The organism is Neorhizobium sp. SOG26 (assembly GCF_003491345.1).
Lineage (GTDB): Bacteria > Pseudomonadota > Alphaproteobacteria > Rhizobiales > Rhizobiaceae > Neorhizobium > Neorhizobium turbinariae.
Window position 1 is genome coordinate 1 of the sequence record NZ_CP025512.1, and the last position, 55,845, is coordinate 55,845.

The following is a 55,845-nucleotide window of genomic DNA, read 5'->3' on the forward strand; positions in this document are numbered from 1 at the left end:
ATGCAAATGACTACCGTACCGGCCCGTGCAGGTAATGGGGACCACGCGCGGCAGGCATTCGATTCAGTGTGCTCCGAAGCGGCAGGGGAAACATCCGAAATGAAGCATGATGCGCTTTTTGAGCGGTTCAGTGCACGTCTGAAGGCTCAAGTTGGTCAGGACGTTTATGCAAGCTGGTTTGGACGTCTCAAGCTTCATTCGGTTTCGAAGAGTGTCGTTCGCCTGACGGTTCCGACGACGTTCTTGAAGTCCTGGATCAACAACCGCTATCTCGAGCTCATCACCACCATTCTCCAGGCGGAAGACCCTGAGATCCTGAAAGTCGAGATCCTGGTGCGTAGCGCAAGCCGTGGGCCCCGTGCCTCGGCCGCGACCGAAGAGCGCGCCGCCGGATCCGAGTCCACCAGCACGCCGACGGCAAGCCGCACGCCGAACGCGCCGCGCGAAATCGGCAAGATCGCCGTATTCCCGACCGCCGCATCCACGCCCGTTCGCTCGCAACAGGCGCCGAGCCCGCTGTTCGGCTCGCCGCTCGACACCCGCTTCACCTTCGACACCTTTATTGAAGGTTCGTCCAACCGCGTGGCACTCGCCGCCGCCAAGACCATCGCGGAAGCCGGTGCAGGCGCCGTGCGCTTCAACCCGCTCTTCATCCATTCGGGTGTCGGCCTTGGCAAGACGCACTTGCTGCAGGCGATCGCCAACGCGGCGGTTGCCAGCGACCGCATGCCGCGCGTCGTCTACCTGACGGCCGAATATTTCATGTGGCGGTTTGCGACCGCCATCCGCGACAACGATGCCCTGACCCTGAAGGACTCGCTGCGCAACATCGACCTGCTGATCATCGACGACATGCAGTTCCTGCAGGGCAAGATGATCCAGAACGAGTTCTGTCACCTGCTCAACATGCTGCTCGACAGCGCCAAGCAGGTCGTGGTTGCTGCCGACCGCGCGCCGTGGGAGCTGGAATCGCTTGATCCGCGTGTTCGCTCGCGCCTCCAGGGCGGTGTCGCCATCGAGGTGGAAGCGCCCGATTACGAAATGCGCCTCGAGATGCTGAAAGGCCGTCTGGAAGCCGCACGCCAGGAAGATCCGTCGCTCGACATTCCGGCGGAAATCCTCAACCACGTGGCCCGTAGCGTAACGGCAAGCGGGCGCGAGCTTGAAGGCGCGTTCAACCAGCTCCTGTTCCGCCGCTCGTTTGAACCGAACCTTACGATCGAACGCGTCGACGAGCTTCTGGCGCACCTCGTGGGTGCCGGTGAAGCCCGGCGGGTGCGCATCGAAGACATCCAGCGCATTGTTGCCCGCCACTACAATGTGTCGCGCCAGGAACTGGTGTCGAACCGTCGCACCCGCGTCATCGTCAAGCCGCGCCAGGTGGCGATGTATCTGTCGAAGACCATGACGCCGCGCTCCTTCCCGGAGATCGGCCGTCGCTTCGGTGGCCGCGATCACACCACGGTCCTGCATGCGGTGCGCAAGATCGAAGAACTCATCTCGGGCGACAACAAGCTCAGCCACGAGATCGAGCTGCTGAAGCGGCTCATCAACGAAAACAACGCCTGATATCACTTGTGCCGCCCTTCGAGGCGGCACAATGCTTTTTGGACAGTGGTGGCAGCACTAGCGTCACCGGCCGCCGCAATGGAATTTCCTTGACCGGCGACTGGCGCGGCCTCATGAACGCGATGGACACGTTCGGGGCCACACCATGTTTCTTCTGTCAGTCGCAATGATCTGGGCGGTGGCCTGCGTCACGCCGGGGCCGAATACGCTGCTCATCATGCGGTATGCGCTGACGGCGCCGCGCCAGGTCGCCATTCTCGGCGCCTGCGGCACCATTACCGGCACGCTCTGCTGGGGCCTTGCCGGCTGGCTCGGCATCAACGCCCTTTTCCAGGCTGCACCCTTTGCCTATCTCGCGCTGAAGATCGTTGGCGGCGCCTACCTCGTCTGGCTCGGCGTCAAGATATTCATGGATGTGCGCAAGGCGCGCCAGAGGGCCGAGCTTGATGCGGTGAGGCCGGACATCTCGCTGAAGACAGCCTACCGCATGGGGCTTGCCACCAATCTCGCAAATCCAAAAACGGCGCTGTTTGTCGCCTCGCTGTTTGCCGCCACCATGCCGGCCGGCACGCCGTTCCTGTACGGGCTGGCGGCAATCGCCGTGATGATCACCGTCTCGACCATCTATTACACGGTGCTGATAGGGCTCATCACCCACCGCAGGGTCGCTGCTGCCTATCTCAAGGCGAAGAAGAAGATCGACCTTGGTGTCGGAATGGTGTTTGTCGGTTTCGGCACCAGACTGCTTCTGTCGCACCGGTGAGGCGCGAAAGCGTCAGCAGGCGAGATCTGCGACAACCGCGTCCAGGATCAGCATGCCGGACGGTGTGCATCGAAGACGGGAATTGCCAAGCCGCTCGATAAAACCGTGCTCGAGCAGGCGTTCCTCTCGCACCGGGTCCGGATCGCGACCGGAAAGCTGCTGCCAGCGCGCCAGATCGACGCCTTCGCGCAGGCGAAGGCCCATCAGTAGCAGTTCATCGGCCTGCTCCTCGTCATCGAGGATCTCCTGCTCCAGCATGCCGTGGCCGATACTCTCCACCTGTTCAAGCCAGGTTTCCGGGCGGCGCTCCGTGGCGGTGGCAATCTTGTTGCGACCGCGCGTCAGGCGGCCATGCGCGCCGGGGCCTATCCCGGCATAATCGCCATAACGCCAGTAGGTGAGGTTGTGGCGGCTTTCAGCACCTGGTTTTGCATGGTTGGAGACCTCGTAGGCCGGCATGCCATGCGCTTCGGTGATTTCCTGCGTTGCCTCATAAAGCAATGCGGATTGATCCCCGTCGGGAACGATCAGCTTGCCCGCCTTGTGCAGGCCGAAGAAGGGCGTGCCTTCCTCGATCGTCAGCTGGTAGAGCGAAAGGTGGTCGACGGCGAAGGAAATCGCCTGCTTCAACTCGGCTTCCCATGCCTCCACCGTCTGGCCGGGGCGCGCATAGATGAGGTCGAAGCTCATGCGCGGAAAGATCTCGCGTGCCAACCCGATCGCCTTCACGGCGTCGGCCACGTCGTGCAGACGCCCGAGGAACCGCAGGTCGGTGTCATTGAGCGCCTGGACGCCGAGCGACACACGATTGACGCCGGCTGAGCGGTAGCCGCGAAAGCGGGTTGCCTCGACGCTGGACGGGTTGGCCTCCATGGTAATCTCGATGCCATCCGGCACGTGCCAATAGCTGGAGATGCCGTCGAGGATCGCGGCCACCGTGGCAGGATCCATCAGCGAGGGCGTTCCGCCGCCAAGGAAGATGCTGGTCACGGTCTTTGGCCCGCTCAACTGCCGCATCACCTCCATTTCCCTCAGGAATGCGGCGGTAAAGCGCGGCTGGTCGACCGGTTGATGTCGGACGTGGCTGTTGAAGTCACAATACGGGCATTTGGCCGCACAAAAGGGCCAATGCACGTAAACCCCGAAGCCGGGTTCACCGGTATCGGGCAGGAGAGGGGCAGCAGGGTTCAAGTTGGGCTCACGTTTCCAGGCAGGTCTCGACGAAGCGCTTGAAGGCGCGTGCCCGGTGCGACAGGGCCTGGGCATCGCCCGGCTTCCAGCCGTGCTTCTGATCGCTGCTCATTTCCCCGAATGTAGTATCGAAGCCCTGTGGCTGAAAGATGGGGTCGTAGCCAAAACCATCGGTGCCGCGCGGCGGCCAGACGACCGTGCCTTCGACTTCGCCGCGGAAAAGCTCTGTGTGTCCATCTGGCCAGGCGAGGCAGAGCACGCTGACGAAACGGCAGCTGCGCTGCTCCGGCGTCGTCGCGCCTTTGTCCTGCAGCGCCTTTTCCACCTTTTCCATCGCCATGGCAAAGTCACGGCTGCCGTCTTCACGTTCGGCCCAGTTGGCCGTATAGACGCCTGGAGCGCCATCTAACGCGTCAATGACGATGCCGCTGTCATCGGACAGCGCCGGCAGGCCGGATGCCTTGGCAGAGGCGAGTGCCTTGATCGCGGCATTCTCCTCGAATGTCGTGCCCGTCTCATCGGGCTCCTCGAACTTCAGGTCGGCGGCAGATTTCGCCGAGAAGCCGAAAGGCGCGATAAGTTCGGCAATCTCGCGGATCTTGCCGGCATTGTGGCTGGCAACGACAATGGTTTTCGTGTCGAGCTTTCGCATGACGGTCCTATTCGAGATTCCAGAGTTTGGGCTCAGCGCATTCCAGGCTGTTGCCGGCCGGATCGCGGAAATAGATCGAGTGCGCGCCGTTCGACCAGCGGAAGTCGCTTTCGATCGCGATGCCCGCCTTGTTCAGCTTTTCGACCATCCTGTCAATTGCCTCGCCGCTCATCCGGAAGCAGGCGTGGCCGGGGCCGGTGGCGCCATGCGCTGGAACCGGCAGGCCATCGACTGGAGAAGGCTTGATCGTCTCCGCCGGATTGAAGATCAGCAGGATGCTGTTGCCGCAGCGGAAGAAGACATGTCGTTCTCCCGCCCGCAGCACTTTTTCAAGCCCGAGGATGCCGCCGTAGAAGGCTTCGGCGGCATCAAGGTCAGCCGCATAAAGCGCAGTTTCAAGAATGCCGTCGATCAAGGGCCCCTCCGTCGTCTCAGGCGATGGCCTGCTTCTGCAGCGCCACCAGTTCCTGGGTTCCGTCCTGGGCGAGCGCCAGGAGCTTCAGGAATTCTTCCTGGGTGAAGGGTGCACCTTCGGCGGTTCCCTGGATTTCAACGATGCCGCCGGAGCCGGTCATGACAAAGTTCGCATCGGTTTCAGCTGCCGAGTCTTCCAGGTAATCAAGGTCGATCACCGGCTGGTTGGCGAAGATACCGCAGGAAATCGCTGCAACATGGTCCTTCAGCACCTTCTCCACCTTGATCATCGAGCGGGCTTCCATCCACTTCAGGCAATCGTAGAGGGCAATCCAGCCGCCGGTGATGGAGGCGGTACGGGTGCCGCCATCAGCCTGGATGACGTCACAGTCCACGGTGATCTGCTTTTCGCCAAGCGCCTCCAGATCCACCACTGCACGAAGCGAGCGGCCGATCAGGCGCTGGATTTCCTGGGTACGTCCGCCCTGCTTGCCGGCAGCCGCTTCCCGCTTCATCCGGTCGCCGGTGGCGCGCGGCAGCATGCCGTATTCGGCCGTTACCCAACCCTTGCCGGAATTGCGCAGCCACGGCGGCGTCTTTTCTTCAAGGCTTGCGGTGCACAGCACGTGCGTGTCGCCGAACTTGACGAGGCAGGAGCCTTCCGCATGCTTGGAGAAATTGCGCTCGAACGAAACCTTGCGCATCTGGTTCAACTGTCTGCCTGAAGGCCGCATGCCCTACTCCTATCGCTTTTGCAGCCTTCTAAGGCGCTGGCGGGCCATTTGCAAAGGGAAAGCCTTCGGATGAGGGCGAGGAAGCGTCGTTTCCCCTTTTGCTGGACGATTGGAATGATTATATTTTCACCCACGCATGATTGGTAGGTGAAGGAAGTAAATGGCGTTTTCGGCACCGACGGGCAGGGACACCGGCTCTGTACTAGACGATCGTTCGCGGGAAATTTTCCGACGCATTGTGGAAAGCTATCTGGAAACGGGAGAGCCGCTGGGTTCCCGCAACCTGTCGCGCCTCCTGCCGATGTCGCTTTCTCCGGCCTCTGTTCGCAATGTCATGAGCGACCTGGAAGAGCTTGGGCTTATCTATTCGCCGCATATCAGCGCCGGCCGCCTGCCCACCCAGACAGGGCTGCGTTTTTTCGTTGATGCCTTCATGCAGGTCGGCAGCCTTTCGGAAGACGACCGCGCCAGCATCGACCGGCAGATACGGCCAGCCAACCGCGACCAACCGCTCGAAAGCCTGATGGCTGAAGCGAGCCTGATGTTGTCGGGCGTGTCGCGCGGGGCCGGCATCGTCATCACCACCAAGAGCGATCCGGTGCTGAAGCATGTGGAGTTCATCCGGCTCGAGCCCACCAAGGCGCTTGCGGTGCTAGTCGGCGACCATAACCAGGTCGAAAACCGTATTATCGAGCTGCCGGCGGGCGTGACTTCGTCGCAGCTGACGGAAGCAGCCAATTTCCTCAATGCGCATCTTGCCGGCCAGACGCTGGTGGAACTGCGCAGCGAACTGGCGCAGCTCAAGGACAAGGTGCAGGGCGAGCTTTATGCGCTCTCCCAGGATCTTGTAGAACGAGGCTTGGCAGTCTGGTCAGGGGACGCTGAGGATGGCAAGCCGAGCCAGCTCATCGTGCGCGGCCGCGCCAATCTCCTGCAGGGCTTGGAGGACACGGCCGATCTCGATCGTCTGCGCCTGCTGTTCGACGACCTCGAAAAGAAAGACAGCCTGATCGAAATCCTGGATCTCGCTGAAAAGGGACCGGGCGTGCGGATCTTCATTGGCTCGGAGAACAAACTCTTCTCCTTGTCCGGCTCGTCGCTGATTGTTGCGCCTTATCGCGATGGCGAGGAGCGTATTGTGGGTGCCGTTGGTGTTATCGGCCCGACACGGCTTAATTATTCGCGGATCGTGCCGATGGTGGACTATACCGCCCAGCTCCTGGCCCGGTTGTCGCGCTAGGCGCGCAGCCGCAACACTCTTCCAACTTTTTCCAGAGCCTTGATTTTTTCGACCTAAACCTCGATATCGGGCACAAATCCAGCGGCAGGCCGCACGGCCCCCTGATACACCCCAAGCAATAACCGGAGACCGTCATGACCGACGAAACCAAGAAGAACGGACCTGACGCAACTGCCGCCGAAAATACGGCGGAAGCCGTGGCGTCTGCTCTTGAGGAAGCGGCTGAGCGCCATGCCGCCGAGGCGGCCGCCGCCGCGCAGGCTGCACCGAACGAGCCCGATCCGATTGAAGTGCTGAAGAACGAAAACGACGAGCTGCGTGACCGCTTCCTGCGGCTGGCCGCTGAGATGGACAACCTGCGTCGCCGCACCGAACGCGACGTGAAGGATGCCAAGTCCTATGCGATTGCCGGTTTCGCCCGCGACATGCTCGCCGTTTCCGACAACCTTCGTCGCGCGATTGATGCTGTTCCGGCCGAAAACCGCGAAGGCGCCGATGCAACGCTTCAGGCGCTGCTTGAGGGCGTGGAGATGACCGAGCGCTCCATGCTCTCGGCGCTCGAGCGTCACGGCGTGAAGAAGATCGAGGCTGAAAACCAGAAGTTCGACCCGAACTTCCACCAGGCCATGTTCGAGATCCCGAACCCGAACGTGCCGAACAACACGGTTGTCCAGGTCGTGCAGGCAGGCTTCACCATTGGCGAGCGTGTGCTGCGTCCTGCCATGGTCGGCGTTGCCAAGGGCGGCCCGAAGGCCGATGCGGCGCCTGCCCAGGAAGCTGCCGGCGAACAGCAGAACTGATCATGCATGGACAGCGGCGGCCTCTGAGACTAGGGGCTGCCAAAGGAAATACAAAACCGCCCGGCGCTTTTCCAGCTGCAGGGCGGTTCCGTTTCGTCCCCACGAAAACTTAGAGGCGGCTTCTAAGCCGCGTGGTTTGCCTGTTCCTCGTTGAGGAAGGCATAGATGGCCGAGGCGGAGTCGGTCTTGCGCAGCTTGGCAACCAGTTCCTGGTCGCGCAGCACGCGGGCAATGCGCGACAGGGCCTTCAGGTGGTCGGCACCAGCACCCTCCGGTGCCAGCAGCAGGAATACGAGGTCGACGGGTTCGTCGTCCAGCGCTTCAAAATCAACCGGCGCCTCGAGGCGCGCAAAGATCCCCTTGATGGACGTGATGCTGCTCAGCTTTCCATGCGGAATGGCAATGCCATGGCCGACGCCAGTCGAGCCGAGCCGTTCCCGCTGCAGGATCACGTCAAAGATTTCCCGTTCGGCAACGCCTGTCAGCTTGGAGGCCTTGGCCGCCAATTCCTGCAGGAGTTGCTTTTTGGAATTCACTTTAAGGGCAGGAATAATTGCATCTTGCTGCAGCAAATCTGCCAAAGCCATTTCTCATCATCCTTCGTGCCGCAAGGGCTTGCGCCTCAGGCGAATAGAAAGCGCCGTTGCCGACGCTTTCCGGTAGATCTCTCAGTTCTTGATATTGGCGGAGTCGATCCAGCCAATATTGCCGTCAGGGCGGCGGTAAACGATGTTCAGCTGTTCCTTGCCGGGGCTGCGGAAAAGCAGAACAGGTTCATCGGTCATATCAAGCGCCATCACGGCACTTGCCACCGACATGGTCTTCAGCGGCCTGGAGCTTTCGGCCACGATCGTCGGCGCGAAATCCTCTGGCACTTCGTCTGCTTCATCCGGTACGCCGTCCATAACCGTATAGGCCACTTCGGCCGAGCCATTTGCTTGCGTGTTACCGGCGTGATGGTCCTTCAGGCGGCGCTTGTAGCGGCGAAGCCGCTTTTCGATCCGCTCAGCTGCGGCATCAAAGCTGCCCTGGGGGTCGTTTGCCTCTCCTGCAGCGTGCAAAACGATCCCAGTATCGAGATGTACTTTGCAGTCGGCAGAAAATCGTGATCCCGATTTGACCACGACGACTTGGCTAGAATACCCCCCGTCGAAGTATTTTGTTACCGCTTCTCCGATGTGGTCCTCGATCTTTTGACGGAACGAGTCACCAATTTCCATATGTTTACCGGATACACGCACACTCATGGAGTTCTTCCTTCTTGTCGTGACTTGCGTGTTCCAGTCTACGCCAAGCCGCCGCCTCATCCAAGCTCTTCGCTCGCCACAAGGTGAAATAGCTGCGTTCGTTCCTGCTGGGATGGGAGGATTGCTGTGTCCGGTACCCGTGCTGTTGCGGCGGGCTTCTAATGCCGCCTTCACGAAATGTCAACAACTGCAAGGAAGCGGAAAATTAACGAACGCTAAACCACGTTGGACGATGGCGTTACTTCAGAAGGCCGCCACCTTTGCCAGCGCCCGCTTTTCACGACGTCGCTGGACGGAGGAGGGGATGTTCATCGCCTCCCGGTATTTGGCAACGGTGCGGCGGGCGAGATCGACGCCGCCCTTCTTGAGGCTGATGACGATGTCGTCGTCGGAAAGCACTGCATCGGGCGTTTCCTGGGCAATCAGCTGCCGGATCCGGTGGCGAACGGCCTCGGCGGAATGGTTGTCGCCGCCTTCCTCCGCCGAGCCGATTGACACCGTGAAGAAGTACTTGAGCTCGAACAGCCCGCGCGGCGTCAGCATGTACTTGTTTGAGGTGACGCGGCTCACGGTCGATTCATGCATCTTGATGGCTTCCGCCACCGTCTTCAGGTTCAGCGGCCGCAGATGGTCAACGCCATGCACAAGGAAAGCGTCCTGCTGGCGGACGATCTCGGTCGCCACCTTCATGATGGTCTTTGCGCGCTGGTCGAGGCTGCGGGTGAGCCAACTGGCGTTCTGCATGCACTCCGACAGGAAGGTGTGGTCTTCACTGTTCTTGCGGCAGGTCCTTGAGACTGTCTGGTAATAGCTCTGGTTGACCAGGACTCGCGGCAGTGTGTCGGGGTTGAGGTCGACGATCCAGCTCCCATCGGCCGCCGGGCGGACCACGATATCGGGTGCAATGGTTTCGGAAACGCCGCTTTCAAAGCCGGCACCCGGCTTCGGGTTCAGCTTGCGGATCTCCGACAGCATGTCGAGAAGGTCTTCGTCATCGACGCCGCAGATTTTTCTGAGCGAGGCAAAGTCGCGTTTGGCGAGCAGTTCGAGGTTGCGGACGAGCGCATCCATGGCCGGATCGAGCCGGTCGCGCTGCCGAAGCTGGATGGCAAGGCATTCGCTTAAAGTCCGGGCGAAGACGCCGGGTGGGTCAAGCGTTTGCAAGGAGGCAAGAATGGCTTCCACCTCGGCCATGCTCTTGCCAAGACGGCTGGCGACCTCATCGAGGTCTCCCTGCAGGTAACCAGCTTCATCCAACTGATCGACCAGCACCTGGGCGACCAGCCGGTCGGCGGCTTGTGTCAGCAGGAATGGCACCTGCTGGTTCAGGTGATCGCGCAGTGTCGTCTGGCCTGCCACGAAGTCTTCAAGATCGTAATCGTCGCCCGCTTCGCCGCCGCCTGGCATGGACTTCCACTGCCCGAGCAGTTCCGGTGCATCCGCGCGTGGTGCCGGTCCGTCATCCGGAAAGACGTTCTCGTATCCGGTATCCAGGCCTTCGCCGAGCCGTTCGGCCGTGGCGGAGCTGCCGTTCCAGTCATCGCGGGATGTTTCGGGAGTATCGGCCGCGTCAGCGCTATGCACGCCGGCGTAGTCGGCCTCTCTCTCGGCGCCTGTTTCCGCGCCGCCATCGGCCTCGCCTGATGCCAATTCGAGCAGCGGGTTCTTTTCGACTTCCTGCGCGATGAACTGGTTGAGTTCGAGATGGGTCATCTGCAGAAGCTGGATCGACTGCATCAGCTGGGGCGTCATCACCAGCGACTGCGTCTGCTTCAGGAAAAGACTGGCGGATAAAGCCATATCGAACGCGAAACCTTCAAAACCCCCGTCATCTCAAAGCGAGATGATCCCGACGTCAGGACCAGCCCCTGAGGCCCCAACTCCACTTGGCACGAGAATTGCCTTTTTGAAGGATTTGGTCAAGCGCAACGCGGGCAAAAGCTAAACTTCTTGCGCCCTCGTCAGAGGCTGAATTTGTCGCCCAGGTAGAGCCGGCGCACGTCCGGATTGTTGACGATATCGTTCGCCCGGCCATGGGTGAGCACTTCGCCCGCATGGATAATGTAGGCCCGGTCGATGAGGCCAAGGGTTTCACGCACGTTGTGGTCGGTGATCAGCACACCGATGCCGCGCGCCGTCAGGTGACGGACGAGGTTCTGAATGTCGGAAACCGAGATCGGGTCGACGCCGGCAAAGGGCTCGTCGAGCAGCATGAAGGCGGGATCGGTCGCCAAGGCGCGGGCGATTTCGAGGCGGCGTCTTTCCCCGCCGGAGAGGGCAACGGCCGCCGACTTGCGCAGCTGGCTGATGTGGAACTCTTCCAGCAGTTCATCCAGCTTGCGCTCGCGCTTGTCCTTGTCCGGCTCGTGCACTTCAAGGACCGCGCGAATATTGTCTTCGACTGTCAGGCCGCGAAAGATCGAGGCTTCCTGGGGCAGGTAACCCACGCCAAGGCGGGCGCGCCGATACATCGGCATCCGCGTCACTTCGTTGCCGTTGATCGCAATCATGCCTTCGTCAACCGGAACAAGCCCGGTGATCATGTAGAAACAGGTGGTCTTGCCCGCACCGTTCGGTCCCAGAAGGCCGACAGCCTCGCCGCGACGCACGACGAGCGACACGCCGTTGACGACGCGCCGTGTGTCGTAGGTCTTGGAAAGCCCGTGCGCCACGAGCGTCCCTTCGTAGCGCGCTTTGTCGCGTGCCACGAAAGGCTCGGGAGCGGCCGGCTTCCTGGCCGACAGACTGGTAAGGAACGGTATTTTCACGTTGCTGGTCTGTTACTGCTTCGGGCGCGACTTCGGGTCGAGCATGATCTCGACGCGCCCGCCACCGCATGGATCGAGCTTTGCCTGGCCGGTCGCCATCTGCACCGTCAGCTTGCAGCCCTTGAAGACATTCGGCCCTTCCGACAGCACGACCTGCTTGCCGGACAGGATGAAGGTCTGCGAGGCCATGTCGAACTCGCCCTTGTCCGCGGTTGCCTGCTGCGTGCCCGACGTCAGGAAGACGGTGTCGTCGAGGAAGATCTTGTCAATATTGGCATTGCCGGAGGTCACCGAGCCGCCACCTTCGCCGGTATAGAGCACGGTCATCTTGCCGGCCTTCATCGTGGTGCTGCCCTGCACCACCTGGACGTTGCCGGTGAAGAAGGCCTTCTTCTCCTGCTCGCGGATTTCCAACTGGTCGCTGCCGATCTGGATCGGCTGGTCGCCGGAAAGCTTCAGGCCTTCCATCTGCGTGGTCGACTGGGCGTGAGCCATCGAGGGGGCGGTCACAATGCCAAGGCAGGAAACCATGCCTGCCGCGATCAGAACTGCTGTATTCCGGGAAAGAAAGCGGCGATGGGTCATGGGCCGGGCTCTAGTTGCCTTGGTTGCGAATGGTGGCAGGGTCGAGATGAAGGCGAACCTGTCCTTTGAATGTGATGATGCGCCCCTTATCCGTTATCTTTAAGGAGTCTGCAACAATGGAACCTTCCTTCATCGATATATCGACGTGGTCCGGGGTTTCCATGACGCCGCCGTCGATATCGAGGTGCGCAGATTGAAAACGGGCGGTGATGCCGTTCGACAGATTGACGTTGAAGGGATGCGTAAGGTTGAGGTTGTCGGTGCCGCGATCGAAGTCGGCGGCCATGGCGGTCACGCGGGCAATGACGTCGTCATTGACGGGCACCGCAGCCTTCACGTCTTCCAGCGTGATCATGTTCGGGTTTTCGATGTCCTGCAACGCGCGCGTCGCGGTCATCGAATAGCTGATGCCATCACTGTTGCGGCCGGAGATGGCCGGGCGCTCCATGACGATCTTGCCGTTCTCGATGCGGGCGTTCTCGATCGACAGGTTTTCAGGCAGGTAGGCGCGGATGATCGACACGCCGATGAACGCCGCAGAAATCACCGCGGCCACGATGGGCAGCAGGATCTTCAGTTTGCGCACCAGTGCCGAATGGGCAAGCGCTGCCTGATAGGCATCCGCATCGGGTCCGATCGCCATAGCGAAACCAGCAGTTTTTCGGATCTGTTGCAGCATGAAGGCTGGGCGTCCTCTTGCCCGGCAGCCGGGCATCATCAAGCAAACCCGGCTCTCCAGGTCGGCGTTGTCCGTCATATGGTTTATATCCATCAACAAACAATAACGAACAACATAAAAACGTGATGAACGTGCCTGTAAAACCGGCTAGAGACCCTATCTAGCAACCGACACAAGCTTCTGAAGGGCCCTTGCATGGATCAATTGGCAATCGCAGATCGGCGCAGCCTGCGCCGGAAGCTGAGCTTCTGGCGGGTGGTCGCGCTGATCTTCCTCGTGGGGATCGGCTTCGCGCTTTACCGGGTCGCCGGAGGTGGCGGCGCAGGCTCTGCCGTGCCGCATGTGGCGCGCATCGAAATCACCGGCATGATTACCGACAACAAGGAACTGCTCGAGCGGCTTGAACGCATCAAGGAAAGCAGCCAGGCGAAGGCGCTGATCGTGTCGATCTCGTCGCCGGGCGGCACGACCTATGGCGGCGAGCGCATCTTCAAGGCGATCCGCGACGTGGCGGAAAAGAAGCCCGTCGTTTCCGACATCCGCACGCTGGCAGCATCCGCAGGCTATATGGTCGCGACCGCTGGAGACCAGATCGTTGCCGGCGAAAGCTCGATCACCGGCTCCATCGGCGTCATCTTCCAGTATCCGCAGGTTGATGAGGTGATGAAGAAGATCGGTGTCTCGCTTGAGGAGATCAAATCGGCACCGCTGAAGGCCGAGCCATCACCCTTCCATCCGGCAAGCGAGGAAGCCAAGTCGATGATCCGCAACATGGTCATGGACAGCTATGCCTGGTTCGTCGATCTCGTTGCCGAACGCCGCAACATGCCGCGCGACGAGGTGTTGAAGCTCGCGGACGGCTCGATCTTTACCGGACGCCAGGCCCTTGGCGTCAAGCTTGTCGACCAGCTGGGCGACGACGACGATATTCGCGCCTATCTTGAGTCGCGCGGGGTCTCAAAGGATCTTCCCGTGGTGGACTGGAAGGACAAGGGTTCGTCCTCGCCCTTCTGGTTCGCAAGCGCCATGGCGACGCTGCTGAAGCTCACCGGCATGGACCAGCTTATCGCCCCGGATGTGCTGCGCAGCTTCGGCGCCGAGAAGTTGTTCCTTGACGGTCTTGTCTCGGTTTGGCAGGTTAGCCGCGGCTGAATATCCAGTTTTTTCAGGGGGCAACCGTGATCAAATCAGAATTGGTGCAGATCGTCGCCGCTCGCAATCCGCACCTCTACCACCGCGACGTCGAGAACATCGTCAACGCGGTTCTCGACGAGATCACCGATGCCCTTGCAGCTGGAAACCGCGTCGAGCTGCGAGGTTTCGGTGCCTTTTCGGTAAAGAACCGGCCCTCACGTTCGGGCCGCAATCCGCGCACCGGCGAAAGCGTCTTTGTTGAAGAAAAGTGGGTGCCATTCTTCAAGACGGGCAAGGAGCTGCGCGAGCGGCTGAACCCGGGTCTGGCCGACGAGGACGATTGATTCCTTCCGGCGCTGCATACCGATGATGATGCCGAACACGCAGCCTGAAGGCTTGAAACCAATCGGGCCGCACCTATCCTGCAACAGATGCCAGGACGGCTGTGCTTTGACGATGCGTTGCAGGAGAATGCCATGAACAAGTTCAAGAGGATTGTCAGCCTAGTGGTTTTCGTGCCGCTCGGCATCGTTCTGGTGGTACTTGCCGTCGCAAACCGTCAGCCGGTGACGCTGGCACTCAATCCTTTCCGTCCGGAAGACAGTGTGCTGTCGGTAACGGCACCGTTCTTCCTGTTCCTCTTCCTTGCGGTCCTGCTTGGCCTGTTGATCGGCTGGTGCGTGACCTGGGTTGGCCAAGGCAAGCATCGCCGCCAGGCGCGCGTCGAGGCGCGCGAAGCGGTGAAGTGGCAGAACGAGCACAAGACTGTGGTGTCCGGCGCCGCGACACCGTCAGGGCTGCCGGCGAAGTAGCCACTCAGGCGGCGCCGTATTTCGCTACGACTGCGGCGTTGAAATCCGAAAAGAACTGCTTGGCGAGCTTCTGCGAAGAGGAATCGATCAGCCGCGAGCCAAGCTGCGCAAGCTTGCCGCCTACCTGCGCCTTGGCGTTGTAACGAAGCAGGGTTTCAGCCCCATCCTCGACCAGATTGACCTGCGCCGAGCCCTTGGCAAAACCTGCTATCCCACCCTTGCCTTCCCCCGAGATCGTGTAGCTTTCAGGGGGATCGACGTCCGACAGCGTCACGTCACCGGTGAAATTGGCAGATACCGGACCGATCTTCAGCTTCACCGCCGCCGTCAGTTCCGTCGGCGACTTCATCTCCAGGCTCTGGCAGCCCGGAATACACTGGCGAAGGACCTCCGGATCGTTCAACGCCGCCCAAACCACGTCTCTCGGTGCGGCGATCCGCTCTTCCCCGTCCATGTCCATGTGATGCTCCTCCATCCGAACGACTGGGATCATATTGCAAGCAGGACGTTCTTTGCCAAGGGGCGCAAGAAAACGGAGCCGTGCCGGGCAGGGCGGCTTTGAGAATGCGGCCGCAAGTGTTATCTGCTGGCGCAAACGACAATCGAGCGGATACAGGCATTGAAGAACAAGGAAAGGCGACCGGGGAAAAAGGGTGAGCCCGCAGCGGCGCAGCGCACGCAGCGTGGCCCGGCCAAGGCTGCAAAAGCCGTTTCGCCCAAGTCTGCGCCGCGCGCCTACAGCCAAGGCGGCAAGCCGGGTCCTAAATCCGACAGCAAGCCGGCTGCAGACAAGGCGCCGCGCCCTGCCGCCGTGCCGGCGGCAGAAACCCGACCGCTTCTTACCCGCACCGGTGATCGTCCGCCGGAACGTGTCCCGGTGATCCTGGAATCGGCAGGCGCCGGTGATTTCCACCTCATCGACAGCGGCAACGCGTTGAAGCTCGAGCAATACGGCCCTTACCGGATCGTCCGTCCGGAAGCCCAGGCGCTGTGGCGACCGGCCATGCCGGCGCATGTCTGGGAAAACGCGGATGCCGTCTTCACGGGTGACACCGACGAGGATGGCATGGGCCGCTGGCGGTTTCCCAAGCAGGCGCTCGGCGAGACCTGGCCGCTCTCCCTGCTCGACGTCGATTTTCTTGGCCGCTTTACCGCCTTTCGCCATGTCGGCGTTTTCCCTGAGCAGATCGTCCATTGGGAATGGATGAAGAAGCAGGTTGAAGATGCCAAGCGGCCGCTGAAGGTGCTGAACCTGTTTGGTTACACCGGTGTCGCCTCGCTGGTTGCTGCCGCGGCCGGTGCCGAGGTCACCCATGTGGATGCATCCAAGAAGGCGATCGGCTGGGCCCGCGAGAACCAGTCGCTTGCACGTCTGGACAAGGCGCCGATCCGCTGGATCTGCGAGGATGCAATGAAGTTCATCCTGCGCGAGGAGCGTCGTGGCAACACGTATGACATCATCCTGACTGACCCACCGAAGTTCGGCCGCGGTCCGAATGGTGAGGTCTGGCATCTCTTCGACCACCTGCCGCTGATGCTCGACATTTGCCGCGAGCTTCTGTCGGACAAGGCGGTGGGCCTTGTGCTGACGGCTTATTCGATCCGGGCCAGCTTCTATTCGATCCATGAGTTGATGCGCGAGACCATGCGCGGCGCCGGCGGCGTCGTCGAGTCCGGCGAGCTCGTCATCCGCGAGGCAGGCCTTGAGGGCAAGGACCATGGCCGCGCGCTTTCCACATCCCTTTTCAGTCGTTGGGTGCCGGCATGACAGATCATTACCAGAAACCGGGCGCACGCCGGGTCGGGCAGGTGAAGGAAGTCACCTCCCTCGCAAACCCGATCATCAAGGACATCAAGGCGCTGACCAACAAGAAGGACCGCGAGGAAAGCGGTACCTTCATGGCCGAAGGCTTGAAGCTCGTCATCGACGCGCTGGAGCTTGGCTGGTCGATCCGCACCCTCGTTTACGCCAAGGCTGCCAAGGGCAAGCCGCTGGTCGAGCAGGTTGCCGCCAAGACCGTTGCACATGGCGGCCTGGTTCTGGAGGTGAGCGAAAAGGTTCTTTCCTCCGTCACCCGTCGCGACAATCCGCAGATGGTAGTTGGCATTTTCGAGCAGCGCTGGAAGCGGCTCGATGACCTCAAACCCAGCCAGAACGAAACTCTCGTTGCACTGGACCGGGTTCGCGATCCGGGCAATCTCGGCACGATCATCCGCACTGCCGATGCGGCTGGGGCGTCGGCCGTCATCCTCGTGGGGGAGTCGACCGATCCCTTCTCGCTGGAAACGGTGCGCGCCACGATGGGCTCGGTCTTCGCCATGCCTGTCGTGAAATGCAGCGTTGACGAGTTCCTTGGCTGGCAGAAGCGGTCCGGCGCGCAGGTCGTTGCGACGCATCTTGCCGGTGCCGTCGACTACCGCACCGTGGACTACAAGAAAAAGCCGACCATCGTGCTGATGGGCAACGAGCAATCCGGCCTGCCGGATGTTCTTGCCAATGCGGCCGACCGCACGGTTCGCATCCCCCAGCAGGGAAGGGCGGATTCGCTCAATCTTGCTGTCGCAACAGCGGTGATGCTGTTTGAGGCGCGGCGCCATCTCCTCAGCCTGGATGAGACGAAATGACAACACGCGCTGCCTTCCTGTCGCGCCCGCTGACGGCAGTGATCGTGATCGTCGTTGCGGTCCTTCTCGACCAGGCCATCAAGCTGGCGGTGGAGAATTATCTTCCCATGCACGAAGCGGTGCCGGTGATGCCCTTCCTAGCGCTTTACCGCACCTATAACCTCGGCGTTGCCTTCTCGCTCCTGTCTGGCATGGAGCGCGAGTTCATCGTCGGCATGCGGGTCATCATCATCGCCTTCGTGATCTGGCTCTGGCGGCGCACGCCGAACGATCGTGCTTTCGCACATGGCGGCTTCATGCTGATTATCGCAGGCGCGATCGGCAATCTCATCGACGGTTTTGCCTACGGTCATGTGATCGACTACATCCTGTTCCATACAGCGACCTGGTCGTTTGCTGTCTTCAACCTCGCAGACAGCTTCATCACCGTCGGCGCGGGGCTTGTGATCCTCGACGAACTGGTCAGCCCGAAGGACAAGCAGAATCCCGCCGATCATTAGAATTTTATCGGATTGCTCCAAGGATCTGCAAAGAACCCGCGCTAGTCTGGGCGTATGCGGGATATTGCTGACATCCACGAGCGCATTGCCAAAGCCTTCTCCTTGTCGGTGAGGGACGAGGACAATGAGTCCCCGCCGGAGCGGTTTGTCCCGCCCCATCAACTGCGCCCAATAAGCGTCAAACAAACGTCACCTTCGGGCTCCTTTGGCGGTCTCTTTTCCCGGCTCGCCGCTTGGCGCCGACGCAAGGGACGCGATCCCCATCAGGCGGAAACGGCCGGTGCCGCCAAGGCTCGTCAGATCGCCACCGTCGTTCACGAAATCCGGACGCCGTTGAACGGCATCCTCGGCATGACCCATCTTCTGGCCCAGACGAAGCTGACGGCCGAGCAGCAGAATTACCTGAGCGGCATTCGCCAGTCCGGCCACGCGCTGGCCCAGCTTGTCGAGGACCTGCTCGACTATTCGACGCTGGAGGCCGGGCGGTTTCGCCTGAACAACCGCGCCGAGAATCTGCGCCAGACCATCGAAAGCGTCGTTGAGATGTTGGCGCCACGAGCACATGAAAAACGCATAGAGATCGCGGCCACGGTGGCGGCCGACGTGCCGGACCTGCTCGATTTCGATCCGGCCCGTATCCGCCAGGTGCTGTTCAACGTCATCGGCAATGCGGTAAAGTTCACCAGCGAAGGTGGGGTGCTTGTTCGCGTTTTCCTTGAGGAAAAGCCAGAAGGTGCCGACGTCACCATTGCCGTGGTCGATACCGGCCCGGGCATGACGCTCGAGGACCAGCAGAAGGTCTTTGGCGAGTTCGAACAGGCAGGCAGCGCGGAAACTCGTAGCGGCGGTTCGGGCCTTGGCCTCGGCATCGCGTCGCGCATCCTGGCTGAATTCGGCGGCTCGCTTTCGGTTGCAAGCACCCGCGGCTCCGGCAGCACGTTTACGATCCGCTTCCCGCTGCGGCTTGCAGAAGCCGCGCAGGCAGGCCTGATCGAACGCAACCGGCTGCTCGCCAATTCGCGGGTCCTGCTTCTGGCGCCCCAAGGGCCCGCGGCCAAGGCAACCGTTGCGACGATCGAGACGCTGGGCGGCCGATGCCGGCATGTCTCGGGCACCGCCGAGGCCCAGGCATTGATCGATCGCGCTGCGGCCGGCCCGGTTCCCTATACCGACCTGATCGTCGATCATCGGCTCGCTTCGGACTATGCCAACGAGAAAGCGCATGCCCCGCTTCACCGGATCCTGCTCGTCAATCCGGAAGAGCGGGCCTCCCAGCCGCAGGATTTCTTCGACGCCTGGTTGATCCGCCCGCTTCGGGAAAAGTCACTGATCGACGTTTTGAGCGGGCGCATGCGTGGCTTCCGGACCAGGGATGCGCTGCAGGAAAACGTCGCCTCGCAGGTTGAACTGGCCGCGACCGCACCGGCAAAGCGTAGCCTCGACATCCTGCTTGGCGAGGATGACCCGGTGAATGCCCTGCTTCTGCGGGCAACGCTGACGAAGGCTGGCCATCGGGTGCATCGCTGCGACGACTTTGCGGCGCTGGTCGAAGCCGTAACGGACGAAGTGGCCGTTCCCGATCTCGTCCTGTCCGACATGCATATGCCGGGCGGCGAACTCGGAGATCTGTTCTCGGCGATGCGCGAGCGCAGTCACACCGCCATGCTGCCGGTGATCGTTCTCACCGGCGACAGCAGCGAGGATCTCAAGCGCGAGGCTCTGCGCATGGGCGCCCGCATGGTTCTCGAAAAACCCGTCGACCCAACACGGCTCCTGCAGGAGATCGAGGCCCTGCACCTCTTCCACCGGCAACAGCAGTCACATTGACGGATTGGATGGCGGGACCTATTGTGCCCGCGGCTGTCACGTTTCTGTCGCAGGAGCGTGATTAAAGATGGTGGTCCAACCCGGGCGGGGAAATCACCATGACAACCGAACTCCTGAAACGCGAAGTGACCGTGTCTTCAAACCAGGCGCCGGCCCCTGTTCCGGCAAGCGGCGATACATTCGGCCGCATTGGGCAGCTCGAAACCCGGCTGGCCCGCAACGCGCGCGAGATCGAGGCCGCCCAGGCGGTTCGTTATCGCGTCTTCGTCGAAGAGATGAATGCGCAGCTCAGCCCGGAGGCGATGAGCAGCAGGCGCGACATGGATTCCTACGATGCCTTCTGCGATCATCTGCTGGTTATCGACCATTCCATCCCCGGCGAGATCGAAGACCAGATCGTCGGCACCTACCGGCTGCTGCGCCAGGACGTAGCGCGCGCCAATGGCGGCTTCTACTCGGCCTCGGAATACGACATCGAACCACTGCTCGCCCGCCACCCGGACAAGCAGTTCATGGAACTCGGCCGGTCCTGCGTGCTGCCCGATTATCGCACGAAGCGTACCGTCGAGCTTCTGTGGCAGGGCAACTGGGCCTATTCGCTGAAGCATGGCATGAGCGCCATGTTCGGCTGCGCGTCCTTCTCCGGTATCAAGCCGGAAGAGCATGCCGTCGCTCTCTCCTTCCTCCACCACACGGTGTCGGCCAAGGGCGAATGGGCGGTCTCGGCGCGGCCTGAACTCTACAACAACATGGACCTGATGCCGCTCGAGGCCGTCAATACGCGACAGGCTTTGAGCGCCCTTCCGCCGTTGATCAAGGGTTATCTGCGCCTCGGCGCCATGGTCGGAGACGGCGCCGTGGTCGACCGCGCCTTCAACACGACGGACGTGCTGATCGTGCTGCCGATCGCCTCGATCTCGAACCGCTACATCAATTATTACGGTGCAGACGCCGGCCGGTTCGCCGGCTAACGCATCAACCGGATCAGACCCCGGTACTGGGCGATCGTCTCGTCTGCCGTGAGAAGCAGCATTCCCTCCAGGGGTTGCTCTGGACGGAAGCGCTTAAGTCTTGGTGGTCGAACGCAAGTTCGAGCGTTTAGCTATTCGATGACCTTCATGAGGCAGCGCCGGTGGATCTCAGTTCACCTGAACTCTAATCCACCGGGCACAGTGCTTCAACGCTGTCACGTACCTGCGTTGTAGGCGGCAATCGCTGCCATGTTGACGATGTCGCTGTCCTTGGCGCCCATCTGGGTGATCTGGACGGACTTGTCCAGGCCGACCAGCAGCGGGCCGATCACCGTCGAGGCGCCAAGCTCCTGCAGCATCCGCGTCGAGATCGAGGCCGAATGGATGGCCGGCATCACCAGCACATTGGCGGTGCCGGACAAGCGGCAGAACGGATACTGCTCCATCCGATGTGCATTGAGCGCTACATCGGCGCCCATTTCACCGTCGAACTCGAAGTCCACGCGGCGCTGGTCGAGGATCCGCACCGCTTCCCTCACCCGTTCCGAGCGTTCCCCGGTCGGCTGCCCGAATGTGGAATAGGCAAGCAGCGCCACGCGTGGCTCGTAGCCCATCCGCTTGGCGACCCTTGCCGCTTCAACCGCAATATCGGCAATCTGCTCGGCGTTCGGCATGTCATGCACGGCAGTGTCGGCGACAAAGATCGTGCGCCCGCGGGCGATCACCAGCGACACGCCGATCACCTTGTGCCCCGGCTTTACGTCGATGCAGCGTCGCACATCCGAAAGGGCGGTGGCGTAATTGCGCGTCGTGCCGGTCACCATGGCGTCCGCGTCACCCACCGCCACCATGGTCGCGGCGAAATGGTTGCGGTCGTTGTGGATCAGCCGCTGCACGTCGCGCAGCAAGAAACCCTGCCGCTGCAGCCGCGCGTAGAGGTGGTCGACATAGGCATCGACGCGGTTGGAGAGGCGGGCGTTGACGATCTCGATGCCTGGCCGGTCAAGATCAATGCCGGCCTTTTCCGCTGTGGCTCGGATCACGTCGTCGCGCCCGAGCAGGATCGCCGTGCCAAGCTTCTGGTGGGTGAACGAAATTGCCGCCCGCATCACCTGCTCTTCTTCGGCTTCCGCAAAGACAACGCGCTTCGGGAACCGGCGCACCCGCTCGTAGATGCCTTGCGTGGTCGCGGCGATCGGATCGCGACGGGCTGAAAGCTCGCGCGCATAGGCGGCAAGATCCGGGATCGCCTTGCGCGCCACGCCGCTTTCCATAGCAGCTTCCGCAACCGCGACCGGAATGGCCGAGATCAGTCGCGGATCGAAGGGAACAGGAATGATGTATTGCGGCCCGAACCGCGGGCGATTTCCCTGGTAGGCAGCGGCAACATCGTCCGGCACGTCCTCGCGCGCCAGATTGGCAAGCGCACGGGCGGCGGCAATTTTCATGCCGTCGTTGATCTGGCTTGCCCGCACATCGAGCGCGCCGCGGAAGATGTAAGGGAAGCCCAGCACGTTGTTGACCTGGTTCGGATAATCCGAGCGCCCGGTCGCCATGATCGCATCTTCGCGGATGCGCGCCACTTCCTCCGGCGTGATTTCCGGATCCGGATTGGCCATGGCGAAGATGATCGGCCGGTCCGCCATGGAGCGTATCATGTCTTCGGTGAAGGCGCCCTTCTGCGACAGGCCGAATACCACGTCCGCGCCCTTCATCGCCTCCGCCAGCGTCCTCTTGTCGGTCTTGACCGCGTGCGCCGACTTCCACTGGTTCATGCCTTCGGTGCGGCCCTGGTAGATGACGCCCTTGGTATCGACCAGGATGATGTTTTCCGGGTTGAAGCCCATCGCCTTGATGAGCTCGATGCAGGCAATCGCTGCCGCACCGGCGCCATTGCAGACGAGCTTCGTGGTCTTCAGGTCGCGATCCGTCAGTTCCAGCGCGTTGATGAGCCCCGCGGCAGCAATGATGGCCGTACCATGCTGGTCGTCATGGAAGACCGGGATGTCCATGAGTTCCCGCAGCCGGCTTTCGATGATGAAGCATTCCGGCGCCTTGATGTCTTCCAGGTTGATGCCGCCGAAGGAGGGTCCGAGGTAGCGCACGCAGTTGATGAACTCGTCGACATTCTCGGTATCGACCTCGAGGTCGATCGAATCGACATCGGCAAAGCGCTTGAACAGCACCGCCTTGCCTTCCATGACAGGCTTCGACGCGAGCGCACCGAGATTGCCAAGCCCGAGGATGGCCGTGCCGTTGGAAATGACCGCCACCATGTTGCCGCGCGCGGTATAGTCATAAGCCGTGGCAGGATCGGCGGCGATCGCCTTCACCGGCACTGCAACGCCGGGAGAATAGGCCAGCGAGAGGTCGCGCTGGGTTGCCATTGGTTTTGTCGGGTTGATTTCCAGCTTGCCCGGCCGCCCCTCCGAGTGGAAATCCAGAGCCTCCTGCTCCGTCACCGATGCACGCGTTTGCGCTGCGCCCTTCGACGCTGTGTCGTTCGCGGCCATGTCTCCTCCAGCTTTTTTGTGGGCAGCCGTCCCCGGGGCTGCTGCAGATGTTGTCTTTCAAGGGTCATAATCGATAGTGTCGCAGGTTCGAGCACGCAACAAAAAACGGTCCCGTGACCCAGTACGAACGATTCTCCACCGAAGCATTGAACGCGGCCGAGCTTGCCACTGAGGAAAGCCGTGCCTCGGCAACGCCGATGATGGAGCAGTTCATCGAGATCAAGGCGAACAACCCCGGTTCGCTGCTCTTCTACCGGATGGGCGATTTCTACGAGCTGTTTTTCCAGGACGCGGTGGATGCGTCGCGCGCGCTCGGCATCACGCTTACCAAGCGCGGCCAGCATATGGGCCAGGACATCCCCATGTGCGGCGTGCCCGTCCATGCGGCCGATGACTATCTGCAGAAGCTGATCGCGCTCGGTTTCCGCGTCGCCGTCTGCGAGCAGGTAGAAGACCCCGCCGAGGCAAAGAAGCGCGGCTCGAAATCGGTCGTAAAGCGCGACGTGGTGCGGCTCGTCACACCCGGCACGATCACCGAGGAGAAGCTCCTCGTCGCGTCCGAGTCCAACTACCTGATGGCGCTTGCGCGCATCCGCGGCTCGTCGGAAGCCCAGATGGCGCTTGCCTGGATCGACATCTCCACTGGTGTCTTCCGTCTGGCGGAAACCGACCAGTCGCGCCTGCTCGCGGATATCCTGCGCATCGATCCGCGGGAGCTCATCCTGCCGGATACCATGTTCCATGATCCGGAACTGAAGCCGGTCTTCGACGTGCTCGGCAAGGTGGCGGTGCCGCAGCCGGCTGTTCTTTTCGACAGCGCGAGCGCCGAAGGTCGCATCGCCCGTTATTTCGGCGTCGGCACGCTGGATGGCTTCGGCACCTTTTCCCGCTCCGAGCTTGCAGCGGCAGCCGCGGCCGTTGCCTATGTCGAGAAAACCCAGATCGCCGAACGCCCGCCGCTCGGCCGGCCCGAGCGCGAAAGCGGCGCATCGACGCTCTTCATCGACCCAGCGACGCGCGGCAACCTCGAACTGACGTGGACACTCTCGGGAGATCGCGAAGGAACGTTGCTGAAGGCAATCGACCGCACGGTGACCGGCGGCGGCGCCCGCCTGCTGGCCGAGCGGCTGATGTCGCCGCTGACCGACCCCGACCGCATCAACCGGCGGCTCGACTCCATCTCCTTCCTGCTCGATGAGCCGGGCCTGTGTTCCGAGCTTCGTTCATCGCTGAAGCACGTGCCCGACATGCCGCGCGCCCTTTCGCGCCTCGCGCTTGATCGCGGCGGACCACGTGATCTGGGCGCCATTCTGGCGGGTCTTGAAGCTGCGCGCGGTGTCGCCGCCTTCCTCGACAAGGCAATGCTGCCGGAGGAGTTGAGCGAGGCGCTGGCAGACCTGAAAGCGCTGCCGGCGCAGCTCGAAACCATGCTGGGCGGCATGCTTGCCCAGGACCTGCCCCTGCTGAAGCGCGACGGCGGCTTCCTTGCCGAGGGTGCCAATGCCGAACTGGATGAGGTGAGAGCCCTCCGTGATCAGTCGCGCAAGGTGATCGCCGGCCTGCAACTGCAATATGCCGAAGAGACCGGCATCAAGTCGCTGAAGATCAAGCACAACAATGTGCTCGGTTACTTCATTGAGGTAACGGCCGGAAACGCCGGCGCCATGACCGACACGCCGGAGGGAAGGGCGCGCTTCATCCACCGCCAGACCATGGCAAGCGCCATGCGCTTCACCACGACTGAGCTTGCGGATCTCGAAACCCGGATCGCCAATGCCGCGGACAAGGCGCTGACCATCGAGCTTGAAGCCTTCGATGCCATGGTGAAGGCGGTAACCGACGAGGCGGAAGCCATCAAGGCCGGCGCTCGGGCGCTTTCCGTCGTGGATGTCGCGGCGGGTCTCGCCATGCTGGCGGAAGAGTGGGATTACCGCCGCCCGCTCGTCGACAACAGCCGCATGTTCCACATCGAAGGCGGCCGCCACCCGGTGGTGGAGCAGGCGCTGCGCAAGCAGTCTGCCGGGCCGTTCATCGCCAATGATTGCGATCTGTCTCCCCACGATGGTCCGCAGTCGCGCGAAGGCTATGGTGCGCTGTGGCTGCTGACGGGTCCCAACATGGGTGGTAAATCCACCTTCCTGCGTCAGAATGCGCTGATCGCCATTCTCGCCCAGATGGGATCCTTCGTGCCGGCGGCGGCCGCACATATCGGCATCGTCGACCGCCTTTTCTCGCGCGTCGGCGCCTCCGACGATCTCGCGCGCGGTCGCTCCACCTTCATGGTGGAGATGGTCGAGACCGCCGCCATCCTCAACCAGGCGACCGACCGCTCGCTCGTCATCCTGGATGAAATCGGTCGTGGCACGGCGACTTTCGACGGCCTTTCGATTGCTTGGGCGGCGGTTGAGCACCTGCATGAGGCAAACCGCTGCCGCGGCCTGTTTGCCACCCATTTCCACGAGCTGACGGTGCTTTCCGAAAAGCTTGACCGGCTGTCCAATGCCACGATGAAGGTCAAGGAATGGGATGGCGAAGTGATCTTCCTGCACGAGGTTGGCCCTGGCGCCGCCGACCGTTCCTATGGCATCCAGGTCGCACGTCTTGCAGGCCTGCCGGACAGCGTGGTCGCCCGCGCCCGGGACGTTCTGACAAAGCTTGAGGATTCCGACCGCAAGAACCCGGCCAGCCAGCTGATTGATGATCTTCCGCTCTTCCAGGTGGCGGTGCGCAAGGAAGAAGCCAAGCGTGCCGGACCTTCGAAGGTGGAAGAGGCACTCAGCGCCATCAACCCGGACGACATGACTCCTCGCGAGGCACTCGACGCGCTGTATGCGTTGAAGAAGCAGTTGGGCTGACCGGCGCCGTTGTCTTTAATGACACGTTTCTGCCAGGTTGACAGGCAACGACTTCGAAACGTCGCGTGCTTATAAACGTTGTCCGGAATGCCGCGAGACTTTATGAGGCATGCCGGGGCAGCGGCAGGACACCATGGCCAAAAACGAAATCGACTTCTCTGAACTTCTCGATCTTGCTCGTCTTCGCATAGATTGCGAGGCGATCGTCAAGGATGGCGCGCTCAGGCAGTTGGAGGCGCGCGGCGCGCTCCTGCCGGTGTTGCGCAAGGCAAGCGTCGAGGGGCGCAAGAAGGCGCGCGAGCTTCTCGCCAAGGATGGCAGCGGGCTTGCCTGTGCACGTCGCATTTCCTGGCTACAAGACCAGATTATCACCGTGCTCCACGATATTGTCGTCGCGGGCTTTCATCCCGAGGGCAAGGATATCGCGGTTGCAGCCGTCGGCGGTTATGGCCGCGGCACGCTGGCGCCAGGATCCGATATCGACCTGCTGTTTCTTTTGCCGGAAAAGAACTCGGATGCCATGCGCAAAGCGGTCGAGTTCCTGCTTTATGTCCTGTGGGACCTCGGCTTCAAGGTTGGTCACGCCACCCGTACGGTGGAAGAGTGCATCGGCCTCTCCAAGGGGGACATGACGATCCGCACGGCGATCCTCGAAAGCCGCTATATCTGCGGCAGCGCGCCGCTGGTGACAGATCTCGAGACCCGCTTCGACAAGGAGATCGTCGCCGATACCGGCCCGGAATTCATCGCTGCCAAGCTTGCCGAACGCGACGCGCGCCACCAGAAGGCGGGCGATACGCGTTATCTCGTCGAGCCGAATGTCAAGGAAGGCAAGGGCGGCCTGCGCGACCTTCATACCCTGTTCTGGATCGCCAAATATTATTACCGCGTCCGCGACCCGGCCGAGCTTGTAAAATTCGGCGTCCTGTCGCGCGAGGAAACGCGGCTGTTTGAGAAGGCCGACGACTTCCTCTGGGCGGTGCGTTGCCACATGCATTTCCTCACCGGCAAGGCGGAGGAGCGGCTGTCCTTCGATATCCAGCGGGAGATCGCCGAAAGCCTGGGTTACCAGTCGCGCCCGGGTCTCTCGGCCGTCGAACGCTTCATGAAGCATTACTTCCTGGTGTCGAAAAATGTTGGCGACCTGACCCGCATCCTGTGTGCCGCTCTCGAAGAACAGCAGGCGAAGGCAGCGCCCGGTCTCACCCGCCGCGTCATTTCCCGTTTTACCAAGCGGCTTCACAAGATCCCCGGCACGCTGGACTTCGTCGAAGACCGCGGACGCATCAACCTTGCTGATCCCGATGTCTTCAAGCGCGACCCGATCAACATCATCCGCTTTTTCCATGTGGCTGATATCAACGGGCTGGAACTGCACCCGGATGCCCTGAAGCGCATGACGCGGTCGCTGTCGCTGATCGATCAGACCGTGCGCGAGAACGACGAAGCCAACCGGCTCTTCATCTCCATGCTCACCTCGCGTCGGGATCCGGCGCTGATGCTGCGGCGAATGAACGAGGCGGGCGTGCTCGGCCGCTTCATTCCCGAGTTCGGCAAGGTCGTGGCGATGATGCAGTTCAACATGTATCACCACTACACTGTCGACGAGCATCTGATCCGCTCCGTCGAAGCGCTGTCGGAAGTCGACCAGGGCAGGTCGGCCGAGATCCATCCGCTTTCCAATACGCTGATGCCCGGCATCGAGGAGCGCACGGTGCTTTACGTGGCGGTGCTTCTGCATGACGTTGCGAAGGGCCGCCAGGAAGACCACTCGATTGCCGGTGCGCGCATCGCCCGCAAGCTTTGCCCGAGGCTCGGCCTTAACCCGAAGCAGACCGAACTAGTCGTCTGGCTGATCGAGCAGCACCTTTTGATGTCGATGACGGCGCAGACCCGCGACCTACACGACCGCAAGACTATCACCGACTTCGCCGAGAAGGTGCAGTCGATGGACCGGCTGAAGCTGCTTCTCGTGCTGACCATCTGCGATATCCGTGCGGTCGGGCCGGGTGTCTGGAACGGCTGGAAGGGCCAGTTGCTTCGCACTCTGTATTACGAAACCGAGCTGCTGCTTTCCGGCGGTTTTTCGGAAGTGTCGCGCAAGGAGCGCGCCAAGCTGGCTGAGGAAGAGCTGTTCCAGGCGCTTGGCGACTGGAGCCAGAAGGATCGGCGCACCTACTCCAAGCTCCACTACCAGCCATATCTCCTGTCGGTCTCGCTGGAGGACCAGGTTCGCCACGCGACCTTCATCCGCGACACGGACAAGGCAGGCCAGGCGCTTGCCACCATGGTGCGCACCGATAACTTCCACGCCATCACCGAAATCACGGTGCTGGCGCCGGACCATCCGCGCCTCCTGTCGATCATCGCCGGCGCCTGCGCTGCGGCCGGCGCCAACATTGCTGACGCGCAGATCTTCACCACGTCGGACGGGCGTGCGCTGGATACGATCCTCATCAACCGCGAATTTCCGGTGGACGAGGACGAACTGCGGCGTGCCGGCACGATCAGCCGCATGATCGAGGATGTGCTGTCAGGCAAGAAGCGCCTGCCGGAGGTGATCGCCACGCGGGCCAAGTCCCGCAAACGTAACAAGACCTTCGTGCTGCCGCCTTCGGTCACGCTGTCGAACACGCTGTCGAACAAGTTCACGGTGATCGAGGTGGAATGCCTCGACCGCACCGGTCTGCTTGCGGATATCACGGCGGTGCTGGCGGACCTGTCGCTTGATATCCACTCCGCCCACATCACCACCTTTGGCGAAAAGGTTATCGACACCTTCTACGTGACGGATCTCGTCGGCCAGAAGGTCGTCAATGAAAATCGGCAGGCGAACATTTCTGCGCGGCTGAAGGCCGTCATGGCCGAGCAGGAGGACGAGTTGAGAAGCGGCATGCCGTCCGGCATCATCGCGCCTGCGCCAACACCCACACCTTCGCGCAAGACGAAGGCCAGCGCGTGAGCTGCCGCCCATGAGCCTCGTCAAGAAATTCGCTACCGTCGGCGGCGCGACGCTCGGCAGCCGCATCTTCGGTTTTGCCCGTGAAACCTTCATGGCCGCGGCACTCGGCACCGGCCCGATGGCCGACGTGTTCTACGCGGCCTTCCGTTTTCCCAACCTCTTTCGCCGGCTGTTTGCCGAGGGTGCATTCAATGCTGCCTTCGTTCCGCTGTTTTCGAAGGAGATCGAGGCCAACGGGGTGGAGGGCGCCAAGCGCTTTTCCGAAGAGGTGTTCGGGGTCCTGTTCTCGGCGCTGCTGATCATCACCATTGCCATGGAACTGATGATGCCGTGGCTGGTGCAATGGATCATAGCGCCCGGATTTGCCGATGACGCGGAGAAGACCTCGCTCACCATCCGCATGGCGGCGGTGATGTTCCCTTACCTCATGTGCATGTCGCTGACAGCGATGATGAGCGGCATGCTGAATTCGCTGCATCATTTCTTCGCCGCAGCCATCGCGCCAGTATTCCTCAACGTGGTGATGATCGCGGCGCTGTTTTACGGCATGTGGATTGGCGCAGGTCCGGAACTCATCGCCTGGTACCTGTCCTGGAGCGTGCTGGTCGCGGGCGTGCTGCAGCTTTCCGTGGTTTATGTCGGCGTGCGGCACGCCGGCATCAATATCGGGTTTCGCCGCCCGCGCATGACGCCGAACGTCAAGCGCCTTCTATGGCTTGCAGTACCGGCTGCCATCACCGGCGGCATCACGCAGATCAACCAGATCATCGGCCAGGCGATCGCATCCGGAAAGGAAGGCGCGATCGCCGCGCTTCAATATGCAGACCGCATCTACCAGTTGCCGCTCGGCGTCGTGGGTGTCGCAGTGGGTGTCGTGCTTCTTCCGGAACTGTCGCGGGCCCTGAAAGGCGGGCATCTAAAGGAAGCGGCCAACACGCAGAACCGTTCGATCGAGTTCGTGCTGTTTCTGACGCTACCGGCTGCGGCCGGCCTCTGGATGCTCTCCGACGCGATTATCCGCGTGCTTTACGAGCGGGGCGCGTTCTCGGCTGAAAATACCGCTGTCGTTGCATCGATCCTGGCGATCTATGGCATCGGCCTGCCCGGTTTCGTGCTTATCAAGGCGCTGCAGCCCGGCTTTTACGCGCGCGAGGACACCCGCACGCCGATGCGATTCACGATGATCTCCGTGGTCATCAACTCGGGCCTGGCGATCACACTCTTCCCGCTCATTGCCGAGCGTGGCATTGCCACGGCGGAAGCAACGGCCGGCTGGACAAACGTGCTGCTGCTGTTTGGCACGCTCGTCTGGCGCGGCCATCTGCAGTGGGAATGGGCGCTGGCGCGTCGAACGGCGCTGCTAGTTGTTTCAACCGCGGTCATGGCCGGCGCGCTTTATTACGCGCTGCCATATGCAATGCCGTGGCTCTTACCCGGCGCGCATCTGCTCCAACAGGTGCTCGCTCTCTCTTGCCTGCTGGCGCTGGCCATGATCGTCTATTTCGCGACCGCGTTCGCCATTGGTGGCGCCGATCTCGGCATGATCCGCCGCAACCTGAAGCGCAGGCGCAAGCCGGCTGCACCGCCGACCGAGTAACAGCCTTCGCGTCTCAGGACTTGCCGCGGCGCTTGTACTTCGCCGACTTGACGCGACCTTTGCCGCAATGTGCCCAGGTGCGCTTCGGGCCGATGTCGACATGCACGATGCCGTTGCAGTAACGGCCGATGCCGCCGATGCCCGGCGCATTTGCCGCCGCAGCCAAGATAGTCTTTTCCGAAACACCCGGAACGCGGATGTCCGCGGCATAACAGCTGCTGTGCTGCGAGGTGCCGGAGCGTGGTCGGTGGCCTGAGGTCACAACCGGCTTCTTGCCTGTCCTCTTGGCAATATGCGCAAGAATAGCCCCAAGCTTTTCGGGGAAGCAGGCGGTTTTTACACTGACGCGTTGGACGGTATAATAGGCTGAATATTTATGCTTGAACGACGTGCCGCGGCGTTTTTGGTCATCTGCAGCGGCTGCGTGCAGGGCGGAGCTTACTGTCAAAAGGCAAGCAAGCGCGACGCGATAAAAATTGCGCATGGTATCCCCCGAGAATGAACCTGCCGTCATGGCAGGCTGTCTAGGCTCTGGTCTGGGTATTTCTTTCCTAAAAGAGGCGCGAATAAGGAGACTTTTGCTCAAAAGCGAGGAATGCAGGTGCCTTAATGGCTAACGGACGTTAACATATTAGCTTTGGCTGGGGAATGGTTTTGCGCGAAAGTATTGGAATCAAATACTTGCGTCCGATTCACGTTATTGAATCGTTAGACTCTGGTGCTGCCGGATATTCTTTGCGTGCTTCCGCGCAAAGGCCCTTCTGGCCGTGATCGCGGACCCAAAGATCATGTGGCTTGATTGATTGCGGGACCTTGATTGCATCCCGTAGCGAGTGCATAAGCGCGCCCGTAGCTACATGGCCCGCGGGGCGCAGTTTCCGGAGACTTTCACACCTGCCGGAGCAGCGCATGCCTCAAGGCCTGAGGCCTTCCACCAGCCTGTTCGAGGACGATATGAATTCCTTCAAGCCGCTTGTTTTTTCGGGCGTACAGCCCACCGGCAACCTTCATCTTGGCAACTATCTCGGCGCGATCCGCAACTTCGTCGCACTCCAGGAAAACAACGACTGCATCTATTGCGTCGTAGACCTGCACGCCATCACCGCCCAACTCGTGCATGATGACCTGCGCAACCAGATCCGCTCGATCGCTGCCGCCTTCATAGCTTCGGGCATCGACCCGAAGAAGCATATCGTCTTCAACCAGTCGGCCGTGCCGCAGCATGCCGAGCTTGCCTGGGTGTTCAATTGCGTCGCCCGCATCGGCTGGATGAACCGCATGACGCAGTTCAAGGACAAGGCCGGCAAGGACCGTGAAAACGCTTCGCTGGGCCTGCTCGCCTATCCTAGCCTGATGGCTGCCGACATCCTCGTGTACCGCGCGACCCATGTGCCCGTCGGTGACGACCAGAAGCAGCATCTAGAGCTCGCCCGCGACATCGCCCAGAAGTTCAATATCGACTTCCAGGATAAGATCCGCGCCACCGGCACCGGCGTCGACATGGTCGTCGGCGAAGAACCGATCCATGGCTACTTCCCGCTCGTCGAGCCGCTGATCGAGGGGCCGGCGCCGCGTGTCATGTCCCTGCGTGACGGCACGAAAAAGATGTCCAAGTCAGATCCGTCGGACCTGTCGCGCATCAACCTGATGGACGACCAGGACGAAATTCTGAAGAAGATCCGCAAGGCCAAGACCGATCCGGAAGGCCTGCCGAGCGAAGTCGAAGGCCTGAAAGGTCGCCCCGAAGCCGAAAACCTCGTCGGCATCTACGCTGCCCTGGCCGACAAGAGCAAGGCTGACGTCCTTGCAGAGTTTGGCGGCCAGCAGTTCTCGGTCTTCAAGCCGGCGCTCGCCGATCTCGCCGTCCATGTGCTCTCTCCGATCACGGCCGAGATGCGCCGCCTGATGGATGACACCACCCATATCGACGCGATCCTGAAGGACGGTGGTGAACGCGCCCGTGCCCGCGCCGAAAAGGTAATGGGCGACGTCTTCGATATCATCGGCTTCCTGCGCTAAGGGAAAACCGGCCAGAAGTGGCAAAAAGAACAAAACCCGCTACGACGAGTGGCGGGTTTTCATTTTAGGAAGCAGGCATTAAGTTCGCAGCCCGACCGCGTCCGTCGGGATGATCAGAGGGGGCTGAATGGTTTCGAAGCGACTTTCGCGGCTTGAGGGCCACCGGCGCAAGTTCATGGCGATCATCGACGGCACGCCCGAATGCGAAATGGCCGTTCATTACGCCGGCCGCCGCGCGAAGAACTCCAATGGCGGGCTCGTCCTGCTGTTTGTCATTCCGGAAGGCGATTTCCAGCAATGGCTCGGCGTCGAACAGATCATGCGCGCCGAGGCGCAGGAAGAAGCCGAAGCGATCATGGCCAAGGCCGCCCAGCGCGTACGTGACACGATCGGGATTGACCCCGAGATCGTCATCCGCGAGGGCAACGCCACCGAGCAGATCAACCAACTGGTCGAGGAAGACCGCGACATCGCAATCCTGGTCCTGGCAGCGAGCTCGACCAAGGAAGGGCCGGGGCCGCTGGTTTCCGCGGTGGCCGGACGCGGCGCGACCTTCCCGATCCCTGTTACCGTGCTGCCTGACACGCTGACAGGAGAAGAAATTGACGCGCTGGCCTGAGCTAGGCTCCAGGTTGTTCTTGACCTTGGTGCCGCGCGAGCGCACTTGAACGATAAGCTGAGAAAGCTTATCTTCTTTTGAAGAATTCTAAATTGGGGCGATTTCGTCCCGGGAGCAACGAGATGTTCATTCAGACGGAAACCACGCCCAATCCGGCGACCCTCAAGTTCCTGCCGGGCAAGGTGGTGATGGAGCGCGGCACCGCGGATTTCCGCAATGCCGAGGAGGCTGAAGCGTCTCCGCTCGCCTCGCGCCTGTTTGCGGTCAGCGGCGTCACCGGCGTTTATTTCGGTTACGACTTCATCACGGTCACCAAGGACAATGCCGAGTGGCAGCACCTGAAGCCGGCGATCCTCGGTTCGATCATGGAGCATTTCATGTCCGGCCAGCCGGTCATGGGCGGCACCTCGACGCTTGCCGAAGATCTTGATGTTGATGGTGAGTTCTTCAACGAAGACGACGTGACCGTGGTCGCGACCATCAAGGAACTGTTGGAAACCCGCGTGCGTCCGGCGGTTGCCCAGGATGGCGGCGATATCACCTTCAAGGGCTTCCGCGACGGCACGGTTTACCTCAACATGAAGGGCGCATGCTCCGGTTGCCCGTCGTCGACGGCGACGCTGAAGCACGGTGTCCAGAACCTCCTGAAGCATTTCGTTCCGGAAGTGCAGGCCGTCGAAGCCCTCTGAGGCTCGGGGCCCGCTCGCTTCATGATCGTCCTCGCTATCGATACTGCCGGTGTGGATTGCTCAGCGGCGCTCTATGACAGCGCCGGCGGGCAAGTCCTGTCGGTTGTCACAGACGCGATCGGCAAGGGGCACGCTGAGCGGCTGATGGCCGTGATCGACGAGGCGCTTGAAGAAGCCGGTCTTGCTCTCCAATCTGTCGGGCGGGTGGCCGTCGTCATCGGGCCTGGCTCCTTTACGGGCATCCGGGTTGGCGTTGCTGCCGCACGCGGGCTTGCTCTGGTGCTCGGCGTGGACTGCGTCGGCGTTACGACGTTGGAGACGCTGGCCCAACGCTATCTCGTAGACCATCCCGACAAGCCCGTCCTGGCGGCAATGGATGCCAAGCGCAACGAGGTCTACACCCAGGCATTCTCGAGCGCTGGCGAGCCGCTGACGGAGCCCGCCGCTCTGTCGCCAGACGAAGTATCCGCGCTCGCCGAGGAACTCGGTGCAGCATTGACGGGCTCCTGGGCAACGTCGCCTGAAGAGAGGCTGCGGGACGCTTTCGAAGGGCGCGACAGGTTCGACATTCGCACCGTCGCACGTCTCGGCGCGCAAAAACCGGTGGATGGACAGCGGCCGAAGCCGTTGTATCTTCGTGGTCCCGATGCGAAGCCGCAGACCGGATTCGCGCTTGCCCGCGCCTGACGACGATGTTTGACGACTACCTCAGTTGGAAGCCTTTTTTCGAAGTCGTGCCGATGGAGTTGGCCGACTGCGCGGATATCTCGGAATTGCACGGCCAGCGTTTCCCGCGCCAGTGGAGCGATGAGGAGTTCCAGGGCCTCCTTACGCAGGAAGGCGTCTTCGGCTTCGTCGCACGGCAGACCAATGCCTTTTTCTCCAGGCCGCTCGGCGGCTTCGTGTTGTCGCGCGAGGCGGCAGGCGAGGCGGAGATCCTGACGATTGCGGTGAGCGAGAAGTTCGGGCGACAGGGGCTCGGTTGGCGGTTGATGCAGGCGGCGTTGCGCGAAGCAGGCGCGCGCGGCGGCGAGAGCATGTTCCTAGAGGTCGAGGCGCAGAACCGGCCGGCAGTGGATCTCTACACCAAGTTGGGATTCCAGAAGGTCGCAGAACGCCCGGCATATTATGCAGGCCCGAATGGCAAGAAGACGTCCGCGCTTGTCATGCGCCGCGTTCTTCGTTAGTCCCATTCCTTATACGTGATATTCGAGGCCGATACGACATGACAGAGCTTTCCAAAACCCTGGAGGAGCTGTGTGCCGAAAAAGGCATGCGAATGACCGACCAGCGCCGGGTGATCGCGCGCATTCTCCAGGATTCTGACGATCATCCGGATGTCGAAGAGCTCTATCGCCGCTCCTCCAGGGTTGATCCTCGTATTTCGATCTCGACGGTTTATCGCACGGTGAAGCTTTTCGAGGACGAAGGCATCATCGAGAAGCACGATTTCCGCGACGGCCGTTCCCGTTACGAAACCGTGCCGGAAGAGCATCACGACCACATGATCGATGTCAGCTCCGGCAACGTAGTCGAGTTTCGCTCGGCCGAAATCGAGGCCCTGCAGGAGCGGATCGCGCGCGAGCATGGCTTCCGCCTCGTCGGTCACAGGTTGGAGCTTTACGGCATCCCGCTTGACAAGGACGATGTCGAAGGCAAGGACGCCAAGACTTCGAAGGATGATCAGTGATCACCTGGATCAGGATTGCGCTGATCGTTGTCCTGCTGCTGGTCGTCACACTGGTTCTTCTGCCGTTCCAGTTGATCGGCCTTGCCTTTGACCTGAAGATCCGCCGCTACATCCCGCGTTATTGGCACAAGGCCGCCTGCTTCCTGCTTGGCATCCGCATCCGTGTTTATGGCGAGCTTGACCGGCGCCGGCCGTTGATGCTCGCCTCCAACCACGTTTCCTGGAAGGACATCCTTGTTCTCGGCGCCGTTGCCGATGTTGTCTATATCGCCAAGGCGGAGGTTGCGAACTGGCCGATCTTCGGCACGCTGGCCAAGCTGCAGAAGAGCATCTTCGTGGTGCGCGAGCAGAAGCGCAAGGCGGGCGAACAGGTCAACGAGATCGCCGAGCGAATGAAGGCCGGCGAAATTGTCGTACTGTTCCCGGAAGGGACGACATCGGACGGTAACCGGCTCCTGGAAATCAAGTCGTCGCTGTTCGGCGCGGCTGCCGCAGCCGTCCCGCATACGCCCAATGGTGTCGTGCATGTCCAGCCGGTAGCGCTTGCCTATACCCGCGTGCATGGCATGGCCATGGGCCGTTACCACCGGCCGATCGCAGCCTGGCCGGGCGATATCGAGCTTGTGCCGCATCTCATGGGCGTGCTCAAGGAGGGCGCGCTCGATGTCGACGTGGCCTTCGGCGAGGCCGTCGAATTCCGCACCGGCGACAACCGCAAGCAGCTCAGCCTCACGGTCACGATGCGCATTCGCCGCATGCTGATCGATCACCTGCGGGGTCGCAGCTACGAGGCGCTTTAGGAAAAGCTTCATTTCCGGGACATCTTGGAGTATGCAGGCCGCCATGAACGAACACGTCTCGCTTCCCATCCCGGCCGAAGAGGCTACCCAGCGTCCCAACAGCCGCAAGGTCTTCATCAAGACCTATGGTTGCCAGATGAACGTCTATGACTCCGTTCGCATGGGCGATGCGCTGGCGAGCGAGGGTTATGTGACGACGGAAGAGATGGCGGAAGCCGATCTCGTGCTCCTCAACACCTGCCATATCCGCGAAAAGGCTGCCGACAAGGTTTATTCGGCGCTTGGACGCCTGCGCGAGATGAAGAAGACGCGTGCTGCCGAAGGCCGCGAGTTCATGATCGGGGTGACCGGCTGCGTGGCGCAGGCCGAGGGTGAGGAAATCGTCCGCCGCGAGCCGGCCGTCGACGTCGTCATCGGGCCGCAGACCTACCACCGCTTGCCGCAGGCGCTGAAATCAGCGCGGACCGGGCGGCGGGTTGTCGATACCGAATATGCGGTCGAGGACAAGTTCGAGCACCTGCCGAAGCCGGAGAAGGCTACGACTCGCGCCCGCGGTGTCACCTCGTTCCTGACGGTGCAGGAAGGTTGCGACAAGTTCTGCACCTTCTGCGTCGTGCCCTACACGCGTGGCTCGGAAGTATCCCGGCCGCTCGCCCAGATCCTCGATGAGGCGCATCGCCTGGTGGATGCTGGCGTGCGCGAGATCACCCTGCTCGGGCAGAACGTCAATGCCTGGCGCTCTGAGGGGCCGGATGGCCGCGAATGGAGCCTCGGCGACCTTCTTTACCGGCTTGCCGACGTGCCGGGTCTGGCGCGCCTGCGCTACACCACCAGCCACCCGCGCGATATGGACGACAAGTTGATCGAGGCGCATCGCGACCTGCGATCCCTGATGCCGTATCTCCACCTGCCGGTGCAGGCAGGCTCTGACCGGATCCTGAAGGCCATGAACCGGCGCCACACGGCGGCCGAGTATCTGCGCCTGATCGAGCGGATCCGCACGGCCCGGCCAGACATCGCCATGTCGGGTGATTTCATCGTCGGTTTTCCGGGGGAGACCGATGCAGACTTCGAAGACACGCTTCGCCTGGTCGAGGAAGTGGGCTACGCCTCGGCCTACTCCTTTAAGTATTCGACCCGCCCAGGCACGCCCGGCGCTGAACTGGGTGATCAGGTGCCCGAGGACGTAAAGTCGGAGCGGCTGGAAAGATTGCAGGCGCTGCTCTTGAAACAGCAGGCCGACTTCGCCAAATCTTGCGTTGGAAAAGTCATCGACCTGCTGTTGGAAAAGCCGGGTCGCATGCCGGGGCAGGTCATTGGTCGGTCGCCGTGGCTGCAGTCGGTCAATGTTGATGCGAAAACATCGCAAATCGGTGACATTATCCCGGTACGAATCATTGGAACCGGCCCAAACAGCTTGTTTGCCGAACCGGCAGAGCGTTTAATGAGGGCCTGAACTGCAGTTGGGAGCTTGCCTACTTGAACGGACGTGAATCGGTTTCTTCATCCGCGCGCCAACCGCGATCCGCTGCGACCGATGCCAATCACTTCGTTCTGACGTTCGAGAACAACAGGTTTGCAAGCGAACTCTTTGGCCAATTCGACCAGAATCTGAAGCTCATCGAGGAACGGCTGCACATCGATGCCCGTCCGCGTGGGAACTCCGTCGCAATCTCCGGTGATGTCACGGCCACCAACCAGGCGCGTCGTGCGCTCGATTTTCTCTATGAAAGGCTCCAGAAGGGCGGCTCTGTCGAGGCGTCGGATGTCGAGGGCGCCATCCGCATGGCCCAGGCGGCAGATGACCAGCTTCAATTGCCCACCCTGGAGAAGAAGGCAAAGCTCACGATGAGCCAGATCTCGACGAAGAAGAAGACGATCGTCGCCCGCACGCCGACGCAGGACGCCTATATGCGCGCGCTGGAGCGGGCCGAACTCGTTTTCGGTGTCGGCCCAGCCGGAACGGGCAAGACCTATCTCGCCTGCGCCCATGCAGCAGCTCTCTTGGAACGCGGCGCGGTAGACCGGATCATCCTGTCCCGCCCCGCCGTGGAAGCCGGTGAGCGTCTGGGCTTCCTGCCCGGCGACATGAAGGAGAAGGTCGACCCTTATCTCCGGCCGCTCTACGACGCACTTTACGACATGATGCCGGCCGACAAGGTCGATCGCGCCATCACCGCCGGCGTGATCGAGATTGCACCGCTTGCGTTCATGCGTGGCCGCACGCTGTCGAACGCCGCCGTCGTTCTCGACGAGGCGCAGAACACCACCTCGATGCAGATGAAGATGTTTCTGACGCGTCTTGGCGAAAACGCCCGCATGATCGTCACCGGCGACCCCAGCCAGGTGGACCTGCCGCGCGGCGTCAAGTCGGGTCTTGTGGAAGCGCTGCAGATCCTGAAGGGCGTCGAGGGCATCTCGGTTATACAGTTCAAGGATGTCGACGTCGTGCGCCATCCGTTGGTCGGCCGTATCGTGCGCGCCTATGACACGCAATATGCGGTTCATGAGGAAAGCGAGGACGACCGCTAAAGGCGGTCGGCCGTTATCATGCCGGACCTTGATATCCAGATCAGCGTCGAAGACGAAGGCTGGGCGGATGAAGCCCGCCTCACCGAACTTGCGACTAAAGTTCTTGCTGCTGCCGCCGAGTATCTCGCCGCCGAGGAGGGCCAACCGTTCCCGAAGATGGCGCCCGAACTTTCGCTGGTCTTCACCAACGACGAAGCGATCCGCGAAATCAATGCGGAATGGCGCGGCAAGGACAAGCCGACCAACGTGTTGTCATTCCCGGCGTTCCCGCTCGAGCCAGGTGGCAACCCAGGCCCGATGCTGGGTGATATCGTCGTTGCGCGGGAGACCGTTGAGCGCGAAGCGGTTGATCTTGAGAAGCCTTTTGACGAACATCTGACCCATCTTCTCGTCCATGGTTTCCTGCATTTGTTCGGTTATGACCACATGGAAACCGACGAAGCGGAAGAAATGGAAGCGCTCGAGACTCGTATTTTGGCGAAGCTCGGCCTATCTGACCCCTATGCAGGGCAAGACCCGATAGTGTAAGATGGTTTCATGAACGATATGTCGAGCAGTGTTGCCCGCGAGGGCAAAGATGGTTCGGACACCTCCTCGTCGGACGAGGGAAGTAGTCCTTTACGACCGGAACAAACCTCCAAATCCCACCATTCATTCTGGTCGCGCGCCTTGAGGTTGCTTCGGCCTTCGCAGGGTGAACAGCTTCGCGAAGACCTGGCGGATGCCTTGATGGCAGACACCAATGTCAGCAGCGCCTTCTCGCCTGAAGAACGCGCGATGCTGCACAACATCCTGCGCTTCCGCGAAATCCGCGTCGAAGACATCATGGTGCCGCGCGCCGATATCGAAGCCGTGGACATGAACATGACGATCGGCGAACTGCTGATCCATTTCGAGGAAACCGGACGTTCGCGCATGCCGGTCTACAGCGATACGCTGGATGACCCGCGTGGCATGGTGCATATCCGCGACCTGCTGTCCTACCTTGCCAAGCAGGCCCGCAACAAACGGCGCACCGGCGCACGCGCTGCGACGTCGCGCGCTTCTGCCGCCCAGCCGATGCCGCTTGCCAACGAGAAGACCGAGAAGTCCGAAAAGGTGGTTCGCATGCCGCGGCCGGCATTCGACCTTGGCCGCGTTGATCTTGAGCAGACGGTTGAAGAGGCCGGCCTCATCCGCAAGATCCTGTTCGTTCCGCCGTCCATGCTGGCGTCCGACCTGATGCAGAGCATGCAGGCGGCGCGCACACAGCTTGCGCTGGTCATCGACGAATACGGTGGCACCGACGGCCTCGTGACCCATGAGGACATTGTCGAGATGGTGATCGGCGACGTCGAGGACGAGCACGACAATGATGAGGTGATGTTCTCGCGTACCAGCGACGACGTCTTCGTTGCTGACGCCCGTATTGAGCTGGAAGAGATTGCCAAGGCGATCGGCCCGGACTTCGACATCAGGGAGCGCCTCGAAGACGTCGATACGCTCGGCGGCCTGATCTTCTCCGAACTCGGCCGCATCCCGGTTCGTGGCGAAGTGGTGCAGGCCGTGCCCGGCTTTGAATTCCAGATCCTGGATGCCGATCCGCGTCGCATCAAGCGCGTCCGGATTATGCGCAAACGCGCCCTGGCCCGCCGCCGGGCAACGCGGGGTGAGGGCGACATGGCCATTACCGACCAGACGCCCCAGATCCTCCTGCCGCCACCCGGCCAGGATGCCGAGCGCCCCAACCACTAGCCGCCGCAAGGGCTGAAAATTCGCGCGTCGTTTGGACGCGCGACAACGCCGCTCATTTTTGGAAGACTGCCCCCGGTGATTCGGGGCGCGGAAGGGGATTTAATGGAGCGGCTGGCGGGCAGGATCATGCTTCTCTGGGGATTTCCTCGAGCGGCCATCGCCATTCTCGCAGGTGCTATCGGCGCGCTCGCCCTGCCGCCCTTCGGCTTCTTCGCGACGCTTTTCATCTCGTTTACGCTGCTCGTCTGGCTGCTGGACGGCATCACCAGCGATCCTGACTCCGGCTGGTTCGGGCGGTTCCGCTCTGCGTTCTGGATCGGCTGGCTGTTCGGCTTCGGTTATTTCGTGGCGGGTCTGTGGTGGCTGGGTAATGCCCTGCTTGTAGAGGCGGATGAGTTCGCCTGGGCGCTGCCGCTCGCTGTGCTGGGCCTGCCGGCCTATCTCGCCATCTTCTATGGGCTATCCGCCGCCGTGGCGCGGCTGTTCTGGTCGGACGGCATGGGCAGGCTCGCTGCCCTCGCCTTCAGCTTTGGCATTGGCGAATGGCTGCGCGGTTTCGTCGCAACCGGCTTTCCCTGGAACGCGATCGGTTATGGCGCCATGCCGGTTCCGCTGATGATGCAGTCGGCGGCCGTGATCGGCATTTCCGGCGTCACCATGCTCGCCGTCTTCGTTTTCTCTGCGCCGGCGCTGCTTGGCACGAGGAAGGGTATGCGGGTAGGCTTGAGCCTCGCACTGCTCCTCTTTGCCGCTCACCTCGGATATGGTGCCTGGCGGCTGCATGGCGCGGATACCGCGCTGGCGCAGATCTCCGGCGAGGAAACGACGGTGCGTATCGTCCAGCCGCTGATCGACCAGGCGCGCAAGCTCGATGATGCCGAGCGCACAGCGATCTTCGAAGAACACCTGAGCCTTTCCGCCCAGCCTCCGAAGGAAGGTGGCAAGCGCCCTGACATGATTGTCTGGCCGGAAACCTCCGTTCCCTTCATCCTGACGCAGAACCCGGATGCGCTGGCGCGCATTGCCGATGTACTGGAGGACGGTCAGGTGCTTGTAACCGGCGCCGTGCGCTCGGAAGAGGCGGGGCCGGGAATGGCGCCACGCTTCTACAATTCGATCTATGTCATCGACAGCCAGGGCCAGATCGTTTCCGCGTCCGACAAGGTGCATCTCGTGCCCTTCGGCGAATATGTCCCCTACGAGGACCTGCTGCGCAATCTCGGCATTCCGGAAGCCATCGCCATGCCGGGCGGCTTCAGCGCCGCCCCCTCGCAGACGATGCTGACATTGCCGAGCGGGCAGAGCTTCTATCCGCTGATCTGCTACGAGGCGATCTTTGCCGACGAGATCGGTGAACAGGTGGAAGGAACGTCCGCACTGCTCAACGTCACCAATGACGGATGGTTTGGTGCGACACCTGGCCCCCACCAGCATTTCCAGCAGGCGCGCGTCCGGAGCGTCGAGAACGGCCGCTTCATGATTCGCGGGGCCAACACCGGAATTTCCGCTCTCATAGACCCATTTGGTCGTACCGTGATCGGTTTAGCATTTGATCAAAAAGGTGTGATAGATGCAACTTGGAGGGGCGGAAGTGTGGCCCACTCTGATAGCCTTTCTCGGCAGAAGAACTTCTGGTTTCTCGTCGGCGCAGCGTTCTTGATTGCAGCGATTTCGCGCATGGGTTTTAATTTCGGGGAGAATTGACCAAAAACCCCTAAAAATGCATAGTGGTTCAGCCTCTAGTCGCGCCACATGCTTCCTACGTTGAGCCTGTTGTGACCCAACCACGCGAAGTATCTCCACACGCAGACCCGGGTTGTGAGCATAAACAATAGAGAATTTCGCAGGACAACATGATGATTGAAAACAAGAAGAAGCCGAACCCGATAGACATCCACGTCGGCAGCCGGATTCGCCTTCGCCGGACCATGCTGGGCATGAGCCAGGAAAAGCTGGGCGAAAGCCTCGGCATCACCTTCCAGCAGATCCAGAAATACGAAAAGGGCACGAACCGCGTCGGTGCGAGCCGTCTGCAGAACATTTCCAGCATCCTCAACGTGCCGGTCTCGTTCTTCTTCGAAGATGCGCCAGGCGAACAGGCAGGTGCTGCAGCCGGCATGGCGGAAGCCTCGAGCTCCAATTATGTGGTCGACTTCCTTTCGTCTTCCGAAGGTCTGCAGCTCAACCGCGCTTTCGTGAAGATCGCTGATCCAAAGGTGCGCCGCCGGCTGGTCGACCTGGTCAAGGCTCTGGCGGCTGACGCAGAGGCGGAATAAGCGCCTCAAGAACCGATCAAGCGGCCTGCGGGCCGCTTTTTTTACGCCTGCGCGTCTGTTCCAGATTGCTAACTTGTAGACATAAAGATATATTTATGTCGTTGTGTGCTTGTCTTTGACGGGGCGAAGCACTAAACAAGCTCGTCTATTTCTTTGAGGGGAATCCCGTAATGCGCGCAAGTTACCTGTTCACCAGCGAGTCGGTTGCCGAAGGCCATCCCGACAAGGTTTGTGACCGTATTTCCGATGAGATCGTCGATCTCGTTTACCGCGAGGCTGCCAAGACCGGCGTTGATCCGTGGACTGTGCGCATTGCCTGCGAAACTCTCGCGACCACCAACCGCGTCGTCATCGCCGGCGAAGTTCGCCTTCCGCCGAGCCTGATGAAGAAGGACAAGAACGGCAACGACGTCATCAACCCGTCGAAGTTCAAGTCCGCTGCGCGCAAGGCCATTCGTGACATTGGTTACGAGCAGGACGGCTTCCACTGGAAGACCGCAAAGATCGACGTGCTGCTGCACTCGCAGTCCGCCGATATCGCCCAGGGCGTCGACAGCGCTGCCGACAAGCAGGGTGACGAAGGCGCGGGCGACCAGGGCATCATGTTCGGTTACGCCTGCAAGGAAACGCCGGATCTCATGCCGGCACCGATCTATTACTCCCACAAGATCCTGCAGTTGCTCGCAGCCGCCCGCAAGAAGGGTGAAGGCGATGCCGGCAAGCTCGGTCCCGACGCCAAGAGCCAGGTGACTGTGCGTTACGTGGATGGCAAGCCAGCTGGCGTCGACTCGATCGTCCTGTCCACGCAGCATCTCGATGAAAGCTGGGACTCCAAGAAGGTCCGCGCGGTTGTTGAACCCTACATCCGCGAAGCTCTCGGCGACCTGCCGATCGACAAGGACTGCAAGTGGTACATCAACCCCACCGGCAAGTTCGTCATCGGCGGCCCGGATGGTGACGCAGGCCTGACCGGCCGCAAGATCATCGTCGACACCTACGGTGGCGCGGCCCCGCACGGTGGCGGCGCCTTCTCCGGCAAGGACACGACCAAGGTGGACCGCTCGGCCGCTTATGCCGCCCGTTACCTTGCCAAGAACGTGGTTGCCGCCGGTCTCGCCGACCGTTGCACCATCCAGCTCTCCTACGCGATCGGCATCGCGCAGCCGCTGTCGATCTATGTCGACCTGCACGGCACCAGCAACGGCACTAGCGAAGACCAGGTCGAAGCCGCGATCCGCAAGGTCATGGACCTGTCGCCCTCGGGCATCCGCCGCCACCTCGACCTCAACAAGCCGATCTATGCCAAGACCTCGGCTTATGGTCACTTCGGCCGCAAGGCCGGCCGCGACGGTTCCTTCTCCTGGGAAAAGACCGACCTGGTGAAGCCGCTCAAGGACGCCCTGAAAGAGGAAACGCTGAAGGCCGCCTGATCGGCCTTTACGAACCGCTTCCGACAACTGTAAAGCGGGTGCCTCATTGGCACCCGCTTTTGCTTTAAGACGAGACCGACATGACAGAACAGCGCCCCAGCCGGGCTACCGAAGCCTTTTTTGGACGCCGCAAGGGTAAGGCCCTTCGCGAGCGGCAGGCTGAAGGCATGGCGTCGCTGCTGCCGGCGCTGAAGCTCGACCTGCAGTCACCGGCACCCGCTTCGCTCGCCGAGCTCTTTCCGGACGAGGTGAAGCAGTTGCGGCTGGAGATCGGTTTCGGGGGAGGGGAGCATCTCGTCCACCGGGCGCAGGAGATCCCCCAAACGGGCTTCATCGGCGTCGAGCCCTTCGTCAACTCCATGGCGAAGCTGTTGTCGCGGGTGGAGGATCTCGGACTGCGCAATGTGCGGGTTTATGATGACGACGCCACGCAGGTGCTGGACTGGCTGCCGGAGGGCTCGATCGATCACATCGACCTGCTGTATCCGGATCCGTGGCCGAAGCGGAAGCATTGGAAGCGGCGCTTTGTTTCGCAGGTCAACCTGCAGCGCTTTCACCGCGTGCTGAAGCCGGGCGGCCTGTTCTGCTTTGCGTCCGACATCGACACCTATGTCAACTGGACGCTGCAGCACTGCCGCGACCATGGCGGCTTCGACTGGCAGGCCGTACAGTCATCGGACTGGCTGACGCCCTTCGCCAACTGGCCGGGTACGCGATACGAGAACAAGGCCCGGCGGGAAGGTCGTTCATCGGCCTACCTGACGTTCAGGAAGGCCTGAACGCACTTAGTGGACGGTAACCGTCTTGAGGTCGTCTTCGGCAGCCTTGAAGAAGGTGCTGGAGCGATTGTCCGTCAGGAGGATTGGGGTGCCGTCCGCACCGAACAGGGCCCACAGATCAAGCGTCGGATCGACATCGGGCGCTTCGGGGAAACAGCGGGACACTTCGTCCGACCGCATTTTGCGAATATAACCGACTTCCCCCGTTCCGAGATGAGCCAGTTCGGATTGCGTCAAACGCGTATTCGCTTCTTTCAGCAGCATTCCAGCCTCCAGTTTTGGATGCAACGGCATTGGCGCCGTTGACCTACTCTGAGACGGAAATGTTAATTTTTCGCACCATGCGTTCCGGCTGGGGACGAATGAGGTCGATCGCAAGAAGCCCGTTTCTCAAGCAGGCGCCGGACACCTGCATGCCATCGGCAAGCACGAAAATCCGCTGGAACTGGCGCGCTGCGATGCCGCGGTAAAGATATTCCCGCTCGGTTTGCTCCTGCTGGCGGCCACGGATGATGAGCTGCGTTTCCTCCGTGGTGACCTCGAGCTCCGATTCAGAGAAACCGGCAACCGCAAGCGTGATTCGCAGCCGCTCCGGAGCGCCGTCCTGCGGCGCCAGGCGTTCGATATTGTAGGGAGGATAGCCATCATTCGCCTTTGCCAGGCGCTCGAGGGTCTTTTCCATGGCATCGAACCCCAGAAGAAGCGGGCTCGCGAACGGCGTCATTCGAGTCATCGTCCAGTCCTTGAAACAAGCGACTATGTCGGTGCCCACGAACGGCGCGCCGACTGGTAACTCTATATGGGGATATCCGGCCGCGCGCGCAAGAACGCGCGGGCAGGTGAAGGCGGCTAGATCTGGCTGTCGACCGCCTGCGCATGCGGGATGGACGGCTGTGCGCCCGGCGTCAGGCAGGCAAGCGAACCTGCGACCGCCGCGCGACGCAGGGCAGAGCGGAAATCGAGCCCCTGGTCGAGGCTGGCGGCGAGGTAACCGCAGAACGTGTCGCCGGCACCAACGGTATCGACCGGCTCGATCTTCAGGCCCTTCGCTTCGAACACCTCGCCATCGCGGATCGCCACGACGCCCTCTTCCCCCAGCGTCACCACGAAGGTCTGGCCTGTCTTGGCGTGCATCGCCTTCATCACGTCGAGCCGCCCGGCATTATCAGAGATCGTCTGGCCCGACAGAAGCTCAAACTCCGTTTCGTTCGCCACCACGATATCGGCGAGCGCCACGAGCTCAGCGGCTTCGGGAAGAAGCGGCGCCGTATTGATCAGGGTGGTGACGCCACGCTGCCGCGCAGCTTCCAATGCGGTCCGAACGGTGGCCGTCGGGATCTCGAGCTGCAGCATCAGGATGTCGCCGGCGCTCATCTTGCCGACCGCCTGTCTTGCCTGGTCTTCGCTGACGGTGCCGTTAGCGCCCGGAACGACGGCAATCATGTTCTCGCCGTCGCCGCCGACCAGGATGAGGGCCGTCCCCGTCGGTTCCGAGGCCCGAGCGATGGCCGAGAGGTTGACCTTGGCCTCATCCAACAGTGCCAGCGCAGGCGCTGCAAAGTCATCGCGTCCGACCGCGCCAGCCATGGTGACTTCGCCTCCGGCGCGACGCGCTGCCAGCGCCTGGTTGGCGCCCTTGCCGCCGGCTGCCGTTGCAAAGCCGGTGCCCGGCACGGTTTCCCCCGGCTCCGGCAAGCGCGCGGTGGTGGCAATGAGATCCATGTTGATGGAGCCGAGTACGGTAATCATGACAAGCCTGTTCCTGATCTGGAGTGGGGCGACACTGCCGCCCAGATCATTCCTCGTCAACCACCCGCAGCTTCAGAAGCCCCGTCCGGCTTTCGGCATAGTGACTGCTCGGCGAATGGCTTGGCTTTTCCGGCTCTGGCGGAGCTTCCAGCTCAAGCGCGGCAATCTTGGCGCCACGACGGCCAAGCTTTTCGCTGGAGGTGACGATCTGCTCGACATCCTTCTGAGCCGCGAGGAAGTGTGCCTGCAGCTTGCGTGTCCGGTCATCCAGGCGACCAAGATCGTCCATCAGCAGCGCTACCTCACCCTGGATCAGGTGAGCCTGCTCGCGCATGCGCTGGTCCTTCAGCACCGCCTGGATGACCTGGATCGACAGCATCAACAGCGACGGCGAGACGATGACGATCCGCGATCGCTGTGCTTTCTGGACCACCGCTTCGAAATGCTCGTGGATTTCGGCGAAGATCGATTCCGAGGGCACGAACAGGAAGGCCATCTCCTGCGTCTCCCCCGGGATCAGATATTTTTCGGATATATCGCGGATGTGGACTTCCAGATCGCGCTTGAAGGATTGCGCTGCGCCGCGTCGTGCCTCGGGTGCCGCAGCCTCCCGGAACCGGTTCCACGCTTCCAGCGGAAACTTGGCGTCGATCACCAGCGGCGGAGCGCCGTTCGGCATCTTTACGGTACAGTCCGGGCGGTTGCCGTTCGAGAGCGTCGCCTGGAACTCGTAGGCGCCGAGGGGCAGGCCATCGGCAACGATCGCCTCCATGCGTCCCTGGCCGAAAGCGCCTCGCGTCTGCTTGTTGGAAAGGATCGCCTGGAGCCCCACGACGTCCTTGGCAAGGGTCTGGATGTTGTTCTGCGCTGCATCGATCACCGCAAGCCGTTCCTGCAGGCGGCGCAGGTTTTCGTGCGTCGTTTTCGTCTGCTCGGTCAGCGTCGCACCGATGCGGTGCGTCATGCCGTCGAGCCTCTGGCCGACAGCGTGGTTGAGTTCGGCCTGTCGCGCAGAAAGCGCCTCGGTCATCGCCGCGAGGCGACCCTGCATCTCGTTCTGCGTCCGGATAAGCTCCGCCAGCCGCGACTCCGAGTCGAGCGCCGCTTGCCTCATCTCCTCCTGCCGGCGTGCACTGGACCGCAGCCAGAGGAGGACGATCAACAACAGAACGCCCGCGAGGATACCTGCGATGGCGAGGGCGGATTCGTTGCTGAGAAGAAGCGATACGCGGTCTAGGAGATCGGTCATGGTGCGCAAGCTATCAGAAATGGCCGGATTGGAAAGATCAAAACGTGAACACGAGGAGGGAGTGTTTGGTCTTTTCTGTTTCTTCAAAAATAAAGATGCGTTATGGGGAGGCCATGACGATAAAGCCGCTGATCATTCTTCCCGACCCCATTCTGCGCCAAGTATCGGCACCCATTGAACGGGTGGACGACGAGCTTCTGAAGCTGGCCGACGACATGCTGGAAACGATGTACGATGCACCGGGCATCGGCCTTGCCGGCATCCAGATCGGCGTGCCGCGCCGCATCCTGGTGATCGACGTTGCCCGCGAGGACGAGGAAAAGCAGCCACAGGTCTTTATCAATCCTGAGATCGTGAAGTCTTCGGACGAGCGCTCGGTTTATGAGGAAGGCTGCCTGTCGATCCCGGAATATTACGCCGAGGTGGAGCGCCCGGCGACGGTCACGGTCAAGCATATCGGCCGCGACGGCAAGGAGCACCTTGTTGAAGCGGATGGCCTGCTGGCGACCTGCCTGCAGCACGAGATCGACCATCTGAACGGCGTCCTGTTCATCGACCACATCTCGCGCCTGAAGCGCGAGATGGTGATCAAGAAGTTCACGAAGGCTGCCAAGGCAAAGGCTGTTTAAGCCTTTCCCGCGCTTGTCCGACGAATGAGGGGCGCTTCAGGGCGCTGATGGTCCATGTCACTTCGCATCATCTTCATGGGCACGCCCGACTTTTCCGTGCCGACGCTGCAGAGCCTCAAGCACGCCGGCCATGAGATCGTCGCGGTTTACACCCAGCCGCCGCGGCCGGGCGGGCGGCGTGGCCTTGATCTCGTCAAGTCGCCGGTGCACCAGGCAGCCGAACTCCTTGGCATTCCCGTTCTCACGCCGCTGAACTTCAAGGCGGATGAGGACCGCGAGACCTTTCGGTCGTTCAAGGCAGATGTGGCCGTCGTCGTGGCCTATGGCCTGCTGCTGCCCGAAGCGATCCTCACCGGTACGCGGCTTGGCTGCTACAATGGCCATGCTTCGCTTCTGCCACGCTGGCGGGGAGCCGCACCCATCCAGCGGGCCATCATGGCGGGTGATGCAAAGACCGGCATGATGGTGATGCAGATGGAGAAGGGCCTCGACACCGGCCCTGTTGCGTTCACCGCAGAAGTCGAGATCGGCGCGAACATGACCGCCGGTGAGCTGCATGACAAGCTGATGCTGGTCGGCGCCCGCACCATGATCGAGGCGATGGAGAAGCTCGAGGCCGACGACCTGCCGTTGACGCCGCAGGCGGAGGATGGCGTTCTGTACGCCTCCAAGATCGAGAAGAGCGAGACGCGCATCGACTTCTCCAGGCCGGCTCGCGATGTTCACAACCACATTCGCGGCCTGTCGCCTTTCCCGGGCGCCTGGTTCGAGGCCGAGATCAACGGCCGCCAGGAGCGTATCAAGGTGCTTGGCAGCGAGCTTTCGGACGGCAGCGGCCAAGCCGGCACGGTGCTGGACGACGGGCTGACGGTGGCATGCGTCGAGGGCGCTGTCCGGCTGACGAAGCTCCAGAAGGCGGGCGGCAAACCGCTCGCCGCAGCAGAGTTCCTTCGTGGCACGCCTCTGCCTGCCGGGACGAGGCTCTGATGCCGCGTTTCCGGATGACCGTTGAATATGACGGCACGCCCTATGTCGGCTGGCAAATGCAGGAAAACGGCCATTCTGTGCAGGCCGCCCTGCAGCAGGCGATCCTGTCGCTGACTGGAGAAACGGTCTCCATCCGCGGCGCCGGGCGCACCGATTCCGGCGTGCATGCCATTGGCCAGGTCATCCATGCCGATCTCTCGCGAGACTGGAAGCCATACAAGCTGCGCAACGCGCTGAACGCGCATCTGGCCATGGCCGGGGAACGTGTCTCGGTTCTGGACGTGCAGGCGGTGGACGACCGATTCGACGCGCGGTTTTCGGCGCTTCGGCGGCACTATCTCTACCGCATCATCAATCGGCCGTCGCCGCTCGCAATCGAGGCCAAGCGCGCCTGGTGGGTAGCGCGTCCGCTCGATCATGAAGCCATGCATGCCGCGGCCCAGACGCTCGTCGGCCACCATGACTTCACCACCTTCCGCTCTGCCCACTGCCAGGCAACAAGCCCGGTACGCACGCTCGACCGGCTGGACGTGACCCGCAACGGCGACCTCATCGAGATCCGCGCCAGCGCCCAGAGCTTTCTCCACAACCAGATCCGCTCGTTCGCCGGAACGCTGAAGCTTGCCGGCGACGGCAAGATGACGCCGGCGGACGTGCGTGCCGCGCTTGAGGCCCGCGATCGCGCAGCCTGCGGGCCCGTAGCCCCGCCGGACGGGCTCTACTTCATGAAGGTCGATTATCCCGGCGACGCCTGATCGTCAGAACGGGTAGATCCCAAGAAACCGTTGCAGCGCTTCGGTCAGGATCATGTTCGGCACCATCAGCACCAGCACGAAGGCAACGATCGTCAGCGGCTTCGGGCCGTGGATCATGCGGATGATGCGCGAAAACGAGATCACCAGCGCCATGATCAGCGCAAGCTGGAACAGGCCGATCAGCGGCAGCAGCGCCGGCGCCAGCAGCATGATGACGCACATGACGCCATAGGCCCAGGAGAACGGAACAGAGAGCCAGTTCATCGTGACGACGACGGCGGGGAACTTTCGTTGCGTTCCGGCGATCAGGGAAAGCACGCCGGCAAGAATCAGCGGCACCATCCAGTTGAAGACTTCCAGCATCGCCGTGCGCATGAAGAACAGGCCACCGAGGCGGCTGTCCTGCGGCAGGCTCGCCCGCACCAGTTCGTGCAGCCACAGCCAGGATGCGACCGCTGCCGGCAGGCACCAGAGGATCGCCCAGAAGGATCGCAGCATGCCGCGGTCGGAAACATCGAGCAGGCGGAAACCCTGCGCGTCGCCCTTGATCAGCAGCCAGAGGCCGCTCAGGTAGAGCCTGACTTCATGATAGGAGGGCATTATCGAACCAGCGGGAGATGAAGGTCCCGTAGATTTGGGTGAGCGTCTCCAGATCGGCAAGGGCGACCCGTTCGTCGATCATGTGCATGGTCTGGCCGACGAGGCCGAACTCGACCACCGGGCAGTAATCCTTGATGAAACGTGCGTCTGAGGTTCCGCCGGTCGTCGAAAGCGCCGGCGTCTTGCCGGTCACGCTTTCGACCGCACCGGACAGCGAAGCGATCAGGCCGTTGTTGCGGGTAAGGAAGACGTGGTTTGGGCGCTCGGCCCAGACAACCTCGAAACGCACCGGTTCGCGGTCCGGCCGCAACGGGCTGCTCACGGCAGCCGTCTCCATGCGGCGCAGGATCTCAGCCTTGACGCTGTCGGCCGTCCAAGTGTCGTTGAAGCGGATGTTGAAGGCAAAGGTCGCCTTGGCGGGAATAACGTTGGTGGCCGGATTGCCGACATCGACCGACGTGACTTCCAGGTTCGAGGCAGGAAATTCCGGCGTACCGCCGTCGAATGGCGGGTCCATCAGAGCCTGGGCAAGCGGCAGCAAACCACGCACCGGGTTGTCGGCCAGATGCGGATAGGCGGCGTGGCCTTGGACCCCGTGAACCGTGACACGTCCCGAGACCGAACCGCGACGGCCGATCTTGATCATGTCGCCCAATCGGTCCGGGTTGGTGGGCTCGCCCACAAGGCAGGCGTCCCAGCGCTCACCCTTGTCGGCTGCCCATTTCAGGAGCTTCTCGGTGCCGTTGACAGCCGGGCCTTCCTCGTCGCCGGTGATGAGGAAGGAGATCGATCCCTTCGGCGGGCCATGCTTCTCGATGTGGCGGGCAACCGCTGCCACAAAGCAGGCGATACCGCCCTTCATGTCCACGGCGCCGCGACCATAAAGCATGTCGCCGTCGATTGCGGCCGCGAAGGGCGGATGCGACCAGGACGCTTCGTCGCCCGTCGGCACAACGTCGGTATGGCCCGCAAACATGAGATGCGGGCCTTCTGTGCCCAGCCGGGCGTAGAGGTTTTCGATGTCCGGTGTTCCGGGCTCCGAGGCCACCATGCGTTCCACGACAAAGCCGAGCGGGGTGAGCATGGCTTCAAGCGCCGACAGCGCGCCCCCCTCGGCGGGTGTCACCGAGGGGCAGCGAATGAGGGCCTGAAGATTGGCGACGGGATCGGAAGCGGACATGAACGGCGTCTTTTAGTCGCGCAGCAGTTCGTTGATGCCGGTCTTGGAGCGGGTCTGTGCATCCACGCGCTTGACGATCACGGCGCAGTAGAGGTTCGGGCCCGGCTCACCGTTCGGGAACGGCTTGCCCGGCATCGTGCCGGCAACAACGACGGAATAAGGCGGCACTTCGCCATAGGTGATCTCGCCGGTGGCGCGGTCGACGATTTTGGTGGATTTGCCGATGAAGACGCCCATGCCGAGCACGGAGCCTTCGCGCACGATGCAGCCTTCAACGACTTCGGAACGGGCGCCGATGAAGCAGTTATCTTCGATGATCGTCGGGCCGGCCTGCATCGGCTCCAGCACGCCGCCGATGCCGACGCCGCCCGACAGATGCACGTTCTTGCCGATCTGGGCGCAGGAGCCGACGGTGGCCCAGGTGTCGACCATCGTGCCTTCATCGACATAAGCGCCGAGGTTGACGAAGGACGGCATCAGGATGACGTTCTTGGCGATATAGGCGGAGCGGCGGGCAACGGCATTCGGAACCGCGCGGAAGCCGGCAGCGCGGAATTCGCCTTCGCCCCAGTTTTCGAACTTGGACGGCACCTTGTCCCACCAGGTGGAGTTGCCGGGGCCGTTCTTGACGACTTCCATGTCGTTCAGGCGGAAGGACAGGAGCACGGCCTTCTTCAGCCACTGGTGGACGGTCCAGTTGCCATCGGCGCCGCGGCTTGCAACGCGTGCCTTGCCGCTGTCGAGCAGGTTCAGCGCTTCCTCGACGGCATCGCGGACTTCACCCTTTGTGGAGATCGTCACGCTGTCGCGGTTGTCGAAGGCGGTCTCGATCGTCTTTTCGAGGGAAGAGAAGTCAGGGCTGCTCATGGGGAATCCTTAAACGTCGCTCTATATGTGGTGCAAGAAAACTCGCTGCGGGCTTCAAGTGCTCTAGGCGAGAGGCACTCAAGCGTCAATGTGAATTGGCGTCAACAGGGGTTGGCGCTGGAAGGATAGCTGGAATGGCAGATCGTAGTGATGATGGATTGTGGCGCAAGGGCGGGGTGTGGGATCCGCTGAAGGACAACAAGGCAGACAAGCATGCCGCCGCGACCCTGCCGAAGACGCCGCAGACGCTCTCGCCGACCTATCGCCTGGCCTTCGCCGATGATGAGTTCCTCAGCAGTGAGGAGCTTCGCCCGATCCGGCTCCAGTTGGAACTCATGAAGGTGGAGATGAATCTTGCCGAACGCGGCATCAAATCCACGGTGGTGTTGTTCGGCGGCGCGCGCATTCCGGCACCGGGCCAGGCCGCATGGGCGGCGCATAACGAAACGCAGCGGAAGAACCTCGAGGCGGCGTCGGTTTATTATGACGAGGCGCGCAGGTTCGGCGAACTCTGCGGCCTGCATTCGGCCAGGTTCAATCACCAAGAGTACGTGGTGGTGACCGGCGGCGGACCGGGCGTCATGGAAGCCGGCAATCGCGGCGCGGCGGATGCGGGGGCGCCAAGCATCGGCCTCAACATCATGCTGCCGCATGAGCAGGCGCCGAACCCTTACGTCACGCCCGACCTCAGCTTCAACTTCCACTACTTTGCCATCCGCAAGATGCATTTCCTGATGCGGGCAAAAGCGGTGGCTGTGTTCCCGGGTGGGTTCGGAACACTCGACGAAATGTTCGAGGCGCTGACCCTGATCCAGACCAAGCGGATGGAGCGGATCCCGCTGATCCTGTTTTCGGAGAAATTCTGGCGCGGCCTGATCAATTTCGAGGCGCTGGTGGATTTTGGCACCATCGCGCCCGGCGACCTCGACCTCATCAGCTTCGCCGAAACGGCCGACGACGCCTGGAAGACAATCGCGGAATTCTACGAACTCTGAAAACGAAGGAACCCGCCCCTGCGGGCGGCAGCAGGGGCGGGTCCTTCAGGCGACATGTGCCGGAACTCGTCTTTGAGCGCTGAATGGGCGCAAAGAACTAGAGGGGGCGCTCCGGCAGGTCGTCGATTGTGATCATATTGTCCTTGTTCGTGTCCATGCGGGCGAACAGCTTGTCCGTTGCAGCCGAGGCTTCCGCCTTGGTGATCTTGCCGTCACGGTCTTCGTCGATCATCCGGAACATGCCGGCACCCATCGGGCGGTGACCGTGCCGGTCCCAGCGAACGTGGTGCGGGCCGCGGTCGCCGCCATGGCGCCATGCATGCTCGCGGTCACGACGGTGGTGGTCACGACGCTTGTCACGGGGTCCTTCGGCTTTCTCGTCACCGGGCTTTGCCGGAGCAGCCTGTTCGGTCTGTGTCTCGCTTGCTGCGGCCCGGGCGTTCTTGCGGAACTCTTCCCGCTTGGCCTGGCGGTAGTCCAGCATCTCGCCGCGCGTGAGTGTGCCGTCTTTGTTGGCATCAACTGCAGTGAACAGCTGTTCCTGGAACGAGGTGAGCTCATCCTTGGAAATCTTGCCGTCCTTGTTCGTGTCAGCGTTCTTCAGGAGCCGCACGAACATCACGTCCTGCATGGCAGCGCCGCGGGGGCCGGCGTGGCGACCGCGATCGCCTGGAGCGGCAAAAGCGGGAACGGCGGCGCCCGCAACGAGGGCGGCGCTGAGCGTCGTCAGAATGATCTTCCTTGCGTTCATCGGGAGGGTCCTTTCCGCTGGTTTCCGATAGCGTCACGGTACGGCCGGCGATCACAGAGAGCCACTTAAAGCTCTGTAATGTAGATGAACTTTCAGTAAGCTCTCAGAGGGCCGGCTGCATGCCCTTCAGGAACGACGTAAGGTCGTCTGTCATGTAGTCGATGTGGTCGTCTTCTTCCGTGAGGGTTTCCCAACGCTCGATGAGGACCGTATCGAGGTTGCGCGGCACCAGGAGAACGGTCCGCATGCCGAGCGCCTTCGGGACTTGCAGGTTGCGCGGCAGGTCCTCAAACATCACGGCATTGGCCGTGTCGACACGGTGCAGGCTCGCGAACTTGTCGTAGGTCTCACCCGCGGGCTTGGGCACATATCCAGCCGCTACGATGTCGAAGATGTCGTCGAAATGATCAAGGATGCCGAGCGCCCGTGCGGCCGCTTCGGCATGCGGTACGCTGCCATTGGTGAAGATGAACTTGCGGCCCGGCAGTGCCTTGATTGCGTCGCCGAGGTCGGCATCGGGAAGCAGCGCCGAATAATCGATCGCATGCGCCCGCTCCAGGAAGCTGTCCGGATCGATGCCGTGGTTCAGCATCAGGCCCTGAAGCGTCGTGCCATGCTCGTGGTAATAGCGCTTCTGCAGCGCGCGTGCCTCTTCCCGCTCCACCTGCAACAGTTCCTGCACATAGGCCGTCATGTTGACGTCGATCTGCGCGAAGAGGTTGATGTGATGCGGATAAAGCGTGTTGTCGAGGTCAAAGACCCAGTCACGAACATTGGCGAAATCGGCGGGATCAGGCGAGGTCTTCGGTTTCTTTTCCATGCCGTTTTATGCACCGGGACGTGCCCAAAAGAAAACATGAAAAGAGGACGGGTGCGGCTTCCACCCGACTTGGCGGGGAACCTGGCCGCGTGCTAGCGCGGGAAGAATGGAACTCTGGATCCCCATCACCATCGCTGCCGCCTTTCTGCAGAACCTGCGGTCGGCGCTGCAGAAGCACCTGCAGGGCAAGCTCGGCACACGAGGGGCGAGCTTCGTTCGGTTTGGCTACGGGTTTCCGGTGGCGATCCTCTACGTGA

General features: G+C 61.7%; 57 protein-coding genes (1 of these 57 only partly in view). 35 read left to right on the forward strand and 22 right to left on the reverse strand.

Translation table 11 applies throughout. The annotated features are described in order from the left end of the window. Complete coding sequence (gene dnaA, locus CYG48_RS00005; protein ID WP_118848510.1) at positions 1-1,569, forward strand: chromosomal replication initiator protein DnaA; 1,569 nt, start codon at positions 1-3, stop codon at positions 1,567-1,569. Between the two features lie 145 nt (positions 1,570-1,714). After that, positions 1,715-2,332 (forward strand): LysE family translocator, encoded by a 618-nt coding sequence (locus CYG48_RS00010; RefSeq protein WP_118848511.1) that lies wholly within the window; start codon positions 1,715-1,717, stop codon positions 2,330-2,332. A 12-nt stretch (positions 2,333-2,344) separates the two neighbouring features. Here CYG48_RS00010 and hemW read toward each other — a convergent pair whose 3' ends face one another. The 4 genes from hemW to rph are packed head-to-tail and all read right to left on the reverse strand — an operon-like array spanning position 2,345 to position 5,323. Further along, positions 2,345-3,523 carry a radical SAM family heme chaperone HemW gene (hemW, locus tag CYG48_RS00015; protein ID WP_118848512.1) on the reverse strand — a complete coding sequence of 393 codons (1,179 nt, stop codon included), beginning with the start codon at positions 3,521-3,523 and terminating at the stop codon, positions 2,345-2,347. Positions 3,524-3,530: 7 nt separating this feature from the next. Then, entirely contained in the window at positions 3,531-4,175 is a 645-nt protein-coding gene (gene rdgB, locus CYG48_RS00020; RefSeq protein WP_118848513.1) for an RdgB/HAM1 family non-canonical purine NTP pyrophosphatase, read from the reverse strand. Positions 4,176-4,182: 7 nt separating this feature from the next. Further along, on the reverse strand, positions 4,183-4,590 hold the full coding sequence (locus CYG48_RS00025) for a VOC family protein (RefSeq protein ID WP_118848514.1): 408 nt from the start codon (positions 4,588-4,590) through the stop codon (positions 4,183-4,185). Between the two features lie 16 nt (positions 4,591-4,606). Further along, entirely contained in the window at positions 4,607-5,323 is a 717-nt protein-coding gene (gene rph / locus CYG48_RS00030; protein ID WP_118848515.1) for a ribonuclease PH, read from the reverse strand. A gap of 160 nt (positions 5,324-5,483) precedes the next feature. Between rph and hrcA the strand changes: the two genes are divergently transcribed. Continuing rightward, entirely contained in the window at positions 5,484-6,563 is a 1,080-nt protein-coding gene (hrcA, locus tag CYG48_RS00035; protein WP_118848516.1) for a heat-inducible transcriptional repressor HrcA, read from the forward strand. Positions 6,564-6,697: 134 nt separating this feature from the next. Continuing rightward, positions 6,698-7,363 (forward strand): nucleotide exchange factor GrpE, encoded by a 666-nt coding sequence (gene grpE, locus CYG48_RS00040; protein WP_118848517.1) that lies wholly within the window; start codon positions 6,698-6,700, stop codon positions 7,361-7,363. A gap of 122 nt (positions 7,364-7,485) precedes the next feature. Here the strand turns inward: grpE and ptsN are convergent, their stop codons facing one another. The 6 genes from ptsN to lptC all read right to left on the reverse strand — a co-directional run bounded on the left by ptsN (position 7,486) and on the right by lptC (position 12,642). Next, positions 7,486-7,950 carry a PTS IIA-like nitrogen regulatory protein PtsN gene (ptsN, locus tag CYG48_RS00045; RefSeq protein ID WP_118848518.1) on the reverse strand — a complete coding sequence of 155 codons (465 nt, stop codon included), beginning with the start codon at positions 7,948-7,950 and terminating at the stop codon, positions 7,486-7,488. A gap of 81 nt (positions 7,951-8,031) precedes the next feature. Then, complete coding sequence (hpf, locus tag CYG48_RS00050) at positions 8,032-8,610, reverse strand: ribosome hibernation-promoting factor, HPF/YfiA family (protein ID WP_118848519.1); 579 nt, start codon at positions 8,608-8,610, stop codon at positions 8,032-8,034. Positions 8,611-8,853: 243 nt separating this feature from the next. Further along, the gene (gene rpoN, locus CYG48_RS00055; protein WP_118848520.1) at positions 8,854-10,410 is read right to left on the reverse strand and encodes an RNA polymerase factor sigma-54; all 1,557 of its coding nucleotides are present in this window, start codon (positions 10,408-10,410) and stop codon (positions 8,854-8,856) included. Positions 10,411-10,571: 161 nt separating this feature from the next. After that, positions 10,572-11,354, reverse strand: coding sequence for an LPS export ABC transporter ATP-binding protein (gene lptB / locus CYG48_RS00060; RefSeq protein WP_118851392.1), 783 nt, complete (start codon positions 11,352-11,354; stop codon positions 10,572-10,574). A 36-nt stretch (positions 11,355-11,390) separates the two neighbouring features. Next, positions 11,391-11,963: an LptA/OstA family protein gene (locus CYG48_RS00065; RefSeq protein ID WP_118848521.1), complete on the reverse strand. Its 573-nt coding sequence runs from the start codon at positions 11,961-11,963 to the stop codon at positions 11,391-11,393. 10 nt (positions 11,964-11,973) lie between these two features. Then, complete coding sequence (lptC, locus tag CYG48_RS00070) at positions 11,974-12,642, reverse strand: LPS export ABC transporter periplasmic protein LptC (RefSeq protein WP_118848522.1); 669 nt, start codon at positions 12,640-12,642, stop codon at positions 11,974-11,976. A gap of 195 nt (positions 12,643-12,837) precedes the next feature. On the opposite strand from lptC, the gene sppA reads away from it, so the two are divergent. The 3 genes from sppA (at position 12,838) to CYG48_RS00085 (ending at position 14,588) form a co-directional block, all read left to right on the forward strand. After that, on the forward strand, positions 12,838-13,794 hold the full coding sequence (gene sppA, locus CYG48_RS00075; RefSeq protein ID WP_118848523.1) for a signal peptide peptidase SppA: 957 nt from the start codon (positions 12,838-12,840) through the stop codon (positions 13,792-13,794). Positions 13,795-13,820: 26 nt separating this feature from the next. Further along, positions 13,821-14,120 (forward strand): integration host factor subunit beta, encoded by a 300-nt coding sequence (locus CYG48_RS00080; RefSeq protein WP_037159231.1) that lies wholly within the window; start codon positions 13,821-13,823, stop codon positions 14,118-14,120. A 132-nt stretch (positions 14,121-14,252) separates the two neighbouring features. Continuing rightward, positions 14,253-14,588 carry a lipopolysaccharide assembly protein LapA domain-containing protein gene (locus tag CYG48_RS00085; protein WP_118848524.1) on the forward strand — a complete coding sequence of 112 codons (336 nt, stop codon included), beginning with the start codon at positions 14,253-14,255 and terminating at the stop codon, positions 14,586-14,588. Between the two features lie 4 nt (positions 14,589-14,592). Here CYG48_RS00085 and CYG48_RS00090 read toward each other — a convergent pair whose 3' ends face one another. After that, positions 14,593-15,048, reverse strand: a complete 456-nt coding sequence (locus tag CYG48_RS00090) for a CoxG family protein (RefSeq protein WP_118848525.1) — start codon at positions 15,046-15,048, stop codon at positions 14,593-14,595. Positions 15,049-15,207: 159 nt separating this feature from the next. On the opposite strand from CYG48_RS00090, the gene CYG48_RS00095 reads away from it, so the two are divergent. The 5 genes from CYG48_RS00095 (at position 15,208) to CYG48_RS00115 (ending at position 20,511) form a co-directional block, all read left to right on the forward strand. Next, a complete protein-coding gene (locus CYG48_RS00095) occupies positions 15,208-16,356 on the forward strand; it encodes a class I SAM-dependent methyltransferase (RefSeq protein ID WP_445304309.1) in 1,149 nt (382 codons plus the stop codon). Next, positions 16,353-17,213, forward strand: coding sequence for a TrmH family RNA methyltransferase (locus tag CYG48_RS00100; protein ID WP_118851393.1), 861 nt, complete (start codon positions 16,353-16,355; stop codon positions 17,211-17,213). The genes CYG48_RS00095 and CYG48_RS00100 overlap by 4 nt, the downstream gene beginning before the upstream one ends. Beyond that, positions 17,210-17,713, forward strand: coding sequence for a signal peptidase II (lspA, locus tag CYG48_RS00105; RefSeq protein ID WP_118848527.1), 504 nt, complete (start codon positions 17,210-17,212; stop codon positions 17,711-17,713). The genes CYG48_RS00100 and lspA overlap by 4 nt, the downstream gene beginning before the upstream one ends. 54 nt (positions 17,714-17,767) lie before the next feature. Further along, positions 17,768-19,540 carry a hybrid sensor histidine kinase/response regulator gene (locus CYG48_RS00110; RefSeq protein WP_118848528.1) on the forward strand — a complete coding sequence of 591 codons (1,773 nt, stop codon included), beginning with the start codon at positions 17,768-17,770 and terminating at the stop codon, positions 19,538-19,540. 98 nt (positions 19,541-19,638) lie between these two features. Further along, on the forward strand, positions 19,639-20,511 hold the full coding sequence (locus CYG48_RS00115) for a GNAT family N-acetyltransferase (RefSeq protein WP_118848529.1): 873 nt from the start codon (positions 19,639-19,641) through the stop codon (positions 20,509-20,511). A 215-nt stretch (positions 20,512-20,726) separates the two neighbouring features. Here CYG48_RS00115 and CYG48_RS00120 read toward each other — a convergent pair whose 3' ends face one another. Beyond that, positions 20,727-23,024: an NADP-dependent malic enzyme gene (locus CYG48_RS00120; RefSeq protein WP_118848530.1), complete on the reverse strand. Its 2,298-nt coding sequence runs from the start codon at positions 23,022-23,024 to the stop codon at positions 20,727-20,729. Positions 23,025-23,221: 197 nt separating this feature from the next. Between CYG48_RS00120 and mutS the strand changes: the two genes are divergently transcribed. From mutS to murJ, 3 genes are all read left to right on the forward strand, one after another. Continuing rightward, complete coding sequence (gene mutS, locus CYG48_RS00125; protein ID WP_245450521.1) at positions 23,222-25,879, forward strand: DNA mismatch repair protein MutS; 2,658 nt, start codon at positions 23,222-23,224, stop codon at positions 25,877-25,879. 133 nt (positions 25,880-26,012) lie between these two features. After that, the gene (locus tag CYG48_RS00130; RefSeq protein WP_245450360.1) at positions 26,013-28,841 is read left to right on the forward strand and encodes a [protein-PII] uridylyltransferase; all 2,829 of its coding nucleotides are present in this window, start codon (positions 26,013-26,015) and stop codon (positions 28,839-28,841) included. Positions 28,842-28,851: 10 nt separating this feature from the next. Further along, positions 28,852-30,438, forward strand: a complete 1,587-nt coding sequence (gene murJ, locus CYG48_RS00135; RefSeq protein WP_118848533.1) for a murein biosynthesis integral membrane protein MurJ — start codon at positions 28,852-28,854, stop codon at positions 30,436-30,438. Positions 30,439-30,451: 13 nt separating this feature from the next. Here murJ and CYG48_RS00140 read toward each other — a convergent pair whose 3' ends face one another. Next, positions 30,452-30,922, reverse strand: a complete 471-nt coding sequence (locus CYG48_RS00140) for a YcbK family protein (protein ID WP_118851394.1) — start codon at positions 30,920-30,922, stop codon at positions 30,452-30,454. Positions 30,923-31,392: 470 nt separating this feature from the next. On the opposite strand from CYG48_RS00140, the gene trpS reads away from it, so the two are divergent. The 15 genes from trpS (at position 31,393) to trmB (ending at position 45,006) form a co-directional block, all read left to right on the forward strand. After that, a complete protein-coding gene (gene trpS / locus CYG48_RS00145; RefSeq protein ID WP_118851395.1) occupies positions 31,393-32,457 on the forward strand; it encodes a tryptophan--tRNA ligase in 1,065 nt (354 codons plus the stop codon). A 127-nt stretch (positions 32,458-32,584) separates the two neighbouring features. Then, entirely contained in the window at positions 32,585-33,076 is a 492-nt protein-coding gene (locus tag CYG48_RS00150) for a universal stress protein (RefSeq protein ID WP_118848534.1), read from the forward strand. Between the two features lie 122 nt (positions 33,077-33,198). Next, positions 33,199-33,765, forward strand: coding sequence for a NifU family protein (locus CYG48_RS00155; protein WP_118848535.1), 567 nt, complete (start codon positions 33,199-33,201; stop codon positions 33,763-33,765). Between the two features lie 21 nt (positions 33,766-33,786). Further along, positions 33,787-34,452, forward strand: a complete 666-nt coding sequence (tsaB, locus tag CYG48_RS00160; RefSeq protein ID WP_118848536.1) for a tRNA (adenosine(37)-N6)-threonylcarbamoyltransferase complex dimerization subunit type 1 TsaB — start codon at positions 33,787-33,789, stop codon at positions 34,450-34,452. Between the two features lie 5 nt (positions 34,453-34,457). Next, on the forward strand, positions 34,458-34,952 hold the full coding sequence (locus CYG48_RS00165; protein WP_118848537.1) for a GNAT family N-acetyltransferase: 495 nt from the start codon (positions 34,458-34,460) through the stop codon (positions 34,950-34,952). 38 nt (positions 34,953-34,990) lie between these two features. After that, the gene (locus CYG48_RS00170; protein ID WP_118848538.1) at positions 34,991-35,455 is read left to right on the forward strand and encodes a Fur family transcriptional regulator; all 465 of its coding nucleotides are present in this window, start codon (positions 34,991-34,993) and stop codon (positions 35,453-35,455) included. Continuing rightward, positions 35,452-36,255, forward strand: a complete 804-nt coding sequence (locus CYG48_RS00175; RefSeq protein ID WP_118848539.1) for a lysophospholipid acyltransferase family protein — start codon at positions 35,452-35,454, stop codon at positions 36,253-36,255. The genes CYG48_RS00170 and CYG48_RS00175 overlap by 4 nt, the downstream gene beginning before the upstream one ends. Before the next feature lie 43 nt (positions 36,256-36,298). Beyond that, positions 36,299-37,711, forward strand: coding sequence for a tRNA (N6-isopentenyl adenosine(37)-C2)-methylthiotransferase MiaB (gene miaB / locus CYG48_RS00180; protein WP_118851396.1), 1,413 nt, complete (start codon positions 36,299-36,301; stop codon positions 37,709-37,711). Between the two features lie 23 nt (positions 37,712-37,734). Then, positions 37,735-38,787: a PhoH family protein gene (locus CYG48_RS00185; RefSeq protein ID WP_118848540.1), complete on the forward strand. Its 1,053-nt coding sequence runs from the start codon at positions 37,735-37,737 to the stop codon at positions 38,785-38,787. 18 nt (positions 38,788-38,805) lie between these two features. After that, entirely contained in the window at positions 38,806-39,315 is a 510-nt protein-coding gene (ybeY, locus tag CYG48_RS00190; protein WP_118848541.1) for an rRNA maturation RNase YbeY, read from the forward strand. Positions 39,316-39,324: 9 nt separating this feature from the next. After that, on the forward strand, positions 39,325-40,521 hold the full coding sequence (locus CYG48_RS00195; RefSeq protein WP_118848542.1) for a hemolysin family protein: 1,197 nt from the start codon (positions 39,325-39,327) through the stop codon (positions 40,519-40,521). Positions 40,522-40,623: 102 nt separating this feature from the next. After that, a complete protein-coding gene (gene lnt / locus CYG48_RS00200; protein WP_118848543.1) occupies positions 40,624-42,225 on the forward strand; it encodes an apolipoprotein N-acyltransferase in 1,602 nt (533 codons plus the stop codon). A gap of 152 nt (positions 42,226-42,377) precedes the next feature. Next, positions 42,378-42,797: a helix-turn-helix domain-containing protein gene (locus CYG48_RS00205; RefSeq protein ID WP_118851397.1), complete on the forward strand. Its 420-nt coding sequence runs from the start codon at positions 42,378-42,380 to the stop codon at positions 42,795-42,797. Between the two features lie 170 nt (positions 42,798-42,967). Beyond that, a complete protein-coding gene (gene metK, locus CYG48_RS00210) occupies positions 42,968-44,227 on the forward strand; it encodes a methionine adenosyltransferase (RefSeq protein ID WP_118848544.1) in 1,260 nt (419 codons plus the stop codon). Positions 44,228-44,307: 80 nt separating this feature from the next. Continuing rightward, positions 44,308-45,006: a tRNA (guanosine(46)-N7)-methyltransferase TrmB gene (gene trmB, locus CYG48_RS00215; protein ID WP_118848545.1), complete on the forward strand. Its 699-nt coding sequence runs from the start codon at positions 44,308-44,310 to the stop codon at positions 45,004-45,006. Positions 45,007-45,012: 6 nt separating this feature from the next. Here trmB and CYG48_RS00220 read toward each other — a convergent pair whose 3' ends face one another. From CYG48_RS00220 to CYG48_RS00235, 4 genes are all read right to left on the reverse strand, one after another. Beyond that, positions 45,013-45,270 (reverse strand): BQ00720 family protein, encoded by a 258-nt coding sequence (locus CYG48_RS00220; protein WP_118848546.1) that lies wholly within the window; start codon positions 45,268-45,270, stop codon positions 45,013-45,015. Between the two features lie 43 nt (positions 45,271-45,313). After that, the gene (locus CYG48_RS00225) at positions 45,314-45,739 is read right to left on the reverse strand and encodes an Hsp20 family protein (RefSeq protein WP_118848547.1); all 426 of its coding nucleotides are present in this window, start codon (positions 45,737-45,739) and stop codon (positions 45,314-45,316) included. A 116-nt stretch (positions 45,740-45,855) separates the two neighbouring features. After that, on the reverse strand, positions 45,856-46,755 hold the full coding sequence (locus tag CYG48_RS00230) for a ribokinase (RefSeq protein WP_118848548.1): 900 nt from the start codon (positions 46,753-46,755) through the stop codon (positions 45,856-45,858). 46 nt (positions 46,756-46,801) lie between these two features. Beyond that, positions 46,802-48,004 carry a DNA recombination protein RmuC gene (locus CYG48_RS00235; protein WP_118848549.1) on the reverse strand — a complete coding sequence of 401 codons (1,203 nt, stop codon included), beginning with the start codon at positions 48,002-48,004 and terminating at the stop codon, positions 46,802-46,804. Positions 48,005-48,117: 113 nt separating this feature from the next. Here CYG48_RS00235 and def point away from each other — a divergent pair, with 113 nt between their 5' ends. From def to truA, 3 genes are read left to right on the forward strand one after another with little or no spacing between them, the layout of a single operon-like run. Beyond that, a complete protein-coding gene (gene def / locus CYG48_RS00240; RefSeq protein ID WP_118851398.1) occupies positions 48,118-48,633 on the forward strand; it encodes a peptide deformylase in 516 nt (171 codons plus the stop codon). Positions 48,634-48,687: 54 nt separating this feature from the next. Continuing rightward, entirely contained in the window at positions 48,688-49,620 is a 933-nt protein-coding gene (fmt, locus tag CYG48_RS00245; RefSeq protein ID WP_118848550.1) for a methionyl-tRNA formyltransferase, read from the forward strand. Beyond that, positions 49,620-50,375 (forward strand): tRNA pseudouridine(38-40) synthase TruA, encoded by a 756-nt coding sequence (gene truA, locus CYG48_RS00250; protein ID WP_118848551.1) that lies wholly within the window; start codon positions 49,620-49,622, stop codon positions 50,373-50,375. Before fmt ends, truA begins: the two co-directional genes overlap by 1 nt. Positions 50,376-50,378: 3 nt before the next feature. Here truA and CYG48_RS00255 read toward each other — a convergent pair whose 3' ends face one another. The 3 genes from CYG48_RS00255 to dapD are packed head-to-tail and all read right to left on the reverse strand — an operon-like array spanning position 50,379 to position 53,022. Beyond that, positions 50,379-50,975, reverse strand: a complete 597-nt coding sequence (locus CYG48_RS00255; RefSeq protein WP_118848552.1) for a hypothetical protein — start codon at positions 50,973-50,975, stop codon at positions 50,379-50,381. Next, the gene (dapE, locus tag CYG48_RS00260) at positions 50,959-52,155 is read right to left on the reverse strand and encodes a succinyl-diaminopimelate desuccinylase (protein ID WP_118848553.1); all 1,197 of its coding nucleotides are present in this window, start codon (positions 52,153-52,155) and stop codon (positions 50,959-50,961) included. The genes CYG48_RS00255 and dapE overlap by 17 nt, the downstream gene beginning before the upstream one ends. A gap of 12 nt (positions 52,156-52,167) precedes the next feature. Then, positions 52,168-53,022, reverse strand: coding sequence for a 2,3,4,5-tetrahydropyridine-2,6-dicarboxylate N-succinyltransferase (gene dapD / locus CYG48_RS00265; protein WP_118848554.1), 855 nt, complete (start codon positions 53,020-53,022; stop codon positions 52,168-52,170). A 134-nt stretch (positions 53,023-53,156) separates the two neighbouring features. Between dapD and CYG48_RS00270 the strand changes: the two genes are divergently transcribed. After that, complete coding sequence (locus tag CYG48_RS00270) at positions 53,157-54,017, forward strand: LOG family protein (protein WP_118848555.1); 861 nt, start codon at positions 53,157-53,159, stop codon at positions 54,015-54,017. A 97-nt stretch (positions 54,018-54,114) separates the two neighbouring features. On the opposite strand, the gene CYG48_RS00275 is transcribed toward CYG48_RS00270, so the two are convergent. After that, positions 54,115-54,768 carry an EF-hand domain-containing protein gene (locus CYG48_RS00275; protein WP_118848556.1) on the reverse strand — a complete coding sequence of 218 codons (654 nt, stop codon included), beginning with the start codon at positions 54,766-54,768 and terminating at the stop codon, positions 54,115-54,117. A 103-nt stretch (positions 54,769-54,871) separates the two neighbouring features. Then, positions 54,872-55,588 carry a pyrimidine 5'-nucleotidase gene (locus CYG48_RS00280; RefSeq protein WP_118848557.1) on the reverse strand — a complete coding sequence of 239 codons (717 nt, stop codon included), beginning with the start codon at positions 55,586-55,588 and terminating at the stop codon, positions 54,872-54,874. A gap of 106 nt (positions 55,589-55,694) precedes the next feature. On the opposite strand from CYG48_RS00280, the gene CYG48_RS00285 reads away from it, so the two are divergent. Then, positions 55,695-55,845, forward strand: partial view of a DMT family transporter gene (locus CYG48_RS00285; RefSeq protein WP_118848558.1) — the beginning only. 752 nt of this gene lie beyond the right edge of the window; the window shows 151 of its 903 coding nt (coding positions 1-151); it begins with the start codon at positions 55,695-55,697; its stop codon lies beyond the right edge, outside the window.

Bases quoted from the DNA above. Each gene is read 5' to 3' on its own strand.
- rpoN (WP_118848520.1), bottom strand. From the start codon at position 10,410: ATGGCTTTATCCGCCAGTCTTTTCCTGAAGCAGACGCAGTCGCTGGTG.
- metK (WP_118848544.1), top strand. From the start codon at position 42,968: ATGCGCGCAAGTTACCTGTTCACCAGCGAGTCGGTTGCCGAAGGCCAT.
- CYG48_RS00220 (WP_118848546.1), bottom strand. From the start codon at position 45,270: ATGCTGCTGAAAGAAGCGAATACGCGTTTGACGCAATCCGAACTGGCT.
- hpf (WP_118848519.1), bottom strand. From the start codon at position 8,610: ATGAGTGTGCGTGTATCCGGTAAACATATGGAAATTGGTGACTCGTTC.
- CYG48_RS00120 (WP_118848530.1), bottom strand. From the start codon at position 23,024: ATGGCCGCGAACGACACAGCGTCGAAGGGCGCAGCGCAAACGCGTGCA.
- fmt (WP_118848550.1), top strand. From the start codon at position 48,688: ATGTCACTTCGCATCATCTTCATGGGCACGCCCGACTTTTCCGTGCCG.
- CYG48_RS00085 (WP_118848524.1), top strand. From the start codon at position 14,253: ATGAACAAGTTCAAGAGGATTGTCAGCCTAGTGGTTTTCGTGCCGCTC.
- CYG48_RS00165 (WP_118848537.1), top strand. From the start codon at position 34,458: ATGTTTGACGACTACCTCAGTTGGAAGCCTTTTTTCGAAGTCGTGCCG.
- lnt (WP_118848543.1), top strand. From the start codon at position 40,624: ATGGAGCGGCTGGCGGGCAGGATCATGCTTCTCTGGGGATTTCCTCGA.
- murJ (WP_118848533.1), top strand. From the start codon at position 28,852: ATGAGCCTCGTCAAGAAATTCGCTACCGTCGGCGGCGCGACGCTCGGC.
- CYG48_RS00270 (WP_118848555.1), top strand. From the start codon at position 53,157: ATGGCAGATCGTAGTGATGATGGATTGTGGCGCAAGGGCGGGGTGTGG.
- CYG48_RS00110 (WP_118848528.1), top strand. From the start codon at position 17,768: ATGCGGGATATTGCTGACATCCACGAGCGCATTGCCAAAGCCTTCTCC.
- dapE (WP_118848553.1), bottom strand. From the start codon at position 52,155: ATGTCCGCTTCCGATCCCGTCGCCAATCTTCAGGCCCTCATTCGCTGC.
- CYG48_RS00205 (WP_118851397.1), top strand. From the start codon at position 42,378: ATGATTGAAAACAAGAAGAAGCCGAACCCGATAGACATCCACGTCGGC.
- miaB (WP_118851396.1), top strand. From the start codon at position 36,299: ATGAACGAACACGTCTCGCTTCCCATCCCGGCCGAAGAGGCTACCCAG.
- trmB (WP_118848545.1), top strand. From the start codon at position 44,308: ATGACAGAACAGCGCCCCAGCCGGGCTACCGAAGCCTTTTTTGGACGC.
- CYG48_RS00140 (WP_118851394.1), bottom strand. From the start codon at position 30,922: ATGCGCAATTTTTATCGCGTCGCGCTTGCTTGCCTTTTGACAGTAAGC.
- truA (WP_118848551.1), top strand. From the start codon at position 49,620: ATGCCGCGTTTCCGGATGACCGTTGAATATGACGGCACGCCCTATGTC.
- CYG48_RS00155 (WP_118848535.1), top strand. From the start codon at position 33,199: ATGTTCATTCAGACGGAAACCACGCCCAATCCGGCGACCCTCAAGTTC.
- CYG48_RS00115 (WP_118848529.1), top strand. From the start codon at position 19,639: ATGACAACCGAACTCCTGAAACGCGAAGTGACCGTGTCTTCAAACCAG.
- CYG48_RS00065 (WP_118848521.1), bottom strand. From the start codon at position 11,963: ATGACCCATCGCCGCTTTCTTTCCCGGAATACAGCAGTTCTGATCGCG.
- grpE (WP_118848517.1), top strand. From the start codon at position 6,698: ATGACCGACGAAACCAAGAAGAACGGACCTGACGCAACTGCCGCCGAA.
- CYG48_RS00010 (WP_118848511.1), top strand. From the start codon at position 1,715: ATGTTTCTTCTGTCAGTCGCAATGATCTGGGCGGTGGCCTGCGTCACG.
- dapD (WP_118848554.1), bottom strand. From the start codon at position 53,022: ATGAGCAGCCCTGACTTCTCTTCCCTCGAAAAGACGATCGAGACCGCC.
- CYG48_RS00100 (WP_118851393.1), top strand. From the start codon at position 16,353: ATGACAGATCATTACCAGAAACCGGGCGCACGCCGGGTCGGGCAGGTG.
- CYG48_RS00130 (WP_245450360.1), top strand. From the start codon at position 26,013: ATGGCCAAAAACGAAATCGACTTCTCTGAACTTCTCGATCTTGCTCGT.
- trpS (WP_118851395.1), top strand. From the start codon at position 31,393: ATGAATTCCTTCAAGCCGCTTGTTTTTTCGGGCGTACAGCCCACCGGC.
- rph (WP_118848515.1), bottom strand. From the start codon at position 5,323: ATGCGGCCTTCAGGCAGACAGTTGAACCAGATGCGCAAGGTTTCGTTC.
- CYG48_RS00195 (WP_118848542.1), top strand. From the start codon at position 39,325: ATGAACGATATGTCGAGCAGTGTTGCCCGCGAGGGCAAAGATGGTTCG.
- CYG48_RS00225 (WP_118848547.1), bottom strand. From the start codon at position 45,739: ATGACTCGAATGACGCCGTTCGCGAGCCCGCTTCTTCTGGGGTTCGAT.
- CYG48_RS00275 (WP_118848556.1), bottom strand. From the start codon at position 54,768: ATGAACGCAAGGAAGATCATTCTGACGACGCTCAGCGCCGCCCTCGTT.
- def (WP_118851398.1), top strand. From the start codon at position 48,118: ATGACGATAAAGCCGCTGATCATTCTTCCCGACCCCATTCTGCGCCAA.
- CYG48_RS00235 (WP_118848549.1), bottom strand. From the start codon at position 48,004: ATGACCGATCTCCTAGACCGCGTATCGCTTCTTCTCAGCAACGAATCC.
- lptC (WP_118848522.1), bottom strand. From the start codon at position 12,642: ATGCTGCAACAGATCCGAAAAACTGCTGGTTTCGCTATGGCGATCGGA.
- CYG48_RS00280 (WP_118848557.1), bottom strand. From the start codon at position 55,588: ATGGAAAAGAAACCGAAGACCTCGCCTGATCCCGCCGATTTCGCCAAT.
- dnaA (WP_118848510.1), top strand. From the start codon at position 1: ATGCAAATGACTACCGTACCGGCCCGTGCAGGTAATGGGGACCACGCG.
- tsaB (WP_118848536.1), top strand. From the start codon at position 33,787: ATGATCGTCCTCGCTATCGATACTGCCGGTGTGGATTGCTCAGCGGCG.
- CYG48_RS00230 (WP_118848548.1), bottom strand. From the start codon at position 46,755: ATGATTACCGTACTCGGCTCCATCAACATGGATCTCATTGCCACCACC.
- CYG48_RS00170 (WP_118848538.1), top strand. From the start codon at position 34,991: ATGACAGAGCTTTCCAAAACCCTGGAGGAGCTGTGTGCCGAAAAAGGC.
- ybeY (WP_118848541.1), top strand. From the start codon at position 38,806: ATGCCGGACCTTGATATCCAGATCAGCGTCGAAGACGAAGGCTGGGCG.
- mutS (WP_245450521.1), top strand. From the start codon at position 23,222: ATGATGGAGCAGTTCATCGAGATCAAGGCGAACAACCCCGGTTCGCTG.
- CYG48_RS00150 (WP_118848534.1), top strand. From the start codon at position 32,585: ATGGTTTCGAAGCGACTTTCGCGGCTTGAGGGCCACCGGCGCAAGTTC.
- CYG48_RS00255 (WP_118848552.1), bottom strand. From the start codon at position 50,975: ATGCCCTCCTATCATGAAGTCAGGCTCTACCTGAGCGGCCTCTGGCTG.
- hrcA (WP_118848516.1), top strand. From the start codon at position 5,484: ATGGCGTTTTCGGCACCGACGGGCAGGGACACCGGCTCTGTACTAGAC.
- sppA (WP_118848523.1), top strand. From the start codon at position 12,838: ATGGATCAATTGGCAATCGCAGATCGGCGCAGCCTGCGCCGGAAGCTG.
- CYG48_RS00090 (WP_118848525.1), bottom strand. From the start codon at position 15,048: ATGGACATGGACGGGGAAGAGCGGATCGCCGCACCGAGAGACGTGGTT.
- rdgB (WP_118848513.1), bottom strand. From the start codon at position 4,175: ATGCGAAAGCTCGACACGAAAACCATTGTCGTTGCCAGCCACAATGCC.
- lspA (WP_118848527.1), top strand. From the start codon at position 17,210: ATGACAACACGCGCTGCCTTCCTGTCGCGCCCGCTGACGGCAGTGATC.
- ptsN (WP_118848518.1), bottom strand. From the start codon at position 7,950: ATGGCTTTGGCAGATTTGCTGCAGCAAGATGCAATTATTCCTGCCCTT.